Source organism: Modicisalibacter sp. (assembly GCF_055145905.1).
On the sequence record NZ_JBSREH010000016.1, the window covers coordinates 111224 to 168006 of the forward strand.

A 56783-nucleotide genomic window follows, 5' to 3' on the forward strand; every position below is an offset into this window, starting at 1 on the left:
GCGTGCTTCCTTGACCGAGCTGCGCCAGAATCAGGTGGCCCTGAGTGCCTCGCTCGAGGCATTGCGTGGTGGTTGATGCGTCGTTCGTCCCGGGGCAGGATGACCGGTCGCCGGCAAGGGAGGCCTGATCTCATGCGCTATCCGCGACTGGCCCTGTACGGGGCGGCCGTGGCGCTCGTCTGGAGCACCTCGGTCCTGGCGCTGGATGCCCGGGTGACGGGCATCGACGGGGAGCCGGCCGACAACATTCGTCACTACCTGGCGTCCATGACCGCGGGCGACTACAGCCGGGATCGCCTGAGCCACGATATCAAGCAGCGTGCTGCCAAGGCGCTCAAGGCCTATGGCTACTATTCACCGTCCTTTCAGGTGATCCTGGAGGGCAAGCCCGACGTGGAACGCGCCCGCATCGAGGTTTCCCCCGGCAAGCCGGTGATCATCCAGCATCTCGAGGTGTCGATCACCGGCGACGCCCGCAACGACAAGGCCTTCACCCAGGCGCTCGAGGCGTTTCCGCTGCATGAAGGGGACCCGTTGCGCCATGCGCCCTACGAGGGACTGCGCAGCCGCCTGTCGACCCTGGCGCTGCAGCGGGGCTATTTCGATGCCACCTTCACCCGCCATCGCATCGAGGTGCGGCCCTGGCAGCACAGTGCTCGCATCTACCTGACCTTCGACAGCGGGTCCCGCTACCGTTTCGGCGACATCCGCTTCAGCGGCAGCCAGATCGGCCAGGAGCGGCTGATCAACCTGCTGCCCTTCGCCACCGGCGAGCCGTACCTGGCGGACAGCCTGGCCGAATACAACCAGCGCCTGGGGCAGACGGGGTGGTTTCGCAGCATCGGTGTGCGCCCGCAGATCGAGCGCGCCCAGCCCGTGGCGCTGGCCCATCGCGGCTGGTGGGAGGCCGTGGATCACCGGTCGGTTGATGGCGAGGCCGAGGCGTCCGGCAGCGAACCGCTGCTGTCGGCCGGTGCCATCGTCGCGGCGCGTGGCGTGGGCACCGAGGGACCGCCGCGGGTGCCGGTCGATGTCAACGTGATTCCGGCCGATCGCCATCAGTTCGAGATCGGGATCGGCTATGCGACCGATGTCGGGCCGCGCACACAGTTCTCCTGGAAGCAGCCGTGGATCAACGCGGACGGCGACAGTCTCGATCACGCGCTTTACCTGTCGGCTCCCGAGCAGACCTTCAGCGGCACCTACACCATGCCGCTGGAGGATCCGCGGCGTGACAGCTACGAGCTGCAGTACGGCCTGAAGAACATGGACAACCAGGACACCCGGAGCCTGGAGGCGTCCGTGGAGCTGGCGCGGCGCTGGACCTTCGACAACGACTGGACCCAGCGGGTCTTCGTGCACGCCACCTACGAGGACTTCCGCCAGGCCAACCAGAAGAATCAGGTGCTGCTCTACTATCCCGGGGTGAGCTGGAGTCGTACACGGACCCGCAACCCGCGTTTTCCCACCTGGGGCGATCGGCAACGGTTGTCGCTGGCGGCATCCAACACCGCCTGGGGGTCGGATGCCAGCTTCCTGCGTGCGACCCTCGACTCCCAGTGGATCCGCTCGCTGGGCAGTGACTATCGCTTCATCGGACGCACCAGCCTGGGTGCCATGAGCACCCCGGACTTCGACAAGATTCCGCCGTCGCTGCGCTTCTTCACCGGCGGTGATCGCAGCGTGCGGGGCTATGCCTACGAGAGCCTGGCGCCGACCAACGCCGACGGCGACCTGGTGGGGGGGCAGCAGCTGTTCGTGGCCAGCGTCGAGGCGCAGCGCCGCCTGACCGGCAACTGGTGGGGCGCCGCCTTCGTCGATACCGGCAATGCCTTCGACACCTGGTGGCCGCAGGATCTCGCCACCGGGGCGGGGCTGGGAATCCGCTGGGTGTCCCCGGTCGGGCCGATCCGCCTGGATATCGCTCACCCCTTCGATGACAAGGAGTCTTCGTGGCGTCTGCACTTCGCCATCGGGCCCGAGTTCTGACGGGCCTGCTGCGCCTGCTGGTCTGGTTGCCGCTGTGGTTGCTGGGACTGCTGTTGCTGCTGCTGGGTCTGGCGCTGTCGCCCTGGGGCACGGCATGGCTGCTCGATCAGGGCCAGCAGCGTGACTGGCTGAGCTACGACTCCGTCACCGGTGCGCCGCTGGACGATTTCACCCTGCGCGGCCTGCACCTGACGGCCGGTCCGGCGAATGTCGCCATCCAGCGCCTGCATCTGGCCTGGGCCGATGACTGCCTGCTGAAGGGCCAGCTGTGCCTCGACACCCTGCAGATCGAGGGGGCCGACATCCGGCTGCAGCCCGGCGAGGCGGCGCCACCGCCGGCGGCCTCCGGCTCCGGTGGCCTGCCGCCGATCGTGGTGCCGTTTCCCGTCGAGGTGCGCGAGCTGGCCCTGGATGACGTCGCCCTGCAGCTGGCGGATGGAACCCATCTGAGCTGGCAGCAGCTTCATACCGGAGCGCGGCTCGACCGGCAGGCCCTGACACTGAAGCCCACCGAGCTGGCCGGGGCGCGCCTGCGCCTGCCCAGCGCGGGCAAGGCCAGCGTGCCGCCGGCCGGCACCCGGAGCGGTGGCGCCCTGTCCCCGGCGGCCGTCGAGGCGAGCCGGGCACTGTCCATCTCCCGGGCCGAGGTGGCGTCGTCCACGCCGGACGCATCCACGCCGGACGCAAGGGCGCCCGAGACTCGGGAGGCGGGGGGAAGCGACGTTGCCAGCGGCACGTCCGTCGCGGTTTCCGGCAACGGGCCCGCCAGTGCCGATAAGCCACAGTCGCGCAAGCTGCCGGACATCCAGCTGCCACTGCCGATCCGCATCCCCGAACTGGTCGTGCGCGACTTCCGGCTCGAGGGCGCCGAACCGCGGCGTATCGATCGCCTGTCACTCAGCCTGGAAGGCCAGGAGCATCGAGTGACTCTCGAGCATCTGACGCTGAAGGCTCCGCAGGCCGATGCCGAGTTGACGGCGCAGGTCCGGCTGCAGGGCGACTATCCGCTGAATGCGCACCTGACAGGCACGCTGCATCAGGCGCCGCTGACCGGGCAGCATGTCGAGCTCCAGGCACGGGGGTCGCTGAGTGCCCTGAAGGCGACACTCGCCGCCGACGGCCCGGTCTCGGCCCGGCTCGAGGCCGCCGCCAATGTGCTGGCGCCCGAGCTGCCCTTCGATGCCACCCTGACGGCGTCTTCGCTGGCCTGGCCCCTGCCGGATGCCGCCGCGGACAAGAGCCCGGCGCCGCAGTATCGGGTGCGTGATCTGACCCTCAAGGCCGCGGGGCAGCTCAGTGACTACCGGGTGGCACTCCAGGGCCAGGTGTCCGGCCGCGACCTGCCGGACACCGTCCAGGTCGGCTTGACCGGCCATGGCGACAGCGAGCGGTTCAACTGGCTGCCGCTGTCGCTGGCCGCCAACGGCGGCTCGCTGGTCAGTCGGGGCGAGGTGCGCTGGTCGCCGGCGCTGGACGTGACGGCCCGGCTCGATCTGAGTCGCTTCAACCCGGGGCTGCTGACTCCGGCGGTCGAGGGCTCCCTGAACGGCCAGGCGCAGGCACACTTCGCCATGGCGGACGGGGGGTGGTCCCTGACGGTGCCGAAGCTGGCCGTGGACGGCAGCCTGCAGCAGCGTCCCTTGTCGCTCCAGGCCGTACTGCAGGGCGACAGCGGGATGCACTGGCGCATCGACACCCTGGATCTGCGCCAGGGCCGGAATCGCCTGACTGCCGAGGGGACCATCGCCGATACCCTGGATCTGCAGGGCCGGCTGGACGCACCGGCGCTGGAGTCCCTGCTGCCGAGTCTGGGGGGGCAGGCCAGCGGCCAGCTGTCCCTGGGGGGCACGATGAAGAAGCCCCAAGTCGATGCAACGCTGACCGGCAACGGCCTGCGCTTCGCCGACAATCGAATCGCCGAGCTGTCGCTGGACGCCCGGGTCAGCGGCGTCGAGGACCCCGACATGGATGTGGCCCTTCGGGTATCCGATGTGCGTGCGGCGGGGCAGCAATTGACCCAAGCCGAGGCCAGCCTGAAGGGACGGCTTTCCGATCATCGCCTGGCAGTGACCGTGAACGCCGCCCCGGGCATGCCGATGTCCCGGGCGCAGCTGGCGCTCACCGGCGGGCTCAACGCCGCCCGCGATGCCTATCGCGGTCGGCTCGAGGCCCTGAGTCTCGAAACCGACCAGGCCAATCTGCAGCTGGCGCAAGCCACGGCGCTGAGCGTCGATCTCAACGCGCAAAAGGTGCAGCTGCAGCCCTTCTGCCTCTCGCGCCGGGAGGGCGGACGGCTGTGTGCCACGCGTCCCGTGGAGGCCGGCGCCAGCGACGGGCGGGTGGCACTCTCCCTGCAGGCCCTGCCGCTGGATATGGCCAATGCGGCGCTGCCCGATGGCTGGGCGACCGGCGGTCAGCTGGATGGCACGCTGGGGCTCGCCTGGTCTCGGGGCGGTCAGCAATGGAATGCCGACGCGGACCTGGACGGCCGGGTGAGCCTGGACGGCCAGAATGCCTACGGCCAGCCCTGGTCCCTGCCGTCCACGGAACTGGCCCTGTCGCTATCGGCATCGCCAGCGACTGCGGATGTGACTCTGAAAGGTAATGTCGGCGAGGCAGGACGGCTCGACCTGCAGGCTCGCATCACCGACCCGGCCGGCGAGGCCGCGCTTTCCGGGAAGCTGGCGCTGGATGGCTGGCGGCTGGCACCTTACCAGCCGCTGGTCACCAGCCTCCAGGCACTCGAGGGGCGCCTCGATGGGCAGCTGGCGTTGTCGGGGGCGCTGGCCAACCCATCACTGGACGGCCAGTTGACGCTCGCCGATCTCCGGGCCAGCGGGCGCAATCTGCCGCTGAGCGTGACGGACGGCCGAGTCGGAGTGCGCGTTTCCGGGCACACGGCCGATCTGGACGGCTTCGTGGCGGGGGACAAGGGGCGGCTGACGCTGTCCGGCCAGGTGGGCTGGCCGAGTCTGGATCAATGGCGTGCCGATGTCTCGCTGAGTGCCGTGAAGGCGCCGCTGCGGCTGGCGATGCCGGAGTTCGGGCGGCTGGATGTCGCGCCGGACCTGCGAATCCAGGCGACCCCGCAACGTCTGCAGGTGCGGGGCGATGTCACCATCCCTTGGGCACGCCTGGAGGTCGGCAAGATTCCGCCCTCGGCCGTCTCGCCGAGCAGCGACGAGGTGGTCATCACCCGCGAGGACGATGCCCGGGCTCGGGAGCAGGCACGCCGGGCCGCACGAAAGGGAGCCGATGCCGCCAGCGAGGCGACCGCCCAGGCCCTTTCCCGGGTCGGCATGCAGCTGGACGTTCGGGTGGACCTGCATATCGGCCCGGATGTGAAGCTCGAAGCCTATGGGCTCACGGCCTCGCTGCGTGGTGATTTACAGGTTCGCCAGGGTAATGGGCCGGTACAGTTGTTCGGAGACGTCAATCTGCTGGACGGGCGCTACAGCGCCTTCGGCCAGGATCTGGTGATTCGTCAGGGGAAGGTGCTGTTCAGCGGCCCGGCCTCGGAGCCCCGGCTGCAGTTCGAGGCGATCCGCAACCCCGACACCACCCAGGATGGCGTGATCGCCGGGCTGCGGGTCACCGGCCCGGCCGCGCAACCGGACCTGAGTGTGTTCTCGGAGCCGGCGATGGCGGAGAGCCGGGCGCTTTCCTACCTGCTGCGCGGGCGTGCCCCCGACGACACGGGAGGCGGGGACGGTGCCCTGACCTCGGCGCTGATCGGTCTGTCGCTGTCGCGTACCGGTGGGGCCATCGGGCAGCTGGGCCAGGCCTTCGGCGTGCAGGACCTGAGCGTGGACACGGCCGGAAGTGGCGAGGACAGCCAGGTTGTGGTCAGCGGCTATCTGTTCGATAACCTGGAGGTCAGTTATGGTGTGGGCATCTTTTCGCCGATCGCCGAACTGACACTGCGTTACCAGTTGTGGCAGAACCTGTATGTGGAGGCGGTTTCCGGGGCGGCCCAGGCGGTGGACCTGATCTACTCCTTCAGTCTCGGGCGCAGCAACGCTTCGCCTTGAGGCCGCTGCCGCAGGGGCAGGGGGCGTTGCGGCCTGTGTCGAGCCGCTGCCAGGTCGCGTCGCCGTCCACGTAGAGCCAGTGCGCGCAGGCGGCGTCGAAGCGGAAGCGGCTGGCCTCGCTCAGGGTGAAGAAGTGGCCCGACTCCCGACCGAGTGCGGTGAAACGCACTTCACCCTGGCCGCCCTCGGCATGGCTGTGCGCCACGTCGAGGCGGCACCAGCGGGGGCCGGGTTCGCCCAGCGTGGCTCGTGCCGGCCGCTGTGCGGGGTCCCAGGTCGCATGCAGGAAATCGGCGTCGCCCGTGACGAAGCCGCAGAAGCGGGCACGCATCAGGGCTTCCGGATGATCGGCGCGGCGCGGGTCATCCAGTATCGGGGCGCAGCAGTCGCCGAACGAGCGCCGGCTTCCGCAGGGGCAGGCCGAAGAACGAGCAACATTCGATAGCAAGAGAGACAGACTCCATGTGGATGAGTGACAAACAGCGCATGCCGACGCCCGACGAGGCGCTGCCCGGACGCGACGAGCCGCTCTCGATCAGCGGCGTGCATTATGTCAACGGCCGCTCGATGCTACCGCCTTTTCCGGAAGGGCTCGAGGAGATCGTGCTGGGCCTGGGGTGTTTCTGGGGAGCGGAGCGCCTGTTCTGGGAATTGCCCGGTGTGTATGTCACGGCGGCGGGTTACGCCGGTGGCTATACGCCCAACCCGACCTACGAGGAAACCTGTACGGGCCGGACCGGGCATGCGGAAGTCGTGCGCGTGGTCTTCGACCCTACCGAAATCGGCCTGCCCGAGCTGCTACAGGTCTTCTGGGAAGCCCACGACCCGACTCAGGGGATGCGTCAGGGCAATGACGTGGGTAGCCAGTATCGCTCTGCGATTTATACCGTTACCTCTCTTCAAAAAAATATCGTGAGAGATAGTTGCAACCGATACCAGGCAGCATTGGAAGGAGCTCGAATGGCGCCAATTACTACTGAAGTTGCACCGTTGGAGCACTTTTATTACGCCGAGGAATACCACCAACAATATCTGGCCAAGAATCCGGGCGGCTATTGCGGCCTCAAGGGAACAGGGGTCAGCTGCCCGATCGGCTGATGCTTTCCGCGTCAGCCGTCGATTGCGGCACGCCGGCCCAGACGCTCAGCTGGCGCGCCACCCGGCGCGTCAGCCAGGTACCCATACGCCACCGGTGCGTCTCGACGAAACCCACATGCCCGCCATGACGGGCAATCTCGACACGCACGGCGTCACTGGGTGACGGCAGGCGTTCGAACAGGTCCGGCGGCATGAAGGGGTCGTCGGCCGCGTGCAGCACCAGCAACGGCAGTTCGACGTCGCCCAGCAATCTGCCGGCCGAAGCACGGCGATAATAATCGCTGGCCGAGCTGAAACCGTGCAGCGGGGCGGTAACCTCGTTGTCGTAGGCCCAGAACGTATCCAGCTGGCGAAGCTGAGCTGCCGTCATGCTCGGTAACAGACCGGTAGCCATCTTGAGCGTGACCTTGCGTTTCAAGGCATCCAGCAGGTGACGCTGGTAGATACGTGAGAAGCCGCGATTGAGCGCATCGGCACTGGCCGCCAGGTCGAGCGGGGCGCTGATGGCGATGGCACCGGCGAGGTCGAGGCCGTCACCGCCTTGCTCGGCCACCAGTTTGACCAGCATATTGCCACCCAACGAGACACCGGCCGCGATCTTGACGGCCTGCGGGTAGCGCTTTGCCAGCTGGCCGATCACCCAGTAGGCATCCGCCGTGTCGCCACTGTGATAGGCCCGTGCCAGCCGATTGGGCGCCTGGCCGCAGCCGCGGAAGTGCATCATCACTGCGCGGTGTCCCAGCCGGCTGGCGGTGGCGAGCAGGTCGCGGGCATAGGGCGAATCGAAGGAACCTTCAAGGCCATGGAACAGCAGAAAGATCGGCGCATCCGGCCGGGCCGGCGCCGGTTGCACCCAGGCCAGCTCGACGAAGTCGCCGTCGGGCAGATCGACGATTTCGGTGTCCCGTTCGAGGCGCATCAGGGGCCGGCAGCGTGGCAGCAGGGTCTGCACGTGCCGGTTGCGCAGCCCAGGGGCGGCCACGAAGTCGGCCGGTACGATGTTGCGTGGCATGACTGTCTCGGCAGGCGGTTTTCTTTTTACCAGCATATTCTGCCGCGGGAGGCTGACAAGTGCATGGCGGTCATGTTTCCCGCGTGAGGTTGTCGGTACCGGTCGCGGTCACGACCACGTTGTCCTCGATGCGGATACCGCCATGCGCACAGAGACTGGCGACGGCATCCCAGTCGATATCGCGCCCGGCGGTCGTTTCCCGCAAGGGTTCCAGCAGCATGGGAATGCCGTAGAGGCCGGGTTCCACGGTCACGACCATGCCGGCTTCCAGGGGGCGGGTCAGTCGCAGAGCCGGGTCCTGGTCGGGCGGCGGAAGGTAACGTCCGTTCGCATCGCGGCGCCCGCCCACGTCATGCACCTGCAGGCCGAGAGAGTGCCCCAGTCCGTGCGGGCAGAAGGCGCGGGTGATGCCGCGCTCGACGGCGGAGGCGGCACTGCAGTGCACCAGCCCTTGATCGGCGAGCAATTCACCCAGAAGCTCATGCATGCGCTGATGCAGGTCGGGAAAGGCGATACCGGGGGCGATCGCACCCATCAGGGACTGCTGCAGGTGCGTGACGCCCTCGATCAGCGCCGCGAAGCGCGAGTCGGCATCACGGCCGGCCCAGGTGCGGGTGATGTCGGCGCAGTAGCCGGCGTCGCGGCGCCCGGCATCCACCAGCAGGCTGAGCTGTCGCGTCGGCGGCTCGAGATCGTAATGCTGGTAGTGGAGGACGCCGGCATGCGCGTTGATGCCGACGATGTTCTGGTAGGGCACGTCGGACTCCCGCTGGCGGCTGGCCGCGAGATAGGCGAGCTGGATATCCAGTTCGGCGCCGCCGGCCTCGAAGGCGTCCCGCGCCGCCCGGTGACCGGCCAGCGCCAGCCGGTTGGCATCGCGCAAGCGATCGATCTCGTAGGGGCTCTTGCGCAGACGTAGCTCGTCGAGGGCGGCGAGCAGGGCGGGCGGGTTGAGCTCGGCGCCGAGTTCGCGGGCCAGCGAGGGCTCCACCTCGCCGAGCAGGGCGATCCGCCCGCCACCGGTAGCCGGCGGCGCCGTCTCGGCCGTCGGCTCGATGGCAAAGTGCTGCGTCCAGGCCGCTGTGGGCGGCTCGGGGGCGAGATGCCAGAAGTCCTTCGGTGCGTGAAAGCGCAGGAGCGGTGTATCGCCGGGGCGTATCCGCAGCCAGCTGTGCTGGATGCCGGGCAGTGGCACCCAGTGCAGGAAGTGGCCGAAGGTGGCGAAACTGGCCTGTTGGTCGTCGGCGAAGAAAGTGTGCGGATGGCCGCTGTAGAGCAGTACAGCGTCATAGCCGTGGCCGGCCAGAATATCGGCATAGGCGCGCTCGAGGGCATCGAGATGGGCCGCGTGGCGGTCGTTACGCACTGGGGTTCGGGTCATGGCGGGTCTCCTGTAACTGGTGCCAGAGGGCGTCGAGGCCGGGATGCGTGTTATGGCGATTGCGAAAGAGGCGAATCGTCAGCGGTACGTCCCAGCGCTCGTCGCCGGCGCGCACCAGCTCGCCGCTTTCCAGCGAGCGTCGGGCGGCGCGCCAGGGAAGCCAGCCGAGGCCATAGCCGAGGGCGACCAGTTCCTTGATGTTGGCGGTTTGCACGTTTTCGTTGAGCGTGACCAGGTGAGCGGCCTGGGAAAGCCGCGTCAGATGGGCCTCGATCACGCGATGAATCAGCCCCCGGGGGTGATAGGCGATGCACGGCAGCGGGTGGCGACGCTGCCCCGGCAGCGCAAAGCGCGGAAAACCGGTGTCGTCGGGCGCGCAGACGGGCACCAGGGTTTCCGTGCCGATTTCCAGGTGCTCGTGGCCATTGAGGTCGATGTCCAGCGCCACCCGATCCCGGGGCCAGTAGCAGAGCGCCAGATCACACTCATCGCGTTCCAGTGCCTGGAAGTAATCCACCAGCAGCCAGCTGGTGGCACGCAGGTAAGGCTCCACGCGCCGGGTCAGGTCGTGGTGCGCCAGCCACTCGGGCAGCACGTAGGACAGCAGGCTCTGGGGTGCGGCCACGACGATACGGCGTGCCTGGTCGTCGGCGATCTGCTGGATGCGCTCGCGCGATAGACGCACCCGCTCGGTGATCTGTTCGCAAAGGCGCAGGAACTCCTCGCCGGCGGGAGTCAGTGACAGGGGCAGTGTCTGGCGGTTGACCAGGGTGGTGCCCATCTCTTCCTCGAGCAGCTTGATCCGGCGCGAGAAGGTCGGCTGAGTGACGTTCTGCGCTTCGGCGGCCCGCGAAAAGTGCCGGGTATGCGCCAGCGCGATGAAGTCCTCCAACCAGCGAATCTCCATCCAGTACCTCGTCTACCGGTGATCCTCGGGCGTCGACGACGGCGTATCCGGCCATGCCGACGCCACCCCGGAAGCTCGGGGTGGCGTCGGCATTGTGGCATGCACCGGGAACCGTGCCATCAACGCGTCGTCAGAGCCGTCCCTCCTCGACGGCATGACAGGCGACCTGGGTGCTTTCGGCCGCGATGAGCTGGGGCACCTCGCGGCGGCAGCGCTCGTTGGCATGCGGACAGCGGCCGTGGAAGACGCAGCCGGAAGGGAGGTTGACCGGTGTGGGCACTTCACCCTCGAGGCGGATGTAGTCCGGACGGTCGTCCTCCAGGCGGGGAATGGCCGACAGCAGGGCCTGGGTGTAGGGATGGCGGGGCGTCGAGAACAGCGTGCGGGTTTCGGCGACCTCGCAGACCCGGCCCAGGTACATCACCACCACCCGCGTGCCGAAGTGCTCGACCACCGCCAGGTCGTGGGTGATGAACAGGTAGGTGAGGTGATGGGTCTCCTGGGCGTCCATCAGCAGGTTGAGGACCTGTGCCTGGATCGACACGTCGAGCGCCGAGATGGGTTCGTCGGCGACGATGAACTCGGGATCGACGGCCAGGGCACGAGCGATGGCGATGCGTTGACGCTGGCCGCCGGAGAACTCGTGGCCGAAGCGTTTGCCCCATTCGGGGTCGATGCCCACCGAATCCATGACCTCGGCGACCTTGTCGCGAATCTGCGGTGTCTTCCAGTCCGGGTGATGAAAGCGCAGCGGCTCCTCCAGCGTCTGCTGGATGGTCATGCGCGGGTTCAGCGATGCGTACGGATTCTGGAAGATCATCTGCATACGCCGCCGATAGGGCAGCAACTGGCGCGGCGAGAGGTTGTCGATGCGTTGACCGTCATAGCGGATCTCGCCGCCGGTGGGGTGCAAAAGCCCCATCACCATGCGTGCTACCGTCGACTTGCCGCAGCCGGATTCACCCACCACGCACAGCGACTCGCCGCGCCGGACGTCGATGTCGACGCCGTTGATGGCGTGGACGAATTCCTGGCGGCGCACCAGCTTGCCGCCCTTGAAGCGCAGTTGTTCGAGGAAGTCGCCGGACAGCGGAAAGTGCTTCTCGAGGTCGCGGATCTCGACGAGCGTGTCGCCCGCCTGCGCCGAGGTGGCCTGCGGCGCGGTCTTGGCCATCACCTGAGTCATGGGGCCTCCTGGAATTCGACGGGGTCTCGGGCGTCCGAATTGTTCTCGACCAGATCGCGGACCATGTGGCAAGCCACGTCGCAGTTGCCCGAGCGAACGAAGCCCGGGATCACTTCCCGGCAGTCCCGGCGCGGCGAACCGTCATCGTTGAACGCGAAGCTGCAGCGTGGATGGAAGGCGCAGCCGGAAGGAATCCGCGACAGTGTCGGCATTGCGCCGGGAATCTGATTGAGCCGGCTGCCCGGTGTGGCCATCTGGGGCAGAGCGTTGATCAACCCCTGGGTATAGGGATGCTGGGCATCGTTGATGATCTCGCGGGTCGGGCCCTGCTCGATCACTCGGCCGGCGTACATCACCAGGGTGCGCTGGGTCACCTGGCTGACCACCCCCAGGTCGTGGGTGATCAGCACTAGCGCCACGTTGTGCTTCTCGCACAGTTCCAGCAGCAGCGACATGATCTCCGCCTGGATGGTCACGTCCAGCGCCGTGGTCGGCTCGTCGGCGACGATGATGTCCGGGTCGAGCAACAGCGCGATGGCAATGATGATGCGCTGACGCATGCCGCCGGAGAGTTCGTGCGGGTACTGATCGAGGCGCTTTTCCGGCGAGGGGATGGGCACCTGGCGCAGCTTGTTGAGCGCGATCTCGCGAGCGGCCCGGGTGCGGATGCGCCGGTGTGCCTTGAGGCACTCGACCATCTGCTCGCCGATAGTCAGCACCGGGTTGAGCGTCATCATCGGGTCCTGGAAGATCATCGAGATCTTGTTGCCGCGAATCTGCTGAAGCTGGCGGGGCTTCATGGTGGTCAGCTCCTGGCCGTCGAAACGGATGCTGCCACCGGCGATGTAGCCCGGCTTGGCGATCAGGTTGAGCAGGGTGAAGGCGGCCACCGACTTGCCGGCGCCGGATTCGCCCACGATGCCCAGGCGCTCGCCGCGGTCCAGGGTGAAGCTGACGTCGCGTAGCGCCTTGACCTCGCCCTGACGCAGGGCGAAGCGCACGTCGAGATTGGAAACATCGAGTAAAGCCATGCGGTTCAGCCCTTGTAGAGTCTCGGGTTCATGACGTCACGCAGCCAGTCACCCAGCAGGTTGATGACCAGCACCAGCACCACCAGCACCGCGCCGGGAATCAGGGTGATCCACCAGGAGCCGGATTGCAGGTAGTCGAAGCCCGACTTGATCAGCGAGCCCAGCGAGGGCTGGGTCTCCGGCATGCCCAGGCCGAGGAATGACAGCGCGGCCTCGGAGATGATGGCGTTGGCGATCTGCACGGTGGAGATGACGAAGATCGGCGACAGGGTGTTGGGCAGGATGTGTCGGAACATGATCCGTTTGGCGCGAAAGCCCATCACCCGCGCGGCATCGACGTATTCCTTGCTGCGCTCGGCGAGCACCGAGGCGCGCACGGTACGCGCGTACTGCGGCCATTCGGCCAGGCCGATGATCAACACCAGGATGATTACTGCATACTCGCTGTAGATGGCCCCGCCGAAGGTGGCCTTGATCACCGCGCCGACGATGATCGCCACCATCAGGGTGGAGAACGACAGCTGGATGTCCGCCAGGCGCATCAGGAAAGCATCCACGCGGCCGCCGAGGTAGCCGGCGAGCAACCCGAAGGTGACGCCCAGCATTGCCTGGAGGATGACCGCGCCGAAGCCGATGACCAGCGACACGCGGGCGCCGTAGAGGATCGTCGATAGCAGGTCACGGCCCTGGGCGTCGGTACCCAGCACGTAGGTGGGGTCGCTGCCGTCGATCCAGAACGGCGGCAGTTCGGAGGCGAGGATGTCGATCTGGGCCAGGTCGTAGGGATTCATCGGCGCCAGCCAGGGCGCCAGCACGGCGGCCAGCACCATGCCCAGGAAGGTCACCAGGCAGACTTGGGCGATCAGGTCACGCTTGAAGCTGTAGACCAGATAGGAGTCACGGAAGCGCGCCCAGCGCGAGGGCGCCGCGGAAGCAGAAGTCGTCATGCGGGCTTACCTGTGAGTTTCACGGTGGGGTTGACGAGACCGTAGATCAGGTCGACGACCGTGTTGGTGATGACGAAGATCAGGCCGACCACCATCAGATAGGTGACGATCAGTGGAATGTCGGAGCGCTGGATGGCGTCGAGGAACATCAGTCCCACGCCCGGCCACTGGAAGACCGTTTCGGTGAGAATGGTGTAGGCGACCAGCGTGCCGATCTGCACGCCGCCGACGGTGATCACCGGTAGCATGGTGTTCTTCAGGGCGTGCAGGAAGTAGATGCGCCGCATGCTGATGCCCTTGGCCTTGGCGAACTTGATGTATTCGGACTGCAGGACCTCCATCATCTCGGCGCGGATCAGCCGGATGAACAGCGGCAGCATGATCGAGGCCAGCGAGATCGCCGGCAGCACCAGGTAGGTGAGCCCGTTAAGCGAGGCGAAGTTGGTATCCCAGGTGCCGAAGACATGGGTCACGTCGCCCCGGCCGTAGGCGGGCATGCCCCCGCTGGTGGACAGCAGGCCGTTGAGCCAGGCGCCCCAGGCGGTGTCGGCCGGAAACAGCGAAACGTGAATGCCGATGGCGAATATCTGGATCAGCACGATGGCGGTGAGGAACACCGGTATGGAAATGCCGACGATCGACACCCCCATGAACAGTCGCGACAGCCAGGACCGTGGTCGGATGGCGCTGTAGACCCCGATCGGCACCGACAGCAGGATGATCAGCAGGGTGGTCGCGAAGACCAGCTCCAGCGTGGCGGGCAGGTGACGCATGATCACGTCGGTGGTCGGCTCGTTGTAGAAGTACGAATAGCCGAAGTCGAAGTGCAGGGCGTTCTCGGCGAAGCGCAGGTACTGCACCAGGAAGGGGTCGTTGAGACCCAGTTCCTCGCGCAGTTCAGCGCGCTCGCTCTCGGGCACCGACTGCCCGACCATCTGCTGGATGGGATCGCCCAGGTTGTCCTGAATGGCAAAGCTGACCACGCTGATGACGAACATCACCAGCAGGGCGTGAAAGAGTCGCTTGATCAGAAAGGCAATCATGGATTGCGGCCCTGTTGGATACGAAAGCCGCCATCGACACCCCCGAAGGGGTGTCGAGACGCTTTCCGTGGCTTTGGAAACGGGTGGCCGGCGACGGCGGGCTCAAGCCACACCGTCGCCGCGGTCGCGCGTCAGTTCTGCTCGACGACCACATCACCCAGGTAGGGGAAGTTCATGACATTGAGCACCGGCTCGATCTGCACCTTGTTCTTGGCGGCCCAGGCCAGATCCTGCCAGTGCAGCGGAATGAAGGCGGCATCATCGTAGAGCCCCTTTTCCACGGCCTGCAGCATCTTGGCGCGCTTGTCGCGATCGGTCTCGAGGTTGGCCTTCTCGACCAGCTTGTCGAGTTCCGGGTTGCAGTAGTTGCCGCTGTTGTACTGGCCGGCCCCGGTATCGGGGTTCGGGCACTCGGTCAGGTACTGGTAGAAGTTGGCCGAGTCCTCGGTGTCGGCGTGCCAGCCAATCATCATGATGTCCGCGGCACGATCGTCGAACTCGCCCCAGTACTGGGCCTTGGGCAGGGTCTTGAGATCGACCTTGATGTTGATGCGCGCCAGCATGGCCGCCACCGCCTGGGCGATCTGGGCGTCGTTCACGTAGCGGTTGTTGGGCGCCATCATGGTGATGCTGAAGCCGTCTTCGTAGCCGGCTTCCTTCATCAGCTGCTTGGCCTTTTCCAGGTCATAGCGCGGCTTGAGGTCCGGGTTGTGGCCCGAGTAGCCCTTGGGCGAGAGCTGGGCGGCCGGAGTGGCAAAGCCCTTCATCAGGCGGTCGGCGATCGCCTCCTGGTTGACGGCGTAGGCGATGGCCTTCCTGACTCGGGCATCCTTGAAGGCGTCGACGCGCTTCTGGTTCATCTGCAGGGTGATGATCCGCGTGCCGGACATGGTGACCAGCTTGACGTTCTTGTCGGCGCGCACCCGCTCCAGATCGTTGGGCGGCACCGGGGCGATGAAGTCGACATCGCCGGAGAGCAGCGCGGCCACACGGGTAGCGTTCTCGCTGATCGGTGTCATGACGATGTGATCGACGTTGCCCGGGGAATCCTTGTCCCAGTAGTCGTCGAAGCGCTCGAACTCGACCTTCACGCCCTGCTGCCGGGCGGTGACCCGATACGGCCCGGTGCCGGACTCGTGCCGCGAGGCGAAGGAGTTGCCGTTCTTGACGATCTCGCCCTTGTCCTTGCCGTTTTCCGTGGTGCCGGAGTAGAACTCGCTGTCCATCGGGAAAATGTAGGTGGAAAGGTTGAGCAGCAGCGGGTAGGGGCGCTTGGTGTGAATGTCGACGGTGTAGTCGTCGACGGCGTCGACGCTTTCGATGGGCTCGAAGATCGCCTTGAAGTCCGGGCTGCGCTTGAGGCGATTCACCGTCCAGACGACATCCTTGGCGGTGAAGGGGTTGCCGCTGTGGAACGTGACGCCCTGTCGCAGATGCAGGCGCATGGTGGTGTCGTCGATCTGTTTCCAGTCAGTGGCCAGGCGCGGTTCGAAGGTAAAGTCCTGGGTCCAGCGGACCAGCGGGTCGAAGACCAGGTGTGACAGTTGCAGGATGCCGCCGGACAACTGCTCGTGGATGTCCAGCGATACCGGGTCGGCATCGTAGGCGACGCGCAGGTTGACGTCTTTGCCGTCGCCAGTGACGTCCTGGGCGAGGGCGGCCATCGGCAGCGTCAGCGAGGCGCCGATCAGGGTGGCAAGCAGCGTTTTCTTGAATGTCATGTAGTAACCCATGAATGGCTGATTGTTTGTTGTTTGACCCTTGGGTCCATCATCCAACATAGGGAGGCCGGGCGTCGGGCACAATCGAAAAACTGACAGGTCTCATGCGCGGGGCGTATATGCGCCGTCCCGGCCGGAGAAATTCAGGGGAGAATCGGGAAGGGGGGATACGCAAACGGGCCATCGCGATTGCCGCGACGCCCCGTTTGTCTTGCCGTTGTTCGGGATGAGACTCAGTCGTCGCTGGGCAGCGGCTCGACCCGGTCGACGCGGTACAGCTGCTCGACCTGGTCGAGCCCCTCGATGGTGCAGTCGAGATCGGTGACGCGGCCGTCGCTCAGGCCGTAGACCCAGCCGTGGACGGCCAGCCGCTGGCCGCGCAGCCAGGCACGCTGGATGATCTTGGTCTGGCAGAGGTTGGCAACCTGCGCCTGGACGTTGAGTTCACACATGCGGTCGACCTGTTCCTCGAGCGGCAGGTCCTGCAGGGCCTCGCGATGCTGGCTGTAGAGGGCGCGGATCGGGTGCAGCCAGTAGTCGACAATGCCGAACTCGCCGCCGGTGATCGAGGCCTTGACGCCGCCGCAGCCGTAGTGGCCGACGACCATGATGTGCTTGACTTCGAGCACGTCGACGGCGAACTGCACCACCGACAGCGCGTTCATGTCGCTGTGATTGAGGACGTTGCCGACGTTGCGGTGGACGAAGACCTCACCCGGGGGAAGGTCGATAATCTGGTTGGCAGGCACACGGCTATCGGAGCAGCCGATCCACAGATAGTCCGGGTTCTGCTGCTGTGACAGGCGGGCAAAGAAATCCGGATCCTGCTGACGGACATTCTCGGCCCACTCACGGTTGCGCTCCAGCAGGCGTTTCATTTCGTTCTTCATATAGGGAACTCCTTATGGTCAGGCCGCACGACAGATAGCATTTTTTATCAACGGCATAGAAGGGGTCAATGGAGCAGGCCTCCCGAGTGGTCGGCACGGCTGTTATCATCGCCTGCATTGCAGACAGGAGAGAGACATCAACGTGGCTGAATTCGATTACGATCTGTTCGTCATCGGTGCCGGGTCAGGCGGTGTGCGTGCAGCGCGCACGGCCGCGGCTACCGGCGCTCGTGTTGCCATCGCCGAGGATCGCTACCTCGGCGGGACCTGCGTCAACGTCGGGTGCGTCCCCAAGAAACTCTATTCCTACGCGGCACACTTTCATGATGCCTTCGAGGAGAGTGCCGGTTTCGGCTGGCAGCTGCCGGAAGCCCCGCGTTTCGAATGGGCGACCCTGCGTGACAACAAGATCGAGGAGATCAAGCGCCTCAACGGCATTTACGGGCGTCTGCTCGACAACGCCGGGGTGCGCCTGATCAATGGTCGCGCCCGAGTGGTCGGCGAGCACGCCGTCGAGATCAACGGCGAGACCCTCACTGCCGAGAAGATCCTGGTGGCCGTGGGCGGCTGGCCGTGGATCCCCGATTTCCCCGGCAACGAGCATGTGCTCGACTCCAACCGCGTCTTCGATCTCGAGGAATTCCCCAGGCGTTTTCTGGTGCTGGGCGGGGGTTACATCGCCGTCGAGTTCGCCAGCATCTTCAACGGCCTGGGTAGCGACACCCATCTGGTCTACCGGGGCGAACTCTTCCTGCGCGGCTTCGACCACGAGGTGCGCGAGTTCACCCGCGACGAGATGACCAAGAAAGGTGTCAACCTGCACTTCGAGACCACCATCGAGACGGTCGAAAAGCAGGGCGACGAGCTGGCCGTGACCCTGACCAACGGCGAGACGCTGATCGTCGATGCCGTGCTGTCGGCGACCGGCCGCCGGCCGCACCTGGCCGGGCTGGGGCTGGATGCCTTCGATATCGCGCTCAACCCCGACGGCACCCTCAAGGTCAATGAGCGATACGAGACGTCTGTACCCTCGATTCTCGCCCTGGGCGATGTCACCGGCGGGCCGGAGCTGACGCCGGTGGCGCTGGCCGAGGCAATGCACATGGTGCAGCATCACTTCACGACCGAGCCGCCGGGCCCTCTCAATTACCACAACATCGCCACGGCGGTGTTCTGTCATCCCAATATCGGCACCGTGGGGCTCAGCGAAGAAGCCGCGCGTGCCGAATGCGGCGAAATCCGCGTCTACACCGCCGACTTCCGCCCCATGAAGCATACGTTGTCGGGCAGCGAGGAGCGGTGCCTGATGAAGCTGGTGGTGGATGATGCCAGCGATCGGGTGGTCGGCGCCCACATGGTCGGCGAGGAGGCCGGCGAAGTGATCCAGGGCATCGCCATCGCCGTGCGTGCCGGTCTGAGCAAGACCGACTTCGACGCCACCGTAGGGATTCACCCGACCGGGGCCGAGGAGTTCGTGACCATGCGCACCCCGACGCGTCGCTGATACTGCCATCGTTCCTGCCTTTCAAGGCCGCCCTCGAGGCGGCCTTGTCATTTTCAGCGTCCCGAATTAGCACGGCTGCGTATCGCCGCCTAAACTCAAGAGGATCCTCTAACGTCGCCTGCGGCGATTTCATCGTCGCGCGTGCACATAACCAACCTTTATGGACTTAGCGCAAAGCAATAACCGTTTCTTTGATTTATCCATAAACGCCTGTTAAGGTTGAAAACAAATTCGCAACGGCGAACCGTTCCATGACCATGACAACGCAATCCTTCACGCCTTCGGCGGAACTGGCCAAGCCCAGTGTCGCGGATGCCGTGGTCGGCAGTCAGCAGACGCCACTCTTCATCCGCAAGCCGACAACCGACGATGGCTGGGGCATCTACGAACTGGTCAAGTCCTGCCCGCCCCTTGATGTCAACTCCGCCTACGCCTACCTGCTGCTGGCCACGCAGTTCCGTGACAGCTGTGCCGTGGCCACGAACGAGGAAGGCGAGATCGTCGGCTTCGTCTCCGGTTATCCCAAGCGCAATTCGCCGGAAACCTACTTTCTCTGGCAGGTGGCCGTCGGCGAGAAAGCCCGGGGCACCGGTCTCGCGCGGCGGCTGGTGGAAGCCGTGATGCGGCGTCCCGAAATGGCTCACGTGCGTCATCTGGAAACCACCATCACGCCCGACAATCAGGCGTCCTGGGGGCTTTTCCAGCGTCTGTCCGATCGCTGGCAGGCGCCTCTCAACAGCCGGGAATACTTCTCCACCGACCAGTTGGGTGGCGAGCACGATCCCGAAAACCTGGTGCGCATCGGCCCCTTCGATCCCGAGCGCATCTGAGCCCGGCGGCGGCGCCCGTTTCCTTCCGTCACCTTGCGTCGCCGCACTTCTGTTATTCACGTTTTCTTGTTACCGACCTGGAGGTCGTCAATGCAGACGCAGATTCTTGAACGCATGGAATCCGAGGTCCGGACCTATTCGCGTTCCTTCCCCGTGGTGTTCACCAAGGCGCAGAACGCGCGCCTGACCGATGAAGACGGTCGCGAGTACATCGATTTCCTGGCCGGCGCCGGCACCCTGAACTACGGGCACAACAACCCGCACATCAAGCAGGCGCTGCTCGACTACCTGTCCAGCGACGGCATCGTCCACGGCCTGGACTTCTGGACCGCTGCCAAGCGCGACTATCTGGAAACTCTCGAGAACGTGATCCTCAAGCCGCGTGGTCTCGAGTACAAGGTGCACCTGCCGGGGCCGACCGGTACCAACGCGGTCGAGGCGGCGATTCGTCTGGCGCGGGTGGCCAAGGGTCGGCACAACATCGTCACCTTCACCAACGGCTTCCACGGCGTCACCATGGGCGCGCTGGCCACCACCGGTAATCGCAAGTTCCGCGAGGCGACCGGCGGCATCCCCACCCAGGGCGCGGCCTTCATGCCGTATGACGGCTACATGGGCGAGGGTAACGACACCCTGAGCTACTTCGAGAAACTGCTCGGCGACAACTCCAGCGGTCTTGATCGGCCGGCGGCGGTGATCGTCGAGACCGTACAGGGCGAGGGCGGCATCAACGTGGCCGGCCTCGACTGGCTCAAGCGTCTCGAGCAGATCTGCCGTGATCACGACATCCTGCTGATCGTCGATGACATTCAGGCGGGTTGCGGGCGTACCGGCAAGTTCTTCAGCTTCGAGCACGCCGGCATCACGCCGGACATCGTCACCAATTCGAAGTCGCTGTCCGCCTACGGGCTGCCGTTCGCGCACGTGCTGATGCGCCCTGAGCTCGACAAATGGAAACCGGGTCAATACAACGGCACCTTCCGCGGCTTCAATCTGGCCTTCACGACGGCCGCCGCCGCGATGCGCCGCTACTGGAGCGACGACAAGTTCGAGCGTGACGTGCAGCGCAAGGGTCGGGTGGTCGAGGATCGCTTCCAGAAGATCGCCGCCTGGCTGACCGATCAGGGCGTGCCGGCCTCCGAGCGGGGACGCGGCCTGATGCGCGGTATCGATGTCGGTACCGGCGACATCGCCGACAAGATCACCGCCAAGGCCTTCGAGAACGGCCTGGTCATCGAGACCAGCGGTCAGGGCGGCGAGGTAGTCAAGTGCCTATGCCCGCTGACGATTTCCGACGAAGACCTGATCGAGGGGCTGGATATCCTCGAAGCCAGCACCAAGCAGGCCATCGGCTGACACACTGCGCCTGACGGCCGAATTCCCGGGCGGCCTTCTGCGGGCCGCCTTGTTCATCGCTTGTCACAAGGGACACCACCATGATCGTTCGCAATCTCGAAGAAGCCCGCAAGACGGATCGCCTGGTTACCGCCGCCAACGGCAACTGGGACAGCACACGTCTGAGCCTGGCCGATGACGGCGGCAACTGCTCGTTCCACATCACGCGGATCTTTGCCAATACCGAGACCCATATCCACTACAAGCATCACTTCGAGGCGGTCTACTGCATCGAGGGCAAGGGTGAGGTGGAGACCCTGGCCGACGGCAAGATCTGGCCCATCGGTCCGGGCGACATCTACATCCTCGACCAGCATGACGACCATCTGTTGCGTGCCTCGGAGACCCTGGTGCTGGCCTGCGTCTTCACCCCGGGGCTGACCGGCAAGGAAGACCACCGCGAGGACGGCTCCTACGCACCGTCGGAAGAGCTCTGAGCCGGCCTCCCCGAAAAGCCGTACATGATCGCCCCCGCGTGCCAGCGGGGGCGTTTTTGTTGGCGCCGGGAAAGCGAGGACCGCCGTGGCCGGGAAGATGGATAGCCAGGTAATGATTGGCATTACCTCGGCAGGGTTTCTACAGTCACTAGACGTTCAAGGCCGCATGGAGTGCGGCCGAGACCCGGAACCCATGGAATCCGCGGAGGAACGTCATGCCGAGGAAGCGAGTCAGGCTGGAACACGCCGTCGAGTACCTCTCGATACTCGACGAGAAAGGGCGGGTCGATGACAAGCTCGAGCCGGACATCAGCAAGCAGACACTGCTCGACATTCACCGCATGATGCTGCTTAGCCGACGGCTCGACGAGCGGATGCTCACCCTGCAGCGCCAGGGACGCATCGGCACCTTCGCTCCAGCCAAGGGCCAGGAAGCCTCACAGATCGCTGCCATGGCGGCTCTTTCCGGTGATGACTGGTTCGTGCCGGCCTTCCGGGAAACCGCGGCCATGCTGTGGCGTGGCATCCCGCCGGAAAACCTGCTGCTCTACAACGCGGGCTACAGCGAAGGCGGCGCGATCGAGGAGGGCAGCCACGACCTCCCCATCTCCATTCCCGTGGCCTCCCAGATCCCTCATGCCGTGGGTATCGGCTACGCCTCCGGCCTGCGTGGGCTCGATGAGGTCACCATCACGTTCTTCGGTGACGGTGCAACATCCGAGGGTGACTTCCACGAGGCGCTGAACTTCGCCAGTGTGCTCAAGACCCCGGTGATCTTTCTGTGCCAGAACAACCACTGGGCGATCTCGATGCCGCGCGGGCGCCAGAGCGAATCCAGGACACTTGCCCAGAAGGGGCTGGCCTACGCGATTCCCTCGCTGCAGGTCGACGGCAACGATGTGCTGGCCGTCTATGCCGCCGTCCAGGAGGCTGCCCAGCGGGCCCGCGACGGCGAGGGGCCAACGCTCATCGAGTGCGTCACCTACCGGCTGACGGTGCATACCACCGCGGACGATCCCAGCAAGTATCGCGACGAGGAAGAGGTGGAGAAGTGGCAGGGGCGTGAGCCGATCGCCCGCCTGCAGACCTACCTCAAGAAGAAGCGCTGGCTCAGCGACAAGCAGATCGACAAGCTCGAGAAGGAGATCGAGGGGCAGGTTGACAAAGCCTGGGAGAGCGCCCACGAGCGTATCGAATCGCTGAGCGATTCGCAGGTGATCTTCGATCACGTCTACGCAGAAACCCCCGAGTATCTCGAATCGCAACGGCAATCGTTCGCCGATCGACTCAAGGAAGGAGAGTGACCGATGGCCGAACTGAACATGGCGGATGCGCTCAACCTGGCGCTGACCCAGGAAATGGAAAAGGATGACTCCGTGGTCGTGCTCGGCGAAGACGTCGGCGTCGATGGCGGGGTCTTTCGTATTACCGATGGCTTGCTGGAGCGTTACGGCGAGCGGCGAGTGATCGATTCGCCGGTGGCGGAGACCGCGTTGACCGGCGTCTCGGTGGGGCTGGCAATCAACGGGCTCAAGCCGGTCTGCGAAATGCAGTTTTCGGGGTTCAGCTATCAGGGTTTTCACCAGATGGAAGCCCATGCCGCGCGCATGCGCTGGCGGACCCGTGGTGGACATACCGTGCCCATGGTCCTGCGCATGCCCTACGGGGCCGGGGTTCACGCCCTGGAGCACCACTCCGAGAGCAAGGAAGTCTTCTATGCCCACACCCCGGGGCTGAAGATGGTCGTCCCCTCGACACCACGCAATGCCCGCGCGCTTCTGGTCAGTGCCATCCGCGACCCGGACCCGGTGGTGTTCTTCGAGCCCAAGGCCGTCTACCGCGCCTTTCGTGAGGAGGTGCCCGACGAGGAAGAGACCCTGCCACTGGGCGAATCGCGGGTAGCCCGTGAGGGCGATGACCTGACCCTGATCAGCTATGGCGCGATGCTGCATCGGGCCCTGGAAGCCGCCGACACCCTGGCCGAGGAGGACGGCGTTGAGGCCGAGGTGATCGATCTGCTGAGTCTGTCGCCGCTCGATCACTCACGATTCGCCGAATCCGCACGACGTACCGGCCGGGTGGTGATCGTTCACGAAGCCCATCGCACCTTCGGCCCGGCGGGCGAAATCATGGCTCGGCTGACCGAGGAGGCTTTCTATTATCTCGAAGCACCCGTGCGTCGCGTTACCGGCTTCGACACCATCGTACCGCTGTTCGCCCGGGAGCAGGATTATCTGCCGGATCAGGAGCGCATCCTGGCAGCCGCCCGCGGCGTGTTGAACGATTGAGGAACAAGGGACCATGAGCGAAACGTTCAGATTTTCCGACCCCGGCGAGGGGCTCGAGGAAGCGGAAGTTCTCGAGATTCACGTCAGTGAGGGCGACCACGTCAACGACGGCGACACCGTGCTCACCGTGGAGACCGACAAGGCGGCCACTGATATCCCCGCGCCGTTTACCGGTACCGTCGAGACCGTTCATCCCAGTACCGGCGATCGTGTCCGGGTCGATGATCTGCTGATCACCTACCAGCCCGACGACGGGTCGGATGGCGGCGAGGAGCAACAGGAGGCCGAGCCGGACGAGTCTCAGGATGAAGCGTCCCGGGAAGATGCATCGCAGGAGAAGGGCAAGGACGGCGACGAGGAGCAGGAAGCCGACAGCGAGGCCGCGGAGAACGACGACGAGGAAAGCGTTCAGAAGGAGAGTTCCCGGAAGGCGCAGGGGGCTCGAAAAGAGGACGATACCCGCGGCGGCAGGCAGGCCGATCGTCGCCAGCCGGTGCCGGCGGCGCCCAGTACCCGGCGAATCGCTCGCGAGAAGGGTGTGGACCTGCACGATGTCGAGCCCAGCGGCCCGCAGGGCCGGGTGACGGCGGAAGATGTCGAGGCCGCGGCGAAGGGAGAGCAGGGCGAAGCCTCTCGGGAGACGGCGTCAGCCGAGCAGGAATCGCAGCAACAAGCCAGTGGTCTGCCGGACTTCTCGCGCTGGGGCGAGACCGAGCGCGAAGCGATGCGTTCGATTCGTCGCGCCACCGCTAAGCGAATGTCTCAGTCCTGGCGGGATATCCCGCACGTTTATCATCAGGACGTGGCTGACATCACGGCGCTCGAGCGGTTCCGGCGCGATTACGAGCCCAGCGCCGAGACCAACGGCGGCAAGTTCACCATGACCGTGTTGATGCTCAAGGCGATGGTCTATGCCTTGAAGCAGTTTCCGCGCTTCAACGCCAGTCTGGATAACGAGAACGACGAGATCGTTCTCAAGCGCTATTTCCATATCGGCGTGGCCGTCGCCACCGAGCAGGGCCTGCTGGTGCCGGTGATTCGTGATGTCGATCGCAAGAACCTGATCGATTTGACTGCCGAGTTGAAGGAGACCACCGACAAGGCCAAGGCCGGCGAGCTGGGGCGCGAGGACATGGAAGGTGGCTGCATGACCCTGACCAACCCAGGCCCCATGGGCGGCACCTCGTTGTCGCCGCTGATCAACCCGCCCGAAGTTGCCATCCTGGGCATGGGCCAGGCCCGCCTCGAGCCCGTGGTACATGGCGATCTCGATGACTACGAGGTCAAGCCGCGGCTGATGCTGCCGTTGTCGCTCGGGTTCGATCATCGTGCCAACGACGGGGCGGATGCCGCCAGCTTCGTGACGACGCTGATCGGTGCCCTCGAGGATCCGCATTCGCTGCTGCTCAAGATCTGATCAATGCTGCCGGAGGTAATGGACGACCATGGCAAGAAAGGACGAATCATCCAAGCTGCCCGACAGCACACAACTGGCCGTGATCGGTGGCGGGCCGGGCGGTTATGCCGCGGCCTTCGAGGCGGTCAAGCAGGGCTTGGACGTGACGCTGATCAACGACGAGGCGCCGGTCGGTGGCGTTTGCCTGCTGCGCGGCTGTATTCCTTCGAAGACGCTCCTCGAGGTCACCGAGCTGATTCACACCAGCGAATCGGCGGAGACCATGGGCTTGCGCTTCGCCAGGCCCGAGATCGATGTCGATGCGCTCCGTCAGTGGAAGCAGAAGGTGGTGAAGACGCTAACGGATGGCCTGGAAGGGCTGTGTCGTCAGCGCGGCGTGCGACTGGTCAGGGCTCGTGCGCGCTTCGCCGACGATCAGAACCTGACGGTCGAAGGTGACGACGTCTCGGGCACGTTGCGCTTCGAGCAGGCGATCATCGCTAGCGGATCGCGCCCGGTCGCCTTGCCGGGCGTGGATTTCGCCGAGAGCCGCCGAATCATGGATTCCACCGGTGCTCTGGAACTCGAGGAGATCCCCGAGTCGTTGCTGGTCATCGGCGGTGGCTACGTGGGTCTGGAAATGGGCATGGTCTATCAGTCACTGGGCAGTCAGGTGACCGTGGTGGAAATGGCCGAGCGATTGATGCCCAACGCGGACGAGGATCTGGTCAAGCCGCTCGCCAGGACGCTGGAGTCGCGTTTCAAGGCCGTGCACCTCAAGACCCAGGTCTCCGGGCTGCATGAAACGCAGCGACAGGTAACGGTCACGCTGGAAGACGAGAACGGCTCGCGCGATCACCGGTTCAGCCGCGTGCTGGTCGCGGTAGGCCGGCGTCCCAACAGCGAGGGGCTGGATCTCGACAAGGCCGGGGTGAGCTGTGATGACGCCGGTTTCATCGAGATCGATGCTCAGTGTCGCACCAGCGTGTCGCATATTCATGCGATCGGCGACGTCGCCGGCGGCATGTTGCTGGCTCATGAGGCCATGCACCAGGGCAAGGTGGCGGCACGCACGGCGGCCGGCCAATCGGCGGCTTTCGATGCGCGCGCGGTACCGGCCGTCGTGTACACCGTGCCGCAGCTCGCCTGGTGCGGGCTGACCGAAGCCCAGGCTCGGGACGAGGATCGCGAGATCCAGGTTCTCAAGTTTCCCTGGCAGGCGGCCGGGCGCGCCTTGTCGCTGCAGGCCGATTACGGCCTGAGCAAGCTGATCGTCGAGCCGGACAGCGGGCGCTTGCTGGGTGCCGGGATCGTCGGGCCTCAGGCGGAGTCACTGATCGGCGAGGCAGTGCTGGCCATCGAGATGGGCGCCGTCGCCGAGGATCTGGCCTTGACCGTGCACCCGCATCCGACACTCACCGAAACCCTCGGCGAGGCCGGTGAGCTGTTTCTCGGTGGCTCGACGCATTACGGTTAAATAAAGGGAGGGAGGTTGCCTGGATCGGGCCAGGGCACGACTATGGTACTGATCCAGGCACATCGTTCAGGAAAAGGGTCTGAAGAGTCGCCATGGGCGCGTAAATCGATACAGTCTGTTTATTTCGCATAATGTATATTATGTTAAATAAGGTCAGTATTTGTATCTCCAGGAAATTCATACTTCTGTCGCGGCTCTCGTGACGATAGGCTTGCGTTGACCGGAAATGGCTGCAAAGGAATGAACCGTGGACCGGAAGAACGTCATGGCTTCGTGCCCCGCCCCTCAGGATAACCGCCCTCGCCGCTTCGCGATGCTGGGTCTGCTGGGAATTGCCCTCGCCCTGGCTGCCCCCGCCAGTTTCGGCTTCGGCTTCGAGGATGTCGCCAAACGGGCGAAGACACTGGCCGACAAGCCCTATCAACCGCCGGAAACCAACACGACACCGCGGCTGCGCAATCTGGAGTACGAGCAATACGCGCAGATCCAGTACCGCATGGACCATGCCGTGTGGCGGGATGAAGGCCTGCCGTTCAATCTCAGCTTCTTTCATGAAGGCATGCACTATACCAGCAGCGTGCAGATGAACATCGTCGATGGCGATCAGGTGCAGCGCATCGAGTTTGATCCCGACGATTTCTACTATGGAGATCTCAAGCTGGACAAGGCGGATCTCGACCAGCTCGGTTTCGCCGGGCTCAAGATCCACTTTCCCATCAACGACCCCGACAACATTGATGACGAGATCATGGTGTTTCAGGGTGCCAGCTACTTTCGCGTGATTGGGCGCGATCAGATCTATGGGCTGTCGGGACGCGGTCTGGCCATCGATACCGAGACGCCATCCGGCGAGGAGTTTCCGGACTTCCGCGAGTTCTGGATCGAGAAGCCGGCGGCGGACGCCGACTCGCTGACGATCCATGCCCTGCTCGATTCGCCCAGCGCCACCGGGGCCTATCGCTTCGTGCTCACGCCGGGCGACGATTCGGTGGTGGACGTGAAATCCCGCGTCTACCTGCGCAAGCCGGTCGTCAAGCTGGGCATCGCCCCGTTGACCAGCATGTTTTTCTACGGACCGTCCCAGCCGGCCAAGCAGGTCAACTTTCGCCCGGCTATCCACGACTCGAATGGCCTGCTGATGCATGGTGCCGAATCCGGCTGGACCTGGCGGCCACTGGTCAATCCGGCCGGTGTCGAGGTCAACGACTATGCTGTTCAGTCGCTCGAAGGGTTCGGGCTGCTACAGCGCTCCCATGATTTTCGGGATTACGAGGATCTCGTCGATCGCTATGATCGGCGGCCGAGCGCCTGGGTGGAACCGACCAACGACTGGGGCCCCGGTTCCGTGGAACTGCTGGAGCTTCACACACCCAATGAGACCTACGACAACATCGCCGCTTTCTGGCGGCCGGATGACGTGGCTAGCCCCGGCAAGCCGATGGAGTTCGACTACCGGATCCACTGGACCCGCCAGGAGTCGAAGCTGCTCGATCCGCAGCTGGCCTGGGTGGACCAGACGCGGCGCTATCCGGGCGAAGTACGCCGGGACGACCTGGTCCGCCAGCCGGATGGCTCGATCGGCTTCGTCGTCGACTTCAAGGGCGGCGCTGCGGCTGCTGGCACCGCTCCGCAGCCCTGGATCCAGGTCGGTGACAATGGCAAGCTGATCGAGAGTCAGCTCATGCAGAATACGGCCGCGGGCGGCTGGCGGTTGAAACTGCGCGTCAAGCGGAACGACGAGGCGCGCCCGCTGGAAGTGCGTGCCCGACTGCAGGCCGAGGATGGCAAGCGGCTGTCCGAGACCTGGTTCTACCGGCTGCCGTCCGACGGCTGACCGAACCAGGCCGTCGTCAGGGATTGTCGACGGCCTTCTCCCCTGTCACGGTTTCCACGGTGATTCACGTCATGGATGATTCACGTTCTTCCGCGGCTCCGCGCACGCAGCGCTTCTATGGACTGGAGTGGCTGCGCTTCCTGCTGGGGCTTTATATCGTCATATTCCACACCCTGCACACCTACCCGTCGATCAGTGACTGGTCCGGGTACGTGACGAACGTCGGGTTCTTTTCCACCAGTGCCTTCTTCTTGCTCTCCGGCTTCCTGCTGACGCATGTCTATTTCGGCGCCACGGGCACTATGCGCGAACCGGCGCGCAGCTTCTGGGTCAAGCGCTTCTCCAACCTCTATCCGTTGCATATCGGCTCGGTGTTGCTGGCCATGGCGATTTCCACGCTGGTGGGTTATCTGGCCATTACCGAGCAGGACGCCGGCGCTTCGATCCGTTTCGTGCTTTATGACGTCAATGACGGCTCCAGCATGGCGAGCATCACCCACTACATGAGCAATCCCGAGCTGGTGATCAACATCCTGCTCAATCTCACCCTGCTGCATGCCTGGAATCCCTTCTACCTGACCTTCAATCCGGTCACCTGGTCGATTTCCACCCTGTTCTTCTTCTACCTGGTGTTTCCCTGGATCGCCCCTCGCCTGCTGAAGATCACCGCGCTGCGCCGGGCTCTGGCGGTCACCAATCTGATCTATCTGATACCGCCGTTGCTGGTGATCGCCCTGACCGACTTCGGCACGCCGGAAACCGGCCTGCTGCACCGCAACCCGATCATACGCTTGCCGGAATTCGTTGCCGGGATCCTGCTGTATGCGCTGTACCGGCAGCGCAGCCGCGAGGGTCGGCTGCTGAGCCCCGCGCAGCAGGCCCTGCTGCTGGGCGGTGTGGCCGTGGCGGTCGTGATCGGCTCCTGGCTTTTGCAGCATGGCGCGCATGCCTGGTATTACCTGTTGCACAATGGCCTTTTCCTGCCGGCGCAGCTGGCACTGATCTACGTCGTGGCCCATTGGCCCTCGCCCGACAGCGCCCGAGTGAAACGCCTGGCCATCCGCCTCGGTGGCGCGTCGTTGCCGATGTTCGCCCTGCATGTGCCCTTGTTCGTGATCTTCACGCGGGCCGAGCGTGTCCTGGCGGGCGAGCCGTCGCTGTGCCTGACCGACTTTTCACGCTGCATAGACGCCGCCGGCTCGGCCTCGCTATGGGCGTATCCTGTCTTCCTGGCCGTGACCGTGGTGTTCTGCATGCTGTTTCAGGAGCGCGCCGTGGTGCGGGTGCGTCACTGGCTGCAACGCCGGCTGCTGCCGCTGGTGCGTAACGAATAGCCGCGCCCTTAAGGAGTTACTCGGCAAAAGGTGGTTGTCTGGTCCGTGACGGGCCGGGCGCGTAGAATGAGCGTCCCTGCAGCCGACACATGCCGACATGCCCGATATCCAGACATTGACCCGACAGGCCGAGCGCCAGTGCCAGCAGCGCGGCGTGCGCTTCACGCCGATTCGCCGCCGGGTGCTGGAGCTGATTGCCGGCTCGTCCGGTGGGCTCAAGGCCTACGACCTGCTCGATCGCCTGGCTGTCGAACACGGTGCCGCCCGGCCACCGACGGTCTATCGGGCCCTCGACTTTCTGATCGAACAGGGGCTGGTGCATCGCATCGAGTCGCTCAACGCCTACGTGGCCTGCCCCTGCCCCGAACATCATCACGGCTTCCAGCTGCTCATCTGTCGGCATTGCGGGCGTGTCGAGGAACTGCACCTGGATGACGTCAATGCCCAGCTCAGTGCCCGGGCGGCCGCGCTGGGGTTTGCGGTGGACCGCCAGACCATCGAGCTGCTCGGTACCTGCGATGCCTGCCGGGCCTCGGCGGCCGGCGGCGCCTGACCATTCCTTCGGATCCGCGATATACAGGCCTCTCCCATGAGTGAACTCTTCAAGACCCTGGAAACCGCCGAACGCGGTGACACCCGCCCTGCCGAGGCCCTGCTGGCCGCCATGCGCTGGAACGCCGAGGGGCTGGTGCCGGCGATCGCCCAGCAGCACGATACCGGCGAGGTGCTGATGATGGCCTGGATGAACCGTCAGGCCCTGGAGGAAACCCTCCGGACGGGGCGGGTCTGCTACTGGTCCCGCTCGCGCGGCAAGTTGTGGCGCAAGGGCGAGTCGTCCGGACAGGTACAGCAGCTCAAGCGCGCCTATCTGGACTGCGACGGTGATACGTTGCTGCTGGCGGTCGATCAGGCGGGGCCAGCCTGTCACTCCGGGCGGCGCAGCTGCTTCTATGTGGCGCTGGACGATGAGCACGGCGAAGTCGTCAGTGATCCGCTGATCGACCCTGCGACGCTGTATGGCGCCTCGCACTGAAGCCCGCGCCGGCCGCTGGCTGGCCTGGCCGCTGATCGGCCTGATCAAGGGCTATCAGTGGCTGATCAGCCCCCTGCTCGGCCCCCGGTGCCGTTTCTGGCCGAGCTGTTCCCACTACGCCATCGAGGCCCTGCGTACCCACGGGCCATTTCGGGGCAGCGTCCTTGCGGGGCGGCGCATCCTGCGCTGCCACCCCGCTTCGGCGGGCGGTATTGATCCGGTGCCGGGCGGGCCCAGCGAGAAGCTATGTCGTGACGATCCGGAGCTCGATGCTGGATTCCGCCCCCGGGACGCATCCGAAGGCTCGGCAACTCGGCGGAACGTTTCGGGCGGCGAAAGCTAGTCTGGGCTCAGGCAGCTTCCTGCTCGGCGACGGCAAAGATGCGCTTGAGCATCGCGTGCAGCCCGTTGGAACGGGTCGGTGACAGATGCTTGTCGAGGCCGAGTTCCTCGAGGAAGGACGGTGGCGTCGCGACAATCTCCGCGGGGGAGCGGTCGTTGTAGATGCGCATCAGCACGGCGATCAGCCCGGAGACGATGGCGGCATCGGAGGTCGCCTGGAAATGCAGCTGGTCGCCCTGGCGCTCGTGGTGAATCCAGACATTCGACTGACAGCCCTGGATCTTGTTTTCCGGCGTTTTCAGGGTCTCGGGAAAGGCCGGCAACTGCTTGCCCATGTCGATGATGTACTGGTAGCGGTCCATCCAGTTGTCGAAGAAACCGAATTCCTCGACCAGTTCCGCCTGGGCTTGCTGGGCACTCATGATCTCTCCTCCTGATTCGTCGGCGGCATTATAACGGCTCGGCGGCGAGGCGTCGTCCGTCCTTAGGGCGTGTCGGTCAGCCGATGCGCACCGATCTGACGATGCCACTCCTCGGCTTCGGCGTGCAGGTAACGGGCCGTGGTGTCGAGCCGCGAGTGGCGTGCGGTTCGGGCCAGGTAGCGCAGCTCCACACCGGCCTGGGCCTGATGGGTGATCGCCGTGTGGCGCAGCCAGTGCGGCGTGGCCTCGGCAAGCCGGCCGGCCAGACGGATCACCGCATCCGGCGCGTCAGGGTCCGCGGCCAGAGCCTTGGCCGCACGGATGAAGGTGCGCTTGATCAGCCGGTAGAGCTGGTTGTCGCCGACGCCGCGCTCGCCGTCCAGCGCCCGGATGACCGGCGCGTCCTCCCCGGCGTCGGGTCTTTCGGGCAGGCCCAGATGTGCCCGCCATCCGCCGAGCAGCACCATCATGTCCTCGGGTACCGGGATGCGCGCGAGCTTGCCGCCCTTCCCCACCACCTGCCACCACCACTGCCCTTCCCGGAACTGAAAGTCCGCCATGCGGGCGTCGGCCATCTCGCGGATGCGGGGGGCCAGCAGGTAACCAAAACCGAAGACCAGTCGGTCGCGCTGCCACAACCGCCACTCGCGGGGCGTGGCATCCCCGGCAAGCGGCCGGTTCAGCCAGTTCCAGAACCAGTTCCAGAGCGGGCGCTCGAGATAGCGCTCGATGCCGGGCTGACGGTTGTCCAGGCGGCGGCGCTTGTCGCGCATCAGGCGAAACGGGTTATGGTCGATCCACCCCGCCTCCACCAGCCAGCTGCACAGCCCCTGCAGGATCGTCAGGCTCTGCCGCCGACTGGCGGCGGACAGCGGGCCGCGAAACGGCCGCCACTGAGGATGGGTGCGCCCACGCGGCGGACCGATCCAGCGTGACGCCGGCTGCGGGTCGGCCAGGAAGGCCTCGAAGGCCTGCAGTGCCTGGCGATCGATATCGGCCAGTCGCATCCCGCGCTCGGCGAGCCACAGAAGAAGCCGCTCGCTCTCCTTGCGATAGGCGCGGAAGGTCTGCGGCGTCGCCCGGTACTCTTCGAGCCAGCACCCCACGGCCTCGGCATCCGTGGTCGCCGCGATGCGAGAGACCCGCGCCGCCACCTCGCCCTGCTGCGCGGCCGGCGGTGCTTCGCCCCGGGCCGTGATGGCGCGTGGCCCTGTCTCGCTCTCTGCCATGTCCTTTCCCACCCTTCCCCTGCCTCGTGGCTTTCCAGGAGGCCCAGTGTCGCCAATACGGTACCTGATATCAAGATAAGCCGCGTAATCTTGAATTTTCAGTGAGCATCATATGTAAAATATGTAATTACATAATACGTAAAATAGCGACACGTCTGCCACGTTTGCAGTAGACTGCGTTGCAACGCTGGGGGCGCAAATCGTTCAGGAGGAATAGGCATGGCACGCAGCGGTGTGCAGTACGCGGATGTTCGGCAGGCCATCGAGGTGCTGCTCAAGCGCGGCGAAACGCCGGGAGTTCAGAAGATCCGTGACGTGCTGGGCACGGGCAGCTTCACCACCATCAGCGAACACCTTCGGGAGTGGCGCACCCGCTGCGAGGAGAATCGCGACGAGCCCGCAGCCAGCGAGATACCCGACGCCATCACGGCGCTGATGCAGACACTCTGGGAACAGGCACAAGCAGCGGCGGCCGACGAACTCGCCCATTACCGCGAGGCGGCCGACAAGGCCGTGGCCTCTGCCCGTGAGGAATCGGTACAAGCGCGTCGCGAGGCGGAAGATGCCCGCGAGCGGGAGAAGGCGCTCAACGAGCACCTGACTCAGGCACAGCAGCAGTTGCAGACGCAGAGTGCGGAGCTGGCAAGGCAGCAGGCGGCCCGCGAGGCTGCGGAACGACACGGCGAACAGCTCGCCGAGCGCTGCGCGCAGCAGCAGGCCGAGCTGGCCGACGAACAGGTGCGCCGGGAGCGCCTTGCCGAGACGCACCAGGCCGCCCTGGCGGAACAGCAGGCCGAGTGGCGCAAGCGGCTGGATCAGGAAGAAAAACGCAACGAGGCGGCCGAGGGCCGGCTCATGACCCTGCTCGATGAGGCGCGCCAGGAACACCAGCGCAGCGAAAAGCAGCTTCAGCAGCGCCTGTCGTCGCTGGAAGCGCGGCTACGGGAGGCGGACGAGGCGTTGCGCGAGACGCGGCGGGAACAGGCGGAAGCCCAGGCCGCACAGCGCGAGACGCAGTGGGCGCTGCAGCAGGCCGAAGCCGCGTTGCAGGAGGCAAGGCGTCGGGAGGAGGCTCTGGAAGCGGACGCCGAAGGCTATAAGCAGGAGCGGGACGAGGCGCGCACGAAACTGCGCGAGGCCGAGGCGCGACTGGCTCGCCTGCCGTTGCCGCCCTTCGTCTACTGACACGCGCATGACCGCCGGCCGGCGGTCATGCCACGCAGTTCAGCGCATCAGCGATAGTAGGCGTTGGTGTTGTCGGTGTGGTCGGTCACGTCACGGATACCGGACAGTTCGGGAATGCGCTCCAGCAGGGTCTTCTCGACGCCCTCCTTGAGGGTCAGGTCGACGGCCGCGCAGCCCTGGCAGCCCCCGCCGAACTGCAGCACGGCGTAGTTCTCGTCGGTGAGCTGGATCAGGCGGATCTCGCCGCCGTGGGCCGCCAGTCCGGGATTGATCTCGCTGTAGAGGATATAGTTGATGCGATCCTCCAGCGGGCTGTCGGCATTGACCTTGGGCATCTTGGCGTTGGGCGCCTTGATGGTCAGCTGCCCCCCCATGCGGTCGGCGTTGAAATCGACCACGGCCTCTTCAAGGAACGGCACGCTGTGGGTATCGACGAAGACGGTGATCTTCTCCAGCGTCATCTTCTCGTCGCTCGGCTCTTCCTCGCCGGGGCGGCAGTAGGCCAGGCAGGTTTCGGCATAGGGCGTGCCCGGCTGGGTGATGAAGATGCGCACTGCGATCCCTTCGACGTTCTGCTTGGCGAGCAGTTCGGCGAGGTAGTCCTGGGCGCTGTCGGTAATCTGGATGCTTTCGCTCATCAGTCGGGTCCCGTCAGGGTTGAAGATTTTCCTGACATGGTAAGAAAAAACCCCGGCAGGCACAATCCTGACTGAAATACTGGGTTTTAGGCATCGAGTCCCGCCGCTGTCACGAGTCTGGTAGGATATTGCCCCTGACAGAACCGGCGCAGGCGCCCCGTTGCCGCCCTTGCGACAGGACATACCGAAAAACGACGCTGCTGGAGACACATGCCGACCATGGCTGCCGCTACGCTCACTTCGATGCTTTCGCCCAGGGTGGCTGCGTGCCTGCCCGAAACGCTCGCCCGGACGCTCGAACAGCGCATCTTGCTGCTCGACGGCGGCATGGGAACGATGCTGCAGAACGCCAGGCTGAGCGAAGCCGAGTTCCGCGGCGAACGCTTCGGCGACTGGCCGAGCCAGCTGCAGGGCAACAACGACCTGCTGGCGCTGACCCAGCCCGAGCTGGTGTGCCGGATCCACCGCGACTACCTCGAGGCCGGCGCCGACATCGTCGAGACCAACACCTTCAACAGCACACGGCTTTCCCAGGCCGACTACGGTATGGAAGAGCTGGTCGTCGAGCTCAATCGCGAGGCCGCCCGCCTGGCGCGCTCGGTGTGCGATGCGGTCGGCGAGGAAACCGGCGTGCCGCGTTATGTCGCCGGGGTGCTGGGGCCGACCAGTCGCACCGCCTCGCTGTCGCCGGACGTCAACGACCCCGCCAAGCGCAACGTCACCTTCGACGCCCTGCGCGAGAACTACTACGAGGCCGCCGAGGCCCTGATCGACGGCGGCGTCGATGTCATTCTCATCGAGACGATCTTCGACACCCTGAATGCCAAGGCAGCGATCTACGCCCTCGAGGAGCTGTTCGACGCGCGCGGCGCGCGATTGCCGGTGATGATCTCGGGGACCATCACCGATGCTTCGGGCCGCACCCTCTCGGGCCAGACCACCGAGGCGTTCTGGAACTCGATCCGTCACGCCGACCCGCTCTCGGTGGGCCTCAACTGCGCGCTGGGCGCGGCCGAACTGCGGCCCTACCTCGAGGAACTGTCCGCCAAGGCCGATACCCTGGTCTCGGCGCACCCCAACGCCGGCCTGCCCAACGAGTTCGGCGAGTACGACCAGACCCCCGAGGAGATGGCGGCGATCATCCGCGAGTTCGCCGAAAGCGGGCTGGTCAACGTCATCGGCGGCTGCTGCGGCACCACGCCCGAACACATCGCGGCGATCCGCGAGGCCGTGGATGGCGTCGCGCCCCGCCGCTTGCCCGAGCGCCCGGCGGCCTGCCGGCTGTCCGGCCTCGAGCCGTTCAACATCGAGGCCGACTCGTTGTTCGTCAACGTCGGCGAGCGTACCAACGTCACCGGCTCGGCCCGCTTCAAGCGGCTGATCAAGGAAGAGGACTTCACCACGGCGCTGGAAGTCGCCCTCGAGCAGGTCGAGAACGGCGCCCAGGTCATCGACATCAACATGGACGAGGGGATGCTCGACTCCCAGGAGGCGATGGTTCACTTCCTGAACCTCGTCGCCTCCGAGCCGGACATCGCCCGGGTGCCGATCATGATCGACTCCTCCAAGTGGTCGATCCTCGAGGCGGGCCTCAAGTGCATCCAGGGCAAGGCAGTGGTCAACTCGATCTCGCTCAAGGAGGGCGAGGCGGCCTTCCGCGAGCAGGCCACCGTCTGTCGCCGCTTCGGCGCCGCCATCGTGGTGATGGCCTTCGATGAGCAGGGGCAGGCCGATACCTTCGAGCGCAAGACCGAGATCAGCGAGCGCGCCTATCGCCTGCTGGTCGACGAGATCGGCTTCCCGGCCGAGGACATCATCTTCGACCCCAACATCTTCGCCATCGCCACCGGTATCGAGGAGCACGACAACTACGCCGTCGACTTCATCGAGGCGACCCGCTGGATCACCACCCACCTGCCCCATGCCATGGTCTCCGGCGGCGTCTCCAACGTGTCGTTCTCGTTCCGCGGCAACAACACCGTGCGTGAGGCGATCCACTCGGTCTTCCTCTACCACGCCATCCAGGCCGGACTGACCATGGGTATCGTCAACGCCGGCCAGCTGGCGGTCTACGATGACCTGCCCGAGGAGCTGCGCGAGGCGGTCGAGGACGTGGTGCTCAACCGCCGCAGCGACGGCACCGAGCGGCTGCTCGACCTCGCCGAGCGCTACAAGGGCGACGGTTCCGGCGGGGCCAGGAAGGAAGACCTCGAGTGGCGCGGCTGGGAAGTCGAGAAGCGCATCGAGCATGCGCTGGTCAAGGGCATCACCGCTTACATCGAGGAAGACACCGAGCTGGCGCGTCAGCGTGCCGCGCGCCCCATCGAGGTGATCGAGGGGCCGCTGATGGACGGCATGAACGTGGTCGGCGACCTGTTCGGCGCCGGCAAGATGTTCCTGCCCCAGGTGGTCAAGTCGGCACGCGTGATGAAGCAGGCGGTGGCCTATCTGATTCCCTACATCGAGGCCGAGAAGAGCGAAGATGCCCAGGCCAAGGGCAAGATCGTCATGGCCACGGTCAAGGGCGACGTCCACGACATCGGCAAGAACATCGTCGGCGTCGTCCTGCAGTGCAACAACTACGAGGTGATCGACCTCGGCGTGATGGTGCCGGCCGAGAAGATCTTGCAGACCGCCCGCGACGAGAACGCCGACATCATCGGCCTGTCGGGGCTGATCACGCCCTCGCTGGACGAGATGGTTCACGTCGCGAAGGAAATGCAACGGCAGGGCTTCGATATCCCGCTGCTGATCGGCGGCGCCACCACGTCAAAGGCCCATACCGCGGTGAAGATCGACCCGCAGTACGAACATCCGGTGATCTATGTCACCGATGCCTCCCGCGCCGTCGGCGTGGCCGGCCGGCTGCTCTCGCCCGGCCTCAAGGAGGCCTATGTCGACGATATCCGCGCGGAGTACGAGACGGTCCGCGAGCGCAATGCCAAGCGCCGGCCCAAGGCGGCCGACATCAGCTACGCCGAGGCCCGCGAGCGGCGCTTCCAGCCGGACTGGTCCGCCTACACCCCGCCCGCGCCGGCCTTTACCGGGCTCCGGGCCTTCGACGACTACAACCTCGAGGAGCTCGTCGAACGCATCGATTGGACGCCCTTCTTCATGAGCTGGCAGCTGTCCGGCAAGTACCCGAAGATTCTCGACGACGAGGTGGTCGGCGAAGCGGCGCGCAACCTGTTCGCCGACGCCCGGGCGATGCTGCGCAAGATGATCGATGAAAAGCGCCTGACGGCACGCGGCGTGATCGGCTTCTGGCCGGCCAACGTCGTCGACGATGACGTCATCGAGGTCTATGCCGATGAGTCCCGCGAGACGGTTATCGAGCGGCTGCACCACATCCGCCAGCAGACCACCCGCAACCGCGACGGCGTGTGCTACAGCCTGGCCGACTTCATTGCACCCAGCGACAGCGGCCGGCCCGACTGGATCGGCGGCTTCGCGGTGACCACCGGTCACGGTGCCGACGCGCTCGCTGCCGAATACGAGGCGGCGGGTGACGACTACAACGCGATCATGGTCAAGGCTCTGGCCGACCGGCTGGCGGAAGCCTTCGCCGAGCGCATGCACGAACGGGTGCGCAAGGAGTTCTGGGGCTATGTGCCCGACGAGACGCTCGACAACGAGCAGTTGATCGCCGAGAAGTACCAGGGCATCCGGCCGGCACCGGGCTATCCAGCCTGCCCGGATCACACCGAGAAGGCCACGCTGTTCCGGCTGCTCGACGCCGAGACCAATTCCGGCCTGGAACTGACCGACAGTTTCGCCATGTGGCCGGCGGCCGCGGTATCGGGCTGGTATTTCGCGCACCCGCAGTCGAAGTACTTCTCCACCGGCAAGATCACCCGGGATCAGGTCGAGGCGCTGGCCGAGCGCAAGGGCATGGCCATCGGCGAGCTGGAGCGCTGGCTGGCACCGGTACTGGGGTACGATCCCGAGGGATGATCGACGCCGCACGCAGCCAGGTGATTCTTCGCCTGGCGCTGCCGATCATCGGCGGCATGCTCTCGCAGAGCCTGCTCAACCTGGTGGACGCCGCCTTCGTCGGCGCGCTGGGCGAAGTGCCGCTGGCCGGTGTGGGGCTGGGCGGTTATGCCATGTTCCTGATCACCGCGGTGGTGTTCGGGCTGTCCTCGGGGGTGCAGTCCCAGACTGCCCGCCGCCATGGCGAAGCCGCCTATGCGCGCCGCGCCCAGCCTCTCGAGGCCGGGTTGCTGATCGCCCTGGCGGTCGCCCTGCCGCTGACCGCGCTCTGCCTCTGGCAGGCGCCGCGGCTGATCGGGCTGCTGACCGGTCAGCCGGATGTCGCGGCGGTGGCCGTGGCCTATCTGCGCTGGCGCCTGGTGGGGCTGGTGCCGATCGCCCTGATCTTCTGCTTTCGCGGCTACTGGAACGGCATCCAGCAGACGCGCATCTATCTGGGCATCATGCTGGTCACCCATGCCCTCAACGTGGCGGTCAGCGCCGGGTTGATCTTCGGCCTGGCGGGGCTGCCCGAACTTGGTGCAGCGGGCGCCGGGGCCGGGACCACCGTGGCCCTGACGGTGGCCCTGCTGCTGTGGGGAATCAGCAGCTGGCGCCACACGCAGCGCACCCGCGAACGCTGGCGATGGCCTCGTCTCGCCGTGATGCGCCGCACGCTGGCCCTGGCCGCCCCCCACTCCTTCCAGCAGATGTGGTTCGCCGGCGGCTATGCCGCGCTGTTCTGGATTCTCGGCCAGATCGGGACCGCCAGCGTTGCCGTGGGGCATGTGCTGGTCAACCTGTCGCTGCTGCTGATTCTCCCCGGGGTCGGCCTGGGACTGGCGGCCATGAGCCTGGTGGGTCAGGCGCTGGGCCGCGACACCCCGCATGACGCCCATCGCTGGGGCTGGGACGTGGTGCGCGTGGCCTGGATCTGCCTGTCGGTGCTGGCCCTGCCGATGCTGATCTTCCCCGATCGGGTATTGAGCGTTTTCCTGCCCGCAGACCTCATCCCGCTCGGCCGCCTGCCGCTGCAGCTGACGGCGCTGATGATCGTGCTCGACGCCGCCGCCATCGTGCTCGGCCAGGCCCTGCTGGGAGCCGGTGCCAACCGGACCGTCATGGTGCTGACCCTGGCCCTGCAGTGGCTGGTGTTCCTGCCGATGGCCTGGTGGGTCGGTGTCCACCAGGGAGCCGGGCTGCTCGGTGTCTGGTGGGCGCAGCTCGGCTATCGGGGGCTCAACTCGCTGTCGTTCGCGATGGTCTGGCAGCGCCGCCGCTGGCAGCAGGTTGTCGTGTAGCGGCGGTGCAAGGCCGGCTTGGCCTTTGTCCTTGGCGTAAGGCGTTTAATAACCATAAAGACAGAAAGTATGATTATTTATTCTTTCATAGAATAAATCCGGCGGAGTATGGTCGGGGCATGGCATGGATCCCATTTCGCCCTGACTAGCAGGACAACTCCGGTATGTATCGGTACGACTCTTACGACCAGACACTTGTCGACGAGCGCGTCGCCCAGTTCCGCGATCAGATGCGTCGCTATCTCGAAGGCAAGATCAGCGACGAGGAATTTCTGCCGCTGCGCGTGCAGAACGGCCTCTACGTCCAGCGTCATGCGCCGATGCTGCGCATCGCCATCCCCTACGGCATGCTGGCGTCCTACCAGCTGCGCAAGCTGGGGGAAATCGCGGCGCGTTACGACCGCGGCTACGGCCACTTCACCACGCGTACCAACCTGCAGTTGAATTGGCCGAAGATGGAAGACGTGCCGGATATCCTGGCGGAGCTGGCCAGCGTGCAGATGCACGCCATCCAGACCAGCGGCAACGATATCCGCAACACCACCACCGACCAGTTCTCGGGTATCGCCGCTGATGAAGAGGTCGACCCGCGTCCGTGGTGCGAGCTGATCCGCCAGTGGTCCACCTTCCACCCGGAATTTGCCTATCTGCCGCGCAAGTTCAAGATCGCGGTGACCGGCGCCGCCGAGGACCGTGCCGCCATCCAGGTGCACGACGTGGGCCTGCGCCTGTGGCGCGACGACAACGGTGAGGTCCGCGTGCGCGTGCTGGCCGGTGGCGGCCTCGGCCGCACACCGATGATCGGCGACGTGGTGCGCGAGGATCTTCCCTGGCAGCACCTGCTGACCTATCTCGAGGCCATCCTGCGGGTCTACAACCAGTTCGGCCGCCGCGACAACAAGTTCAAGGCGCGCATCAAGATTCTGGTCAAGGCCCTGGGCATCGAGGAGTTCAGCCGCCGTGTGGACGCCGAATGGGCCCATCTCAAGGATGGTCCCCAGACGCTGACCGACGAGGCGGTCGCCGCCGTCGCCGCGCACTTCGTCGACCCCGAGCGCCGCGCGGTCTCCGATGACGCCATCGCCGCCTTCGAGCAGCTGCGCCAGGACAACCGGGCCTTCGCACGCTTCGTCAGCAACAACGTCACCGACCACAAGGTACCGGGCTACAAGGCCGTGACGCTGTCGCTGAAGCGGCGCGCCCATTCGCCGGGGGACGTCACCTCCGAGCAGATGGCCGCCATCGCCGACCTGGCCGACGAGTTCGGGTATGGCGAGCTGCGTGTGACCCACGAGCAGAACCTGGTGTTCACCGACGTCCCGGTGGACCGGCTGGAAGACCTCTGGCAACGCCTCGATGCGCTGGGCATGGCCAACCCCACGGTGGGTACTCTGGCCGACCTGATCTGCTGCCCGGGCGGTGACTACTGCTCGCTGGCCAATGCCAAGTCGATCCCCGTCGCCCAGGCCATCCAGGAGCGTTTCGAGGATCTGGACTTCCTCTACGACCTGGGGCCGCTGGAGCTCAACATCTCCGGCTGCATGAACGCCTGCGGCCATCACCATGTCGGCCACATCGGCATCCTGGGGGTCGACAAGAAGGGCGAGGAGTACTACCAGGTGTCGCTGGGCGGCAGCCAGGGCAACGCCTCCTCGCTGGGCAAGATCCTCGGCCCCTCCTTCTATCGCGAGGACGTGCCGGCCGTCATCGACAAGCTGCTGCAGGTCTATGTCGGCGAGCGTACGCCGGAGGAAACCTTCCTCGACACCTACCGTCGCATCGGTATCAAACCCTTCAAGGAGCGTGTCTATGCCTGAGTCACAGACCGATCGTCCGCTGATTCTCGATCGCCGCATCGCCACCGATGCCTGGACCCTGTGCGAGAGCCTGGCCGACCGCCCTGCCGGCCGGCCGGCGATCGTGCCGCTGGAGGAGTGGCTGGCTGCCGACGAGCGTGCCGAACTGGCGCCTTGGCTGCCGAGCGATACCGAGGTGACACCGGCGCTCGCCGAGAGCCTGCGTTCGGCGCCGCTGGTGGCCATCGATTTCCCGAAGTTCACCGACGGTCGGGGCTACAGCATCGCCCGGCTGCTGCGCGAGCGCTTCGGCTATCTGGGCGAGATTCGTGCCGTGGGCGACGTGCTGATCGACCAGCTGTTCTACATGAGCCGCTGCGGGTTCAACGCCTTCTCGCTGCGTCCCGACCAGGTCGTCGAGGATGCCCTGGCGGCGCTCAACACCTTCAGCCTGAGCTACCAGCCGGGAACCGACACTAGCGAACCGCTGTTCCGGCGCCGGCTGCGCGACCGCGCCAGGCACGCGGAAGCCGCACTCGCCTGAAATCTCACGAGCGGCCCCGGAGGGGCCGCTCGCTTCTTTTGGGCTAGCCGCGGCGCTTCTGCTGGCGTTCGCGATTGGCGGCTCGCGCCCGTTCCGACTTGCGCAGCATCACATAGGTGGCACCCAGCCCGCCGTGAAACGGCTGGGCGGAGACGTACGCCTGCACCGTCTCGAACTGGGCAAGCCATTTGGCCATGTAGGAGCGCACCACGTTGGCATGACTGTTCTCTGCCTTGCCGCGGCCGTGGACCACCAGCAGGCAACGCAGGTCGTTCTCGTTACCCTCCTGAATGAAACGAAACAGCGCCTGACGGCATTCTCGCACCGGGCGTCCGATCAGGTGCAGCCGTGCCTCCGGGGCATACCCGCCCTGCCGCAGTCGGTCGGCGACGCCGGTCTGCACGCCGGGCCGGCGATACTCGACGGGGTCGTCCTTCGGCAGCAGGTCGACGAACTCGTCGCTGAGAAAGTTGGCGGCCTCCTCCTCGGCCTGGGCGCTGGCGCGCCGGGCCAGCTGGGCCTCGTCGGGTTCCGGTGCGGGCGCCGACACATCCGCCCTGTCGCGCCCCTTGGTCAACGGGCGCACCTTGCCGCCCATCAGGGCCGTGAAGTCCGCATCCTGGTGATGCTGCTGCATGGCGACACCCTCCCTCTTGGTCCGAATCTCGATGTTAGCAAAGGAACGAGGCCAGCCTAAGCCTCGGTAAGGCTGTCGTTATTGTCGATAGCCAGGCTCCGGGGCTGGGAAGGTGAGCGTTGCTGTGGCAGGGTCCGGATAACGACCGACAAGGAGGCGCGCTTGAAACAATGGCTGCTCACGGCGTTGGTGGGGCTGCTGGCTCTTGGCGGGCTGACGGCGGGTTATGCCTGGTACACCTTCGTCAGCCCCTGGGGCTATACGCGCCCGGCCGAACTCGAAACGATCTCGCCGGGCAAGCACCGCCTCTTCGTCTATGGCACCCTGCGCTATGGCCTGGTGCGCTGGCTGGTCTACGGTGACTGGGACGCGCCCGATCCGGCGACCCTGACGGGGTACGTTCGCGATGAACTGGATATCGTGCCGCAACCCGGTGGGCGCGTGCCGGGGGCGCTGCTCGAGGTCGATGCCCGTGAGCTGGCCCGCCTCGACCGCTATGAGCGGCTGGGTGTGCGCTACCGGCGGGTGCGTATCACCCTGGCGGATGGCCGACAGGCCTGGGTCTATGACCGCCTCGAGTCCGACCGCTGAAGGCACCGGTTCTCCCGGTTCCCGGCACATGGGGTTAGAATGACGCTTCGATCCATCACGCAGACAAGGACTTACGAGTGATGACCCTGACTCTCCTGCACAATCCGCGCTGCTCCAAGTCCCGTGAGGCGCTCGCCCTGCTCGAGTCGCGCGGCGTCGATGTCACGGTACGGCGCTACCTCGATGACCCGCTCAATCGCGAGGAACTGCAGGCCCTGGCCGCCCGCCTCGATGCGCCGGTCGAGACCTTGCTGCGCCGCAACGAGGCGGAATGGAAGGCGCTCGCCCTCGAGACGCCCTCCGTGGCGCAGATACTCGAGGCGCTTGCCGAGCATCCGCGCCTGCTGCAGCGCCCGATCCTCGATCGCGGCGACAGGGCCGTGATCGGCCGTCCGCCGGAAGCGATCCTGGCCCTGCTCGAGACCGACTAGCGCCTCTCGCCTTCCCTTCTTTGCCCGCTGACAAGGAACGCCCATGAGTGCAACACGCCCCTACGTGCTGGTCCTCTACTATTCACGCCACGGCGCCACCCGCACCCTGGCCGAGCAGGTCGCCGCGGGGATCGAGAGCCTGGGCGGCATCGATGCCCGGCTGCGTACGGTGCCGCCGGTATCGCCGACCTGCGAGGCCGTCGATCCCGAGATTCCCGAGTCCGGCGCCGTCTACGCCACGCTCGATGACCTGCGTCACTGTGCCGGGCTGGCGCTGGGCAGCCCGACGCGTTTCGGCAACATGGCTTCGCCGTTGAAGTATTTTCTGGATACCAGCAGCGAACTGTGGCTCAACGGGGCGTTGATCGACAAGCCGGCCACGGCCTTTACCTCCACGGCCAGCCTGCATGGCGGGCAGGAAGCCACCCTGCTGAGCATGCTGATTCCGTTGCTGCACCACGGCATGGTCTATGCCGGCGTGCCCTACAGCGAGACGGCTCTGCTCGCCACCACCAGCGGCGGCACGCCCTATGGCACGAGTCATGTCGCCGGTGGGCGCAACGAGCGCGAGGTCGACGAGACCGAACGTCATCTGGCCAAGGCCCAGGGGCGGCGCATCGCAAGACTGGCCAGGGCGCTGCACGCGGAGGCGGGGCATGCCTGAAGCCGAATGTGACGTCATCGACCGGCGTACCCGGCAGGCGCGCCTGGGCGTGATCATCAGCCTCATCGTCCTGTTCTGCCTGGTGGGTCTCGGCGGCTGGCAGCTCCGGGCCGGCGGCTCGGTCGGCTGGGCCCCGATACTGGTGCGGATGCTGCCCCTGGTCCTGTTCCTGCCCAGCGTCCTGACACGCCGCCCGCGCGGCCACCTCTGGCTGGCCTTCGTCAGCGTGCTGTATCTCGCCCAGGGCATCACCATCGCCAACCTGCCCGACCGATTCTGGTGGGGCGTGCTGGAAGGCCTGGCGGCCGCGGCATTGGGCGTCTCCAGTCTGGCCTACGCGCGCTGGCGGCGGCGTCAGTGCGACGCCTGAGGCCTTCCAGCGCGCTGATCCTGGCGATGCTCGGGCTGAGCATCGTCGCCAGCCTGCTGCACTGGCCATTGTGGCCGCCCGCCATTCTCGGCTGGCTGGCCACGCTGCGCCTGGCCCGCCAGCTGCCGAAGGCCTCGCGACGCCAGGCGCTGTGGCTGGGCGGCGCCGGCGCGGCCTTCTGGGTGGTGGCCCTGTGGCGCGATACCCCCGCCCCCCTGCTGCAGGCCCTGGCCATCAACCAGACGCTGCTGATGATGTTTGCCGGCGTGAGCTTCCTGTCGATGGCGGCGCCGCGGTCGCAGCCGGCCACTTCCCGGCGCGACGGCGCCCGGCACGACGGCAGCCTGCCGGGCACGCTGGTGGGCGTTCACCTGTTCGGGGCCGTGATCAACCTGTCGGCGCTGTTCCTGTTCGCCGATCGCATGCAGTTCGACCGCGGGCTGTCCCGTCGCCAGGCCATGGTGCTGGGCCGGGCCTTTCCGGCCGCGGCCGCCTGGTCGCCCTTCTTCGTGGCAATGGGGGTGGCGCTGACCTATGCCCCGGGGCTGGAGTTCACCGCACTGCTGCCCTGGGGGCTGGCCTGCGCAGGGATACTGCTGGGCCTGACGGCCCTGGATGTCCTGCGCGTCAAGGGGCCGTTCCAGGGCTATCCGCTGTCGCCGGGGACCCTGCTGCTGCCGGGCGTGCTGGCGCTGGCCGTGCTGCTCTGGCACAGCTGGCGGCCGGAGATGGGCATTCCGCTGATCATCAGCGTGGTGGCGCCCGTCGCCGCCTTGCTGCTGGCGCCACGGGGCGAGCGGCAAGCCCGCCTGCGACAGCAGCTTGATCACGGCCTGGCCCGCCTGATGCCGCAGTTCGCGCTGTTTCTGGCGGCGGGTGTGCTCTCCAGCGGGCTGAGCGCGCTGCTGGCCAGCTGGCCGCACGGGCCGGTGCTGCCCTTTGCGCATTTCGGGCATCTGCAGGCCTGGCTGACGCTGGGGGTCATCGTGTCGCTGGCCTTCGTCGGCATCCACCCGCTGGTGGGCGTGACCACGCTGGCGCCCCTGCTGGCCTCCCTGCACCCCGAGCCGACGCTGCTGGGCATGGTGTTCCTGATGGGCTGGGCGCTGGGCACCGGCAGCAGTCCGCTGTCGGGCAGCAATCTGGTGCTGTGCTCACGCTACGGGGTCTCCCCCCGGGAAATGCTGCGCTGGAACCTGCCCTACGCGGTGCTCGGCTGGCTGGCCTGCGGGGGAATCCTGGCGGTGCGCGCCTGGCTCGGCTGAGCAGCCTCATCCCGACTCGCCTATGGTAAGAGCGAAGCCCGCCGACGCGGGTTGTCGGCAAGCGACTTGGAGGCGAGCATGAAAGGACTGCGGATCCTGTGGCCCGTGCTGGGCCTGGTCGGGCTACCCGCCACGGCCGGCGCCGACCCCATCGATGATGCCATCACCTACCGTCAGGCCGCCATGGAGGTCATGGCCTGGCAGCTGCAGCCCATGGCCGACATGGCCAGGGGCGAGACCCCCTATGATGCCGAGACCTTCGCCGAACGCGCCCGGCATCTCGAGGCGCTGGCTCCCCTGCCCTGGGAAGGGTTCATCGAGGGCTCCTATTCACGCGGGGGTACGGCGGCCTCCGCGACGATTGCCGCGCAGCCGGAGGCGTTTCGCGGCAAGGCCGAGGCCTTCGAGACGGCCGTTCGTGAACTGAGCCGGGCCGCCGGTGACGGCAGCTTCGATGCGGCGAGAGCGGCCCTGGTGGACGTGGCGCGCTCCTGCAAGGCCTGCCACGACGCCTATCGTGAATAGACCTGATCCGGTTACAGCCACTCCAGGATGGCGGTCAGCAACAGCACGGCGATCGACGCGCTGGCCCAGGCTCGCCAGCCCGATACCGGCTGATCATCGCCGTCCCGCGCCGGCCGGGCCAGGCGCTTGCGGCCGCTGAACATGGCGCCGACCAGGGCCTCGCCGCGCAGGCGATGCAGCAGGATCGCCAGCAGATGGATTCCCACCAGCACGAACAGCAGATTGCCGTTGACATGGTGCAGGGTCACCAGCCAGGCGATGGCATCGGCCTCGAAGCGCCTGGCCAGCGGCGCGGAGAACAGGAGGCCGTCGCTCATGAACAGACCGGAGGTCGCCTGGAAAGTCAGCGATACCAGCAGCAGCAGGGTCATCCAGCCGCCGAGCGGATTGTGCCCGACGTAGAGGTCGGGCCGGCGGCGGAACCAGCTTGCGGTGTAGCGCCAGACCGTCCGCGGCGAGCGGCAGAGTTCCCGCAGCCGGGCGTGGCGGCTGCCGACGAGGCTCCACAGCCAGCGAAAGATCAGCAGCGCCAGGATGGTGTAACCGGCCCGCGCGTGCCATTCGACCGGAAAGGCCAGCGGCCGGCCACTGGTCTTGATGGTGTACCAGGACACCAGGATCGTGGCCACCAGCGACCAGTGAAACAGGCGGACGGGAAGGTCCCAGGCCTTGTATACCTTCATGGGGGCTCCTTCTTGGTAGCCAGATGGCGCTTTAATCAGCAAAATACAATGCAGCGCGCCCGTGCGGCGCCGATGATGACCCATGGACTGAATGGAGTATAGGCGTGTCACCTGCGTTGCATTCCTGGCGGCATGCCGCGATCCAGACCCTTCCGGTGATGTTCGGTTATCTGCCCCTGGGGGCCGCGTTCGGGGTGCTGTACATGCAGCTCGGCCTGCCCTGGTGGGGGGCGCCGCTGATGTCGCTGTTCATCTACGCCGGCGCCGGCCAGTTCCTGGCCGTGACCCTGCTGGCCAATCATGCCGGTCTGGTCGAGGTCGCGGTCGCGTCGTTCATGCTCAACTCGCGGCACCTGTTCTACGGTCTGTCGCTGCTCAAGCGGTTTCGCGGGGCCGGCTGGCGCAAGCCCTACATGATCTTCTCGCTGACCGACGAGACCTATTCGCTGCTGACCAGCCAGGCTCGCCCACAGGATGCCGGCGTGGAAACGCATCGGCTGGCGGCCCGCATCGGCGCCCTCAACCAGCTGTGGTGGGTGCTGGGCACGCTGCTGGGCACCCTGGCCGGTGCCACCCTGAACATCGACGGTCGGGGACTGGATTTCGCGCTGACGGCCCTGTTCATCGTGCTCACCCTGGAACAGGCCGCGCGACTGCGCCAGGCCCTGCCCTTCCTGATTGCGCTGGCCACCGGCCTGGGCGCCATCCTGCTGCTGCCGGAGCGGCACCTGCTGCTGGGCGCGATCGGTGCCGCCAGCCTGCTGCTGCTGGTGCATTACCGGTTGCACCGTCAGCCCCAGGAGGCGCGGACATGAGCGATCTCGAGTTGCTGATCTTCATCGGGGTCTGCACCCTGGCCACCTTCCTGACCCGGGTCCTGCCCTTCGTGGCGCTGTCACGCCAGGCCGATCATCCGTTGATCCTGCACCTGGGGCGCTACCTGCCGCCGGCGGTCATGGCGATTCTGGTGATCTACGCCCTGCGCGACCTGACGCCCTGGAGCGCGGGACAGCTGAATGTGTCAGCGCAGGGCGTGCCGCTGATCCTGGCGTCACTGGCCGTCGTGTTCCTGCACCTGTGGCGACGCAATGCCCTGCTGTCGATCGTCGGAGGAACCGGCCTGTACATGGTGCTGATCCAGCTGGTCTGGCCGTGAGGCGGCGGTTGTCGTGCATGCATCCTGAGCCAGATCACGGTCGGGCCACAACGATGCCGATGAGCCGCTTTTCGGGTTGAGCCCGCCAGCATCACGGGCGATGATGAAGGGAAACTTCAGGAGAGCACCATGACTACCGACATTGCCGACGTGCGTCGCAACTATACCGGAGATCATCTCGATATCCGGAACACCCCCGACTCGCCGGTCACGTTGTTCGAGGACTGGCTTGCCCAGGCGTTGAAACAGGAAAACGACGACGCCAATGCCATGACGCTGGCCACCGTCGACAGCCTGGGCATGCCGCATGCCCGCATCGTGCTGCTCAAGGGTCTCGACGAGCGTGGCCTCGTCTTCTACACCAGCTACCAGAGCCACAAGGGCGCGGAACTGGCCAATGTGCCGCATGCCGCCCTGGTCTTCTGGTGGCCGGTCCTGCAACGCCAGGTGCGCGTCGAGGGGCGCGTCGTTCAGGTTGCGGACGGCGAGTCGGATCGCTACTTCCAGAGTCGTCCGCGGGCCAGTCAGCTGAGTGCCTGGATCTCCCAGCAGGGCGTGGAGATTCCCGATCGCGAATGGCTGGAGGAACGGCGGCACCGCTTCGAGCAGCTCTATACCGATCAGTCGATCGACCGGCCGCCCCACTGGGGAGGCTATCGGGTCGAGCCGGAGGTGTTCGAATTCTGGCAGGGGCAGTCCGATCGACTGCATGACCGGCTGCGCTATCGTCGCCATGACAACGACTGGATCAAGGTTCGCCTGGCGCCGTGAACCCGCTGGCCCGTCGCCAGGCGGGCCATTGCCCCCCACTCAGATCTGCGCCCCTCGCCCCATGAGAAACGCCCGGCCATTCGGCCGGGCGTTTCGCGCTAGGCGGATCGTGCAGGTGGCGATCAGCTGTCGATGCCCTGCGTCCACTGCTTGACCACATCCGGGTGCTCGTCGACCCACTTCTGGGCGTTTTCGTAGGGGTCGGAATCTTCCTTCTGGTTCATCAGCATGACCTGCCCCATCTGCTCCGGGGTCCAGTGGAAGTTGTCGAGCAGCTGGTAGACCGCCGGCATGTCTTCCTTCAGGCCCTTGCGCGCGATGCTGTGAATCTCCTCGGCGTCACCATAGACGTTCTTGGGATCGTCGAGATACTTGAGATCCCAGCGCGCGAACATCCAGTGCGGCGTCCAGCCGGTCACCACGATGTCGTCGTGGTTCTTGATGGCGGCCTGCAGGGCGGCGGTCATGGTCGCGCCGCTGCCGCTCTGCAGATCGATGGTGTCGTCGAGGCCGTAGGCGTCGATGGCATCCTCGGTCAGCCCCATCAGGCCGGCACCCGGGTCGATGCCCACGATCTCGTCATCGACCATGTCCGCCTTCTCGGGCTTGGCCAGCTGGTCGATGGAATCGATGTCGGTGTAGGCCGGCACGACCAGGCCCAGCTTGGTGCCCTCGAGGTTGGCGCCGAGGTCCACCAGCTTGTTCTTGGTCTGCTCGTAGTAGTTCTTGTGGGTCGTCGGCAGCCAGGCGGCGACCATGCCGTCGGCGTCGCCGTAGGCGACGGCCTGCCACATGGCGGCGGCCGACAATGACGACAGCTTGACGTTGTAGCCCATGTCCTCGAGCACGGCGCGCACCACATTGGTGGAGGCGACTTCGGATGCCCATTCGACATAGGCCAGGGTGACATCCCCCTTGCTGCCTTCCTGTGCCTGGGCCAGCCCGCTCACGCCGAGGCCGGCGATCATCATGAGCGAACCGAAACGAACGGCACGGGACATGGTATTGACGGTCTTCATCACTTTCCCCTTCTTGTGGTCTTGAGAATGACGACGGCCCCGGCCGGCGGAGCCGCCTCGTGGCCGATCGGAGGATCGGCCACGAACATGGCGTCTTACTGCGCCTTCTTGGTCTTGCGGAAAGATTGGGTCAGCCGGTCCAGAACCATGGCCAGGATGACCACGGCGATGCCCGCCTCGAAGCCGTCGCCCGGACGCAGGCGCTGGATCGCCTTCCAGACCTCGTTGCCCAGGCCGTCGGCGCCGATCATGGCGGCGATGACCACCATCGACAGGGCCAGCATGATGGTCTGGTTGATGCCGGCCATGATGGTCGGCAGCGACAGTGGCAGCTGAACCTTGACGAGCTTCTGGCTACGGGTCGAGCCGAAGGCGTCGGCGGCCTCGATCAGCTCCTTGGGCACCTGGCGAATCCCCAGCGTGGTGAAGCGGATCGCCGGCGGCATGGAGAAGATCACCGTGGCAAAGATGGCCGACACCGAGCCGATGCCGAAGAACGGGATCGCCGGGATCAGGTAGACGAAGGCCGGCATGGTCTGCATGAAGTCCAGCACCGGCATGATGATGGCGTAGAAGCGGTTGGAAATCGCCGCCAGAATGCCCAGCGGGAGCGCGATGACCACGGCCACCAGGGTGGCGATGACCACCAGCGTCAGCGACTCGATCATCGGGTCCCAGAGCCCCAGATTCCAGATCAGCGCCAGGCCGAGTGCCGAGCCGACGGCCAGGCGAACGCTGGACATTCGCCAGCACAGCAGCGCGATCAGCGCGATCAGCGACCAGGCCGGCATCCACATCAGCGCATCGTTGAGCGAGTTGATGCCGCCCTGCGTGACATGGGAGATGCCGCGTGTCACCGCGGAGAATTGGGTCGTCAGGTAGTCCAGTCCGCCCTCGATCCAGTCGCCGAGCGGAAGACGGGGGATATCGATAGCCATCAGCGTTCTCCAGATTCAGCCAGTTCCGCCAGCACGGCGCCCTTCACCACCACGCCCAGCAGGCGCTGATTCTCGTCGACCACGGCGATGGGGCGGCTCTTTTCATTGAACATCGCGAACAGGTTGTTCAACGGTTCATCGGGGCCGACACGCGGAAAGTCGTCGTGCAGGATCGCCTTGATGGACTGCTCCCCGTCCTTGGCGGCCTGGTCGGCGGCATCCGCGTCCACGAGGCCGAGCAGCTTGCGCTCGCGTGTCGTGACATAGATGGAGTCGAGCCCGTTTTCGCTGAGCTTGCGCAGCACCGTGCGCGGGCCGTCGTCCTCGCGCGCCGTGGCACGGACCGGGCGCATGGCATGCCGCGCGGTCAGAATGCGCGACATGTCGACCCCCTCGATGAAGCGAGCCACGTACTCGTCGGCCGGGTTGGTGAGGATATCCTCGGGCGTGCCGATCTGCACGATCTCGCCATCCTTGAGCAGGATGATGCGGTCGCCGATGTTCAGGGCCTCGTCGAGATCGTGGGTGATGAAGATGGTGGTCTTCTTCATCCGGTGCTGCAGCTCCAGCAGCTCCTGCTGCATGTCCTTGCGGATCAGCGGGTCGAGGGCCGAGAAGGCCTCGTCCATCAGCAGCACGCTGGAATCGTTGGCCAGCGCGCGGGCCAGACCGACGCGCTGCTGCATGCCGCCGGACAGCTGGCTCGGCATGGCGTCTTCCCAGCCATCCAGCCCCACCTGCTTCAGGGCGTCACGGGCCTTCTGGGTACGTTCGGCCTTGTCGACCCCGCGGATCTCCAGGCCGTACTCGGCGTTGTTCTGCACCGTGCGATGCGGAAACAGCGCGAAATTCTGGAAGACCATGGAGAAGTGCCTGCGGCGACACTGCAGCAGCTCCTTCTCGTTGAGCTTGGGGATGTTTTCCCCATCGATGATGATGTCGCCTTCGGTGGGCTCGATCAGCCGGTTGAGACAGCGGATCAGGGTGGACTTGCCGGAGCCCGACAGCCCCATGATCACCAGCAGCTCGCCCTCCTTGACGTCGAAGCTGATGTTGGAAAGGCCCAGGGTCTGGCCGGTCTTCTCGAGGATCTCGGGCCGCTTCAGGCCCTGGTCGCGCAACTCGAGTGCCTTCTTCGGCTGGCTGCCGAAGACCTTGCTCAGGCCGCGTACCTGGATCTTGGTCGTTTGGGATTCGCTCATCGACTTCGCCTGTTTTCGTCGTGACCTGTCTCGTCGCGGGATAGGCGATGGCAATGGATTCTGCATTGCAATCGCTTATCCCTGCTCTCATAACGATTACTTATAATTTACGGCGCATCATACATTCTTATTGAAAGGGCTTCAAATCAGAATAGCTGATGATTGATCAACGGTTCAAAAAAACACTGGCTCAACCATGCGCCTGTGCGACGAGCGAGGTCCTCAGACCCTTGGGTTTTCCAGACGGTGGCGTTGCCAGTCGCTGGTGGGTTCGTTGAGTCGCAGGGCAGCGTCGACCACCTGCTCCTCCATGTTGTAGCGGCAGGTGAAGCCGAGTTGCTTCATCAGGGCGCGCATCGGGCCGTTGTCTATCATGATCTTGCCGATCATTTCCAGGGTGCCGAGCCCCCGGCAGTAGCGGATCATCTTCTCCATCAGCAGCCGCCCCAGCCCGTGGCCGTGCAGGTCGTCGCGGATGATGATCGAGAACTCGGTGCGAATGTTGTCCGGGTCGTTCCAGACCCGGACGACCCCCAGCATCTCCTTGCTGCCGTCATCGCGCTGATGCTCGGCGATGAAGGCCATCTGGCGGTCGTAGTTGATCTGGGCCAGGCGTGACAGGTCGCGCTGGGTCAGGTCGGCCTTGTTGTGGAAGTAGCGATAGCGAATGCTCTCCTCGGAAAGCTGGGCGTGGAAGCTGGTGATCAGGGGGGCATCCTCGCCGCGGATCGGACGGATCTCGACCGGCATGCCGTCGTTGAGGGTGACCCACTCTCGCAGCTCCTCGGGATAAGGCATGATGGCATGGCGCGCCGGCCTGCCGAGGTCCATGGCGAAGTCGACGGCCACCAGGCCATCGCGGTTGAGCAGCAGCGGGTTGAGCTCGAGACCACGCAGTTCCGGCAGGTCGGAGGCCATCTGCGAGAGCTTGACCAGCAGCTGGCAGAGCCGGTCGATATCGCGCTCGGGGTCGCGGGAATGCTCATGGATCAGGCGTGCGGCGTGGGTGCGCTGGATGAGCTCGTCGGCCAGGGTCATGTTCAGTGGCGGCAGCGCGACATGGCGGTCGGCGAGCACGTTGACCTTGTAGCCGCCGATCCCGAACACGATGACCGGACCGAAGGTCGCGTCCCGGGTGATGCCCGCGCAGAGCTGCATGGAGTGCTTGCCGCGCTGCATGCTCTGCAGGCAATACTCGTGGATACGGCTTTCCGGAAACTTCTCGCGAACCTTGTCGCCGAGACGGCGGATGCCGTCGGCCACCTGCTCCGGGCTCTCCAGGTCCTGCAGCAGGCCGGCGGAGAGCTTGTGGGGATGACTGCGATAGCGAAACGGCACGCAGTTGTGGTCGTGTACCACCTTCAGGGCCATGCGGCCGTCCAGCTGGGCCGCGGCTTCGGCCCCCTCCTCGGGGGTTGCGATGTAGCGGCTCGGCGCCGCGGGGATGCCGTAGGCCGCCAGCACCTCCGCGGTCTCCCGATGGGTCAGGCGATCGCGGTTGCCGGCCTTGGCTTCCTCGATCAGGCGATGGCAGCGGGTTCGGATGTCCGGTGTGGTCGTGAACGGCAGGCTCGGCGGTGTTTCCTGCAGCAGCGCCTGCACACGCTGGTAGTCGACCATGTGCATGAAGGCCTTGATGGCCTTCTCGGGCGAAATGTACGTCGGGATCCCCGCCAGGTTGCATTCGTGGCGGGCGCTCAGCGCTTCCTCGAGGCCCATCCAGCTGGTCAGCAGATTGCGCTTGAAGCGCCGGCGATTGGCGACCAGGGCCTGGGCGGTGGTGCGCGACGGGGCCAGTCGCGTGGGGGCATGGACCACCAGCACGGCATCGGTATTGGCGTCGGCGGCGACGATTTCCAGCGCCTCGACGAAGCGCTCGGGGGTCGCATGCCCGCCCAGGTCCACCGGGTTGCGCCCCGGCAGGCTGAGGTCGAACTCTCCGGCGGTGAGCGCCTCGCGTGTTTCCGCCGTGAAATCGGCCAGACGCCCGCCGGCACTGACCAGCTTGTCGATGGCCAGCAGGGCCGGCCCCAGCCCGTTGGCGACGATGGCCAGACGGTCGCCGCGCAGCGGCTTCATCCGGGTCAGCGTCTCGAGAGCGTCGAACAGCGCGTCGGAATCGTCCACCCGGACCACCCCGGCCCGCGACAGGGCGGCATCGATGATCACATCGCGGTTGGCCACGCCCGGTGTCGGCGCGACCGCGGCGAGATCGGACTGCGGCGTGCGGCCGCTCTTGATCGCCAGCACCAGGCGGTTGCGCGACGTGTCGCGCAGCGCGGTCATGAAATGCTGGGCATCGTGGATGCGCTCGAGGTGCAGCAGCATGGCCTGGCAGGGCGAGTACTGATTGATGTAGTCGATCAGGTCGGGGAGCATCACGTCGACGCTGTCGCCGAGCGTCACCAGGTGCGAAAAGCCGATGCCCCGCCCCGCCGCCCAGTCGATCATGGCGTTGCCGAGCATCCCGGACTGGCCCAGGTAGGCCACGCGCCCGCGCTTGATCGGCTGACTGGCATAGCTGGCGTTGAGCCGGCGTCCCGGAACGATCATGCCCATGCACTCCGGGCCCAGCACGCGAATGCCCGAGCGCCGCGCCGCGGCCAGCATGCGTTCGCGAATCGAGCCGCCGTCGCGTCCGGCATCATCCAGGTAGGCGCCGCCCGAGAGCACCATGGCCGCCCTGACGCCGAAGCGGCCCAGCTGCTCGATCAGCTGCGGCACGGTATCGACCGGCGAGCAGATCACCGCCAGGTCGGGCACCTCGGGCAGGTCGGCGACATGCCTGACGCAGGTGCGGCCGTGAACGGACGCATACCCCTTGGGGTTGACCGCCCAGATCGTGCCGGGGAACTGGCTTTCGGTCAGGTTGCCGATCACCAGCCCCCCCATCGAGTGGGTCTTTTCCGATGCACCGATGACCGCGATGGAGCGCGGTTCGAAGAAATACCGCAAGAAGCGCGTGCTCACGAGTGTCTCCCTTGCCCCGAGGTTGTTCCCTGTGTACGACTTATTGACAGTGTCGTGCAAGCCTCGCCGACCATTACCTTGTTATGGCCTTCAGCCGGAGACCCCCATGATCACTGCCTTCATCACGCATTCGCACTGTGATCTGCATCACATGGGGCCGGAACATCCGGAAAGTCCCAAGCGCCTGGAAAGCATTCGTGCCCACATGGCGCTGGCCGGCGTGCTCCAGCAGACCATGCAGTCCGAGGCCCGCCCCGCCACCGACGAACAGATCACGCGCATCCATCCGGCGCGTCATCTGCAGGCCCTGAAACGCTGCGTCCCGGAGCAGGGGCTGATCAACCTCGACAACGACACCTTCATGAACCCCGACAGCCTCGAGGCGGCCCGGTTCGCTGCCGGCGCGGCCATCACCGGGGTCGATCGGGTGATGCGCCACCAGGCCGACAACGTCTTCTGCGCCGTGCGCCCGCCGGGCCACCATGCCGAGATCAGCGAGGCGATGGGCTTCTGCTTCTTCAACAATGTCGCCGTGGCCGCCGCCCACGCCCGGGCGCGCTACGGTATCCGCCGGGTGGCCATCATCGATTTCGACGTCCACCAATGTAACGGCACGATCGACATCTTCGGCGGTGATCCCGACACCCTTGTGTGCACCAGCTATCAGTATCCCTTCTATCCCTGGCGGTACCTGCGTGCCAGTTTCGACAACGTCATTGACACGCCGCTCGAGCCCGGGTGCGATGGTCCGGCGTTCCGGCGGCTGGTGGAACGCGACTGGCTGCCCGCCTTGCAGGCCCATCGCCCCGAGCTGATTCTCGTCTCGGCCGGCTTCGACGCGCATCGCGACGATCCCCTGGCGGACATCTGCCTGGACGATGTCGATTACCACTGGATCACCACGCTGATCATGGATGTCGCTCGTGTCCACGCGCAGAACCGCCTCGTCTCGGTGCTCGAGGGCGGTTACTCGCTCGAGGCGCTGGGTCGCAGCGCCACATCGCATGTCCGTGCCCTGCTGGGCCAGCCTTTCACGCAGGGGTGAATTGGCGTTTCCCGAAATCGGGAAACGCCGAGGCGCCATGGTCGTTCGTGGTCATGCCAATAGCGGGATTCGGCAGCGAATGGGTGCCGGGCTGTGGTAGCATCGAGGAAACTAAGTTTCCTATCGTGAACAGCCACCATGTCAAACACCGATCAGGATGCCGCACTGCGCATCGCTTCCGGGCGCAAGCCCTTCGTCGAACCCCTGCAGCTGGGCGAGCGGCTCAAGGAGATTCGTCTGGCCAATCAATGGACGCTGGAGGATGTCAGCCAGCGAACCGGGCTGGCACGCTCGACCCTCTCGAAGATCGAGAACCACCAGAT

52 protein-coding genes and 1 pseudogene (2 of these 53 running past the window's edge) are annotated in these 56783 nt (G+C 65.7%); 33 read left to right on the forward strand and 20 right to left on the reverse strand.

Going from position 1 to position 56783, the window contains the following annotated elements; genetic code table 11:
* The 3 genes in view from ACTCB7_RS06065 to tamB are tightly spaced (at most 56 nt apart) and all read left to right on the forward strand, a layout consistent with a single transcriptional unit that may run on beyond the window.
* A protein-coding gene (locus ACTCB7_RS06065) for a hypothetical protein (RefSeq protein ID WP_463005939.1) crosses the window boundary here: on the forward strand, positions 1-76 show its 3' end. Its footprint begins 716 nt before the window's first position; only the last 76 of its 792 coding nucleotides appear in the window; the start codon falls outside the window, past its left edge; it ends in the stop codon at positions 74-76.
* A 56-nt stretch (positions 77-132) separates the two neighbouring features.
* Entirely contained in the window at positions 133-1989 is a 1857-nt protein-coding gene (tamA, locus tag ACTCB7_RS06070) for an autotransporter assembly complex protein TamA (RefSeq protein ID WP_463005940.1), read from the forward strand.
* Positions 1953-6020, forward strand: coding sequence for an autotransporter assembly complex protein TamB (gene tamB / locus ACTCB7_RS06075; protein ID WP_463005941.1), 4068 nt, complete (start codon positions 1953-1955; stop codon positions 6018-6020). Before tamA ends, tamB begins: the two co-directional genes overlap by 37 nt.
* Here tamB and ACTCB7_RS06080 read toward each other — a convergent pair.
* Together ACTCB7_RS06080 and ACTCB7_RS06085 are read right to left on the reverse strand one after the other, a co-directional pair.
* Entirely contained in the window at positions 5989-6351 is a 363-nt protein-coding gene (locus tag ACTCB7_RS06080; protein WP_463006021.1) for a YchJ family metal-binding protein, read from the reverse strand. The two genes, tamB and ACTCB7_RS06080, sit on opposite strands and share 32 nt — an antisense overlap.
* Positions 6352-6393: 42 nt before the next feature.
* Positions 6394-6468, reverse strand: a pseudogene (locus ACTCB7_RS06085) (SEC-C metal-binding domain-containing protein); the annotation flags it as partial.
* Positions 6469-6482: 14 nt separating this feature from the next.
* Here ACTCB7_RS06085 and msrA point away from each other — a divergent pair.
* A complete protein-coding gene (gene msrA / locus ACTCB7_RS06090) occupies positions 6483-7118 on the forward strand; it encodes a peptide-methionine (S)-S-oxide reductase MsrA (protein WP_463005942.1) in 636 nt (211 codons plus the stop codon).
* On the opposite strand, the gene ACTCB7_RS06095 is transcribed toward msrA, so the two are convergent.
* The 9 genes from ACTCB7_RS06095 to can form a co-directional block, all read right to left on the reverse strand.
* A complete protein-coding gene (locus ACTCB7_RS06095) occupies positions 7099-8130 on the reverse strand; it encodes a hydrolase (RefSeq protein WP_463005943.1) in 1032 nt (343 codons plus the stop codon). The two genes, msrA and ACTCB7_RS06095, sit on opposite strands and share 20 nt — an antisense overlap.
* Before the next feature lie 70 nt (positions 8131-8200).
* Positions 8201-9511 carry a Xaa-Pro dipeptidase gene (gene pepQ / locus ACTCB7_RS06100; protein WP_463005944.1) on the reverse strand — a complete coding sequence of 437 codons (1311 nt, stop codon included), beginning with the start codon at positions 9509-9511 and terminating at the stop codon, positions 8201-8203.
* Positions 9489-10418: a LysR family transcriptional regulator gene (locus ACTCB7_RS06105; RefSeq protein ID WP_463005945.1), complete on the reverse strand. Its 930-nt coding sequence runs from the start codon at positions 10416-10418 to the stop codon at positions 9489-9491. The genes pepQ and ACTCB7_RS06105 overlap by 23 nt, the downstream gene beginning before the upstream one ends.
* A gap of 130 nt (positions 10419-10548) precedes the next feature.
* Positions 10549-11604: an ABC transporter ATP-binding protein gene (locus ACTCB7_RS06110; RefSeq protein ID WP_463005946.1), complete on the reverse strand. Its 1056-nt coding sequence runs from the start codon at positions 11602-11604 to the stop codon at positions 10549-10551.
* Positions 11601-12635, reverse strand: coding sequence for an ABC transporter ATP-binding protein (locus ACTCB7_RS06115; RefSeq protein WP_463005947.1), 1035 nt, complete (start codon positions 12633-12635; stop codon positions 11601-11603). Before ACTCB7_RS06115 ends, ACTCB7_RS06110 begins: the two co-directional genes overlap by 4 nt.
* A gap of 5 nt (positions 12636-12640) precedes the next feature.
* Positions 12641-13582 (reverse strand): ABC transporter permease, encoded by a 942-nt coding sequence (locus ACTCB7_RS06120; protein ID WP_463005948.1) that lies wholly within the window; start codon positions 13580-13582, stop codon positions 12641-12643.
* A complete protein-coding gene (locus ACTCB7_RS06125; protein ID WP_463005949.1) occupies positions 13579-14625 on the reverse strand; it encodes an ABC transporter permease in 1047 nt (348 codons plus the stop codon). Before ACTCB7_RS06125 ends, ACTCB7_RS06120 begins: the two co-directional genes overlap by 4 nt.
* A gap of 131 nt (positions 14626-14756) precedes the next feature.
* Positions 14757-16346, reverse strand: coding sequence for an ABC transporter substrate-binding protein (locus tag ACTCB7_RS06130; RefSeq protein WP_463005950.1), 1590 nt, complete (start codon positions 16344-16346; stop codon positions 14757-14759).
* Positions 16347-16579: 233 nt separating this feature from the next.
* Positions 16580-17236: a carbonate dehydratase gene (gene can / locus ACTCB7_RS06135; RefSeq protein WP_463005951.1), complete on the reverse strand. Its 657-nt coding sequence runs from the start codon at positions 17234-17236 to the stop codon at positions 16580-16582.
* 142 nt (positions 17237-17378) lie between these two features.
* Here can and gorA point away from each other — a divergent pair, with 142 nt between their 5' ends.
* The 13 genes from gorA (at position 17379) to yidD (ending at position 31107) form a co-directional block, all read left to right on the forward strand.
* A complete protein-coding gene (gene gorA / locus ACTCB7_RS06140) occupies positions 17379-18740 on the forward strand; it encodes a glutathione-disulfide reductase (RefSeq protein WP_463005952.1) in 1362 nt (453 codons plus the stop codon).
* Between the two features lie 251 nt (positions 18741-18991).
* Positions 18992-19570: a diaminobutyrate acetyltransferase gene (ectA, locus tag ACTCB7_RS06145; protein ID WP_463005953.1), complete on the forward strand. Its 579-nt coding sequence runs from the start codon at positions 18992-18994 to the stop codon at positions 19568-19570.
* Positions 19571-19660: 90 nt separating this feature from the next.
* Positions 19661-20926, forward strand: coding sequence for a diaminobutyrate--2-oxoglutarate transaminase (gene ectB, locus ACTCB7_RS06150; protein WP_463005954.1), 1266 nt, complete (start codon positions 19661-19663; stop codon positions 20924-20926).
* Between the two features lie 80 nt (positions 20927-21006).
* Positions 21007-21402: an ectoine synthase gene (locus ACTCB7_RS06155; RefSeq protein ID WP_463005955.1), complete on the forward strand. Its 396-nt coding sequence runs from the start codon at positions 21007-21009 to the stop codon at positions 21400-21402.
* A 215-nt stretch (positions 21403-21617) separates the two neighbouring features.
* Positions 21618-22706, forward strand: a complete 1089-nt coding sequence (gene pdhA / locus ACTCB7_RS06160; protein ID WP_463005956.1) for a pyruvate dehydrogenase (acetyl-transferring) E1 component subunit alpha — start codon at positions 21618-21620, stop codon at positions 22704-22706.
* Between the two features lie 3 nt (positions 22707-22709).
* The gene (locus ACTCB7_RS06165) at positions 22710-23690 is read left to right on the forward strand and encodes an alpha-ketoacid dehydrogenase subunit beta (protein WP_463005957.1); all 981 of its coding nucleotides are present in this window, start codon (positions 22710-22712) and stop codon (positions 23688-23690) included.
* A 13-nt stretch (positions 23691-23703) separates the two neighbouring features.
* Positions 23704-25107 carry a dihydrolipoamide acetyltransferase family protein gene (locus ACTCB7_RS06170; protein ID WP_463005958.1) on the forward strand — a complete coding sequence of 468 codons (1404 nt, stop codon included), beginning with the start codon at positions 23704-23706 and terminating at the stop codon, positions 25105-25107.
* 28 nt (positions 25108-25135) lie between these two features.
* Entirely contained in the window at positions 25136-26563 is a 1428-nt protein-coding gene (gene lpdA, locus ACTCB7_RS06175) for a dihydrolipoyl dehydrogenase (RefSeq protein ID WP_463005959.1), read from the forward strand.
* Positions 26564-26828: 265 nt separating this feature from the next.
* The gene (locus ACTCB7_RS06180; RefSeq protein ID WP_463005960.1) at positions 26829-28397 is read left to right on the forward strand and encodes a glucan biosynthesis protein G; all 1569 of its coding nucleotides are present in this window, start codon (positions 26829-26831) and stop codon (positions 28395-28397) included.
* A gap of 71 nt (positions 28398-28468) precedes the next feature.
* Entirely contained in the window at positions 28469-29731 is a 1263-nt protein-coding gene (locus tag ACTCB7_RS06185) for an acyltransferase family protein (RefSeq protein WP_463005961.1), read from the forward strand.
* 97 nt (positions 29732-29828) lie between these two features.
* Positions 29829-30284, forward strand: coding sequence for a Fur family transcriptional regulator (locus ACTCB7_RS06190; RefSeq protein ID WP_463005962.1), 456 nt, complete (start codon positions 29829-29831; stop codon positions 30282-30284).
* 36 nt (positions 30285-30320) lie between these two features.
* Positions 30321-30764, forward strand: coding sequence for a phosphoribosyl-AMP cyclohydrolase (gene hisI, locus ACTCB7_RS06195; RefSeq protein ID WP_463005963.1), 444 nt, complete (start codon positions 30321-30323; stop codon positions 30762-30764).
* Complete coding sequence (yidD, locus tag ACTCB7_RS06200; protein WP_463005964.1) at positions 30748-31107, forward strand: membrane protein insertion efficiency factor YidD; 360 nt, start codon at positions 30748-30750, stop codon at positions 31105-31107. The genes hisI and yidD overlap by 17 nt, the downstream gene beginning before the upstream one ends.
* 7 nt (positions 31108-31114) lie before the next feature.
* On the opposite strand, the gene ACTCB7_RS06205 is transcribed toward yidD, so the two are convergent.
* Positions 31115-31528: a SufE family protein gene (locus ACTCB7_RS06205; RefSeq protein WP_463005965.1), complete on the reverse strand. Its 414-nt coding sequence runs from the start codon at positions 31526-31528 to the stop codon at positions 31115-31117.
* Between the two features lie 62 nt (positions 31529-31590).
* A complete protein-coding gene (locus ACTCB7_RS06210) occupies positions 31591-32757 on the reverse strand; it encodes a tyrosine-type recombinase/integrase (RefSeq protein ID WP_463005966.1) in 1167 nt (388 codons plus the stop codon).
* Positions 32758-32976: 219 nt separating this feature from the next.
* Between ACTCB7_RS06210 and ACTCB7_RS06215 the strand changes: the two genes are divergently transcribed.
* The gene (locus tag ACTCB7_RS06215) at positions 32977-33942 is read left to right on the forward strand and encodes a DNA-binding protein (protein WP_463005967.1); all 966 of its coding nucleotides are present in this window, start codon (positions 32977-32979) and stop codon (positions 33940-33942) included.
* Between the two features lie 47 nt (positions 33943-33989).
* Here the strand turns inward: ACTCB7_RS06215 and nfuA are convergent, their stop codons facing one another.
* The gene (gene nfuA, locus ACTCB7_RS06220; protein WP_463005968.1) at positions 33990-34580 is read right to left on the reverse strand and encodes a Fe-S biogenesis protein NfuA; all 591 of its coding nucleotides are present in this window, start codon (positions 34578-34580) and stop codon (positions 33990-33992) included.
* Between the two features lie 243 nt (positions 34581-34823).
* On the opposite strand from nfuA, the gene metH reads away from it, so the two are divergent.
* The 4 genes from metH to ACTCB7_RS06240 all read left to right on the forward strand — a co-directional run bounded on the left by metH (position 34824) and on the right by ACTCB7_RS06240 (position 42193).
* Positions 34824-38534: a methionine synthase gene (gene metH / locus ACTCB7_RS06225; RefSeq protein ID WP_463006022.1), complete on the forward strand. Its 3711-nt coding sequence runs from the start codon at positions 34824-34826 to the stop codon at positions 38532-38534.
* Positions 38531-39853, forward strand: a complete 1323-nt coding sequence (locus ACTCB7_RS06230) for an MATE family efflux transporter (RefSeq protein WP_463005969.1) — start codon at positions 38531-38533, stop codon at positions 39851-39853. Before metH ends, ACTCB7_RS06230 begins: the two co-directional genes overlap by 4 nt.
* A gap of 164 nt (positions 39854-40017) precedes the next feature.
* Positions 40018-41670 (forward strand): nitrite/sulfite reductase, encoded by a 1653-nt coding sequence (locus ACTCB7_RS06235; RefSeq protein ID WP_463005970.1) that lies wholly within the window; start codon positions 40018-40020, stop codon positions 41668-41670.
* Positions 41663-42193, forward strand: a complete 531-nt coding sequence (locus ACTCB7_RS06240) for a DUF934 domain-containing protein (RefSeq protein WP_463005971.1) — start codon at positions 41663-41665, stop codon at positions 42191-42193. Before ACTCB7_RS06235 ends, ACTCB7_RS06240 begins: the two co-directional genes overlap by 8 nt.
* 43 nt (positions 42194-42236) lie before the next feature.
* Here the strand turns inward: ACTCB7_RS06240 and smrA are convergent, their stop codons facing one another.
* Positions 42237-42830 carry a DNA endonuclease SmrA gene (gene smrA, locus ACTCB7_RS06245; RefSeq protein WP_463005972.1) on the reverse strand — a complete coding sequence of 198 codons (594 nt, stop codon included), beginning with the start codon at positions 42828-42830 and terminating at the stop codon, positions 42237-42239.
* Between the two features lie 162 nt (positions 42831-42992).
* Between smrA and ACTCB7_RS06250 the strand changes: the two genes are divergently transcribed.
* From ACTCB7_RS06250 to ACTCB7_RS06275, 6 genes are all read left to right on the forward strand, one after another.
* Entirely contained in the window at positions 42993-43421 is a 429-nt protein-coding gene (locus ACTCB7_RS06250) for a gamma-glutamylcyclotransferase family protein (RefSeq protein WP_463005973.1), read from the forward strand.
* A gap of 80 nt (positions 43422-43501) precedes the next feature.
* Complete coding sequence (arsC, locus tag ACTCB7_RS06255) at positions 43502-43852, forward strand: arsenate reductase (glutaredoxin) (RefSeq protein WP_463005974.1); 351 nt, start codon at positions 43502-43504, stop codon at positions 43850-43852.
* Between the two features lie 43 nt (positions 43853-43895).
* Positions 43896-44516: an NAD(P)H:quinone oxidoreductase gene (gene wrbA, locus ACTCB7_RS06260; RefSeq protein ID WP_463005975.1), complete on the forward strand. Its 621-nt coding sequence runs from the start codon at positions 43896-43898 to the stop codon at positions 44514-44516.
* The gene (locus tag ACTCB7_RS06265; RefSeq protein ID WP_463005976.1) at positions 44509-44886 is read left to right on the forward strand and encodes a DUF2069 domain-containing protein; all 378 of its coding nucleotides are present in this window, start codon (positions 44509-44511) and stop codon (positions 44884-44886) included. Before wrbA ends, ACTCB7_RS06265 begins: the two co-directional genes overlap by 8 nt.
* Positions 44874-46151, forward strand: a complete 1278-nt coding sequence (locus ACTCB7_RS06270) for a hypothetical protein (protein WP_463005977.1) — start codon at positions 44874-44876, stop codon at positions 46149-46151. Before ACTCB7_RS06265 ends, ACTCB7_RS06270 begins: the two co-directional genes overlap by 13 nt.
* A 78-nt stretch (positions 46152-46229) precedes the next feature.
* Entirely contained in the window at positions 46230-46676 is a 447-nt protein-coding gene (locus ACTCB7_RS06275) for a c-type cytochrome (protein WP_463005978.1), read from the forward strand.
* Positions 46677-46687: 11 nt separating this feature from the next.
* On the opposite strand, the gene ACTCB7_RS06280 is transcribed toward ACTCB7_RS06275, so the two are convergent.
* Positions 46688-47359, reverse strand: a complete 672-nt coding sequence (locus ACTCB7_RS06280) for a cytochrome b/b6 domain-containing protein (RefSeq protein WP_463005979.1) — start codon at positions 47357-47359, stop codon at positions 46688-46690.
* Between the two features lie 104 nt (positions 47360-47463).
* Here ACTCB7_RS06280 and ACTCB7_RS06285 point away from each other — a divergent pair, with 104 nt between their 5' ends.
* The 3 genes from ACTCB7_RS06285 to pdxH all read left to right on the forward strand — a co-directional run bounded on the left by ACTCB7_RS06285 (position 47464) and on the right by pdxH (position 49286).
* The gene (locus ACTCB7_RS06285) at positions 47464-48174 is read left to right on the forward strand and encodes an AzlC family ABC transporter permease (protein ID WP_463005980.1); all 711 of its coding nucleotides are present in this window, start codon (positions 47464-47466) and stop codon (positions 48172-48174) included.
* Positions 48171-48515 (forward strand): branched-chain amino acid transporter permease, encoded by a 345-nt coding sequence (locus ACTCB7_RS06290; RefSeq protein WP_463005981.1) that lies wholly within the window; start codon positions 48171-48173, stop codon positions 48513-48515. Before ACTCB7_RS06285 ends, ACTCB7_RS06290 begins: the two co-directional genes overlap by 4 nt.
* A 129-nt stretch (positions 48516-48644) precedes the next feature.
* Positions 48645-49286 carry a pyridoxamine 5'-phosphate oxidase gene (pdxH, locus tag ACTCB7_RS06295; RefSeq protein ID WP_463005982.1) on the forward strand — a complete coding sequence of 214 codons (642 nt, stop codon included), beginning with the start codon at positions 48645-48647 and terminating at the stop codon, positions 49284-49286.
* A gap of 122 nt (positions 49287-49408) precedes the next feature.
* Here the strand turns inward: pdxH and ACTCB7_RS06300 are convergent, their stop codons facing one another.
* The 4 genes from ACTCB7_RS06300 to ACTCB7_RS06315 all read right to left on the reverse strand — a co-directional run bounded on the left by ACTCB7_RS06300 (position 49409) and on the right by ACTCB7_RS06315 (position 55415).
* Positions 49409-50305, reverse strand: coding sequence for a glycine betaine ABC transporter substrate-binding protein (locus ACTCB7_RS06300; protein ID WP_463005983.1), 897 nt, complete (start codon positions 50303-50305; stop codon positions 49409-49411).
* 95 nt (positions 50306-50400) lie between these two features.
* Positions 50401-51243, reverse strand: coding sequence for an ABC transporter permease (locus tag ACTCB7_RS06305; RefSeq protein ID WP_463005984.1), 843 nt, complete (start codon positions 51241-51243; stop codon positions 50401-50403).
* Positions 51243-52445 (reverse strand): quaternary amine ABC transporter ATP-binding protein, encoded by a 1203-nt coding sequence (locus ACTCB7_RS06310; protein WP_163648620.1) that lies wholly within the window; start codon positions 52443-52445, stop codon positions 51243-51245. The genes ACTCB7_RS06305 and ACTCB7_RS06310 overlap by 1 nt, the downstream gene beginning before the upstream one ends.
* Positions 52446-52667: 222 nt before the next feature.
* Positions 52668-55415 carry a bifunctional acetate--CoA ligase family protein/GNAT family N-acetyltransferase gene (locus ACTCB7_RS06315; RefSeq protein WP_463005985.1) on the reverse strand — a complete coding sequence of 916 codons (2748 nt, stop codon included), beginning with the start codon at positions 55413-55415 and terminating at the stop codon, positions 52668-52670.
* A 106-nt stretch (positions 55416-55521) separates the two neighbouring features.
* Here ACTCB7_RS06315 and ACTCB7_RS06320 point away from each other — a divergent pair, with 106 nt between their 5' ends.
* Together ACTCB7_RS06320 and ACTCB7_RS06325 are read left to right on the forward strand one after the other, a co-directional pair.
* Positions 55522-56460, forward strand: coding sequence for a histone deacetylase family protein (locus ACTCB7_RS06320; protein WP_463005986.1), 939 nt, complete (start codon positions 55522-55524; stop codon positions 56458-56460).
* A gap of 138 nt (positions 56461-56598) precedes the next feature.
* Positions 56599-56783, forward strand: partial view of a helix-turn-helix domain-containing protein gene (locus ACTCB7_RS06325; protein WP_224414906.1) — the 5' end (the start) only. 445 nt of this gene lie beyond the right edge of the window; only the first 185 of its 630 coding nucleotides appear in the window; its start codon is at positions 56599-56601; its stop codon lies off the right edge, out of view.

Bases quoted from the DNA above. Each gene is read 5' to 3' on its own strand.
- tamA (WP_463005940.1), top strand. From the start codon at position 133: ATGCGCTATCCGCGACTGGCCCTGTACGGGGCGGCCGTGGCGCTCGTC.
- ACTCB7_RS06080 (WP_463006021.1), bottom strand. From the start codon at position 6,351: ATGCGTGCCCGCTTCTGCGGCTTCGTCACGGGCGACGCCGATTTCCTG.
- msrA (WP_463005942.1), top strand. From the start codon at position 6,483: ATGTGGATGAGTGACAAACAGCGCATGCCGACGCCCGACGAGGCGCTG.
- ACTCB7_RS06095 (WP_463005943.1), bottom strand. From the start codon at position 8,130: ATGCCACGCAACATCGTACCGGCCGACTTCGTGGCCGCCCCTGGGCTG.
- pepQ (WP_463005944.1), bottom strand. From the start codon at position 9,511: ATGACCCGAACCCCAGTGCGTAACGACCGCCACGCGGCCCATCTCGAT.
- ACTCB7_RS06105 (WP_463005945.1), bottom strand. From the start codon at position 10,418: ATGGAGATTCGCTGGTTGGAGGACTTCATCGCGCTGGCGCATACCCGG.
- ACTCB7_RS06110 (WP_463005946.1), bottom strand. From the start codon at position 11,604: ATGACTCAGGTGATGGCCAAGACCGCGCCGCAGGCCACCTCGGCGCAG.
- ACTCB7_RS06115 (WP_463005947.1), bottom strand. From the start codon at position 12,635: ATGGCTTTACTCGATGTTTCCAATCTCGACGTGCGCTTCGCCCTGCGT.
- ACTCB7_RS06120 (WP_463005948.1), bottom strand. From the start codon at position 13,582: ATGACGACTTCTGCTTCCGCGGCGCCCTCGCGCTGGGCGCGCTTCCGT.
- ACTCB7_RS06125 (WP_463005949.1), bottom strand. From the start codon at position 14,625: ATGATTGCCTTTCTGATCAAGCGACTCTTTCACGCCCTGCTGGTGATG.
- ACTCB7_RS06130 (WP_463005950.1), bottom strand. From the start codon at position 16,346: ATGACATTCAAGAAAACGCTGCTTGCCACCCTGATCGGCGCCTCGCTG.
- can (WP_463005951.1), bottom strand. From the start codon at position 17,236: ATGAAGAACGAAATGAAACGCCTGCTGGAGCGCAACCGTGAGTGGGCC.
- ectA (WP_463005953.1), top strand. From the start codon at position 18,992: ATGACCATGACAACGCAATCCTTCACGCCTTCGGCGGAACTGGCCAAG.
- ectB (WP_463005954.1), top strand. From the start codon at position 19,661: ATGCAGACGCAGATTCTTGAACGCATGGAATCCGAGGTCCGGACCTAT.
- ACTCB7_RS06155 (WP_463005955.1), top strand. From the start codon at position 21,007: ATGATCGTTCGCAATCTCGAAGAAGCCCGCAAGACGGATCGCCTGGTT.
- pdhA (WP_463005956.1), top strand. From the start codon at position 21,618: ATGCCGAGGAAGCGAGTCAGGCTGGAACACGCCGTCGAGTACCTCTCG.
- ACTCB7_RS06165 (WP_463005957.1), top strand. From the start codon at position 22,710: ATGGCCGAACTGAACATGGCGGATGCGCTCAACCTGGCGCTGACCCAG.
- ACTCB7_RS06170 (WP_463005958.1), top strand. From the start codon at position 23,704: ATGAGCGAAACGTTCAGATTTTCCGACCCCGGCGAGGGGCTCGAGGAA.
- lpdA (WP_463005959.1), top strand. From the start codon at position 25,136: ATGGCAAGAAAGGACGAATCATCCAAGCTGCCCGACAGCACACAACTG.
- ACTCB7_RS06180 (WP_463005960.1), top strand. From the start codon at position 26,829: ATGGCTTCGTGCCCCGCCCCTCAGGATAACCGCCCTCGCCGCTTCGCG.
- ACTCB7_RS06185 (WP_463005961.1), top strand. From the start codon at position 28,469: ATGGATGATTCACGTTCTTCCGCGGCTCCGCGCACGCAGCGCTTCTAT.
- ACTCB7_RS06190 (WP_463005962.1), top strand. From the start codon at position 29,829: ATGCCCGATATCCAGACATTGACCCGACAGGCCGAGCGCCAGTGCCAG.
- hisI (WP_463005963.1), top strand. From the start codon at position 30,321: ATGAGTGAACTCTTCAAGACCCTGGAAACCGCCGAACGCGGTGACACC.
- yidD (WP_463005964.1), top strand. From the start codon at position 30,748: ATGGCGCCTCGCACTGAAGCCCGCGCCGGCCGCTGGCTGGCCTGGCCG.
- ACTCB7_RS06205 (WP_463005965.1), bottom strand. From the start codon at position 31,528: ATGAGTGCCCAGCAAGCCCAGGCGGAACTGGTCGAGGAATTCGGTTTC.
- ACTCB7_RS06210 (WP_463005966.1), bottom strand. From the start codon at position 32,757: ATGGCAGAGAGCGAGACAGGGCCACGCGCCATCACGGCCCGGGGCGAA.
- ACTCB7_RS06215 (WP_463005967.1), top strand. From the start codon at position 32,977: ATGGCACGCAGCGGTGTGCAGTACGCGGATGTTCGGCAGGCCATCGAG.
- nfuA (WP_463005968.1), bottom strand. From the start codon at position 34,580: ATGAGCGAAAGCATCCAGATTACCGACAGCGCCCAGGACTACCTCGCC.
- metH (WP_463006022.1), top strand. From the start codon at position 34,824: ATGCTTTCGCCCAGGGTGGCTGCGTGCCTGCCCGAAACGCTCGCCCGG.
- ACTCB7_RS06230 (WP_463005969.1), top strand. From the start codon at position 38,531: ATGATCGACGCCGCACGCAGCCAGGTGATTCTTCGCCTGGCGCTGCCG.
- ACTCB7_RS06235 (WP_463005970.1), top strand. From the start codon at position 40,018: ATGTATCGGTACGACTCTTACGACCAGACACTTGTCGACGAGCGCGTC.
- ACTCB7_RS06240 (WP_463005971.1), top strand. From the start codon at position 41,663: ATGCCTGAGTCACAGACCGATCGTCCGCTGATTCTCGATCGCCGCATC.
- smrA (WP_463005972.1), bottom strand. From the start codon at position 42,830: ATGCAGCAGCATCACCAGGATGCGGACTTCACGGCCCTGATGGGCGGC.
- arsC (WP_463005974.1), top strand. From the start codon at position 43,502: ATGACCCTGACTCTCCTGCACAATCCGCGCTGCTCCAAGTCCCGTGAG.
- wrbA (WP_463005975.1), top strand. From the start codon at position 43,896: ATGAGTGCAACACGCCCCTACGTGCTGGTCCTCTACTATTCACGCCAC.
- ACTCB7_RS06265 (WP_463005976.1), top strand. From the start codon at position 44,509: ATGCCTGAAGCCGAATGTGACGTCATCGACCGGCGTACCCGGCAGGCG.
- ACTCB7_RS06275 (WP_463005978.1), top strand. From the start codon at position 46,230: ATGAAAGGACTGCGGATCCTGTGGCCCGTGCTGGGCCTGGTCGGGCTA.
- ACTCB7_RS06280 (WP_463005979.1), bottom strand. From the start codon at position 47,359: ATGAAGGTATACAAGGCCTGGGACCTTCCCGTCCGCCTGTTTCACTGG.
- ACTCB7_RS06290 (WP_463005981.1), top strand. From the start codon at position 48,171: ATGAGCGATCTCGAGTTGCTGATCTTCATCGGGGTCTGCACCCTGGCC.
- pdxH (WP_463005982.1), top strand. From the start codon at position 48,645: ATGACTACCGACATTGCCGACGTGCGTCGCAACTATACCGGAGATCAT.
- ACTCB7_RS06300 (WP_463005983.1), bottom strand. From the start codon at position 50,305: ATGAAGACCGTCAATACCATGTCCCGTGCCGTTCGTTTCGGTTCGCTC.
- ACTCB7_RS06305 (WP_463005984.1), bottom strand. From the start codon at position 51,243: ATGGCTATCGATATCCCCCGTCTTCCGCTCGGCGACTGGATCGAGGGC.
- ACTCB7_RS06310 (WP_163648620.1), bottom strand. From the start codon at position 52,445: ATGAGCGAATCCCAAACGACCAAGATCCAGGTACGCGGCCTGAGCAAG.
- ACTCB7_RS06320 (WP_463005986.1), top strand. From the start codon at position 55,522: ATGATCACTGCCTTCATCACGCATTCGCACTGTGATCTGCATCACATG.